The organism is Pollutimonas rozaliensis (assembly GCF_048751585.1).
GTDB lineage: Bacteria > Pseudomonadota > Gammaproteobacteria > Burkholderiales > Burkholderiaceae_B.
The window spans coordinates 281,159-324,938 of sequence record NZ_JAZHOB010000008.1 but is presented as its reverse complement, the minus strand read 5'-3'; the positions used below and the strand labels follow the sequence as shown (position 1 = coordinate 324,938).

Annotated in this window: 36 protein-coding genes and 1 other RNA gene (1 of these 37 only partly in view); 29 read left to right on the top strand and 8 right to left on the bottom strand. The window is 61.2% G+C overall.

Annotated elements, in window-relative coordinates; translation table 11 throughout:
* The first annotated feature begins 263 nt into the window (after positions 1-263).
* Positions 264-629, top strand: coding sequence for a DUF4870 family protein (locus V0R37_RS16760; protein WP_420375595.1), 366 nt, complete (start codon positions 264-266; stop codon positions 627-629).
* Between the two features lie 84 nt (positions 630-713).
* On the opposite strand, the gene V0R37_RS16755 is transcribed toward V0R37_RS16760, so the two are convergent.
* Entirely contained in the window at positions 714-986 is a 273-nt protein-coding gene (locus tag V0R37_RS16755; protein WP_264131417.1) for an SWIB/MDM2 domain-containing protein, read from the bottom strand.
* 204 nt (positions 987-1,190) lie between these two features.
* Between V0R37_RS16755 and V0R37_RS16750 the strand changes: the two genes are divergently transcribed.
* Positions 1,191-2,390 (top strand): M20 aminoacylase family protein, encoded by a 1,200-nt coding sequence (locus V0R37_RS16750; protein WP_420375594.1) that lies wholly within the window; start codon positions 1,191-1,193, stop codon positions 2,388-2,390.
* A gap of 30 nt (positions 2,391-2,420) precedes the next feature.
* Positions 2,421-3,482, top strand: a complete 1,062-nt coding sequence (gene pyrC, locus V0R37_RS16745) for a dihydroorotase (protein WP_420375593.1) — start codon at positions 2,421-2,423, stop codon at positions 3,480-3,482.
* Positions 3,483-3,514: 32 nt separating this feature from the next.
* Here the strand turns inward: pyrC and V0R37_RS16740 are convergent, their stop codons facing one another.
* Complete coding sequence (locus V0R37_RS16740; protein WP_420375592.1) at positions 3,515-5,323, bottom strand: ATP-binding cassette domain-containing protein; 1,809 nt, start codon at positions 5,321-5,323, stop codon at positions 3,515-3,517.
* 63 nt (positions 5,324-5,386) lie between these two features.
* Here V0R37_RS16740 and rnpB point away from each other — a divergent pair.
* The 16 genes from rnpB (at position 5,387) to lpxC (ending at position 24,221) form a co-directional block, all read left to right on the top strand.
* An RNA gene (rnpB, locus tag V0R37_RS16735) (RNase P RNA component class A) lies at positions 5,387-5,794 on the top strand.
* Positions 5,795-6,055: 261 nt separating this feature from the next.
* Entirely contained in the window at positions 6,056-6,484 is a 429-nt protein-coding gene (gene mraZ / locus V0R37_RS16730; RefSeq protein ID WP_420375591.1) for a division/cell wall cluster transcriptional repressor MraZ, read from the top strand.
* Positions 6,485-6,492: 8 nt separating this feature from the next.
* On the top strand, positions 6,493-7,560 hold the full coding sequence (gene rsmH / locus V0R37_RS16725) for a 16S rRNA (cytosine(1402)-N(4))-methyltransferase RsmH (protein ID WP_420375590.1): 1,068 nt from the start codon (positions 6,493-6,495) through the stop codon (positions 7,558-7,560).
* 2 nt (positions 7,561-7,562) lie between these two features.
* Entirely contained in the window at positions 7,563-7,865 is a 303-nt protein-coding gene (gene ftsL, locus V0R37_RS16720) for a cell division protein FtsL (protein ID WP_420375589.1), read from the top strand.
* Positions 7,862-9,598 (top strand): peptidoglycan D,D-transpeptidase FtsI family protein, encoded by a 1,737-nt coding sequence (locus V0R37_RS16715; protein WP_420375588.1) that lies wholly within the window; start codon positions 7,862-7,864, stop codon positions 9,596-9,598. The genes ftsL and V0R37_RS16715 overlap by 4 nt, the downstream gene beginning before the upstream one ends.
* Complete coding sequence (murF, locus tag V0R37_RS16710) at positions 9,595-12,390, top strand: bifunctional UDP-N-acetylmuramoyl-L-alanyl-D-glutamate--2,6-diaminopimelate ligase MurE/UDP-N-acetylmuramoyl-tripeptide--D-alanyl-D-alanine ligase MurF (RefSeq protein WP_420375587.1); 2,796 nt, start codon at positions 9,595-9,597, stop codon at positions 12,388-12,390. The genes V0R37_RS16715 and murF overlap by 4 nt, the downstream gene beginning before the upstream one ends.
* Positions 12,380-13,552, top strand: a complete 1,173-nt coding sequence (mraY, locus tag V0R37_RS16705) for a phospho-N-acetylmuramoyl-pentapeptide-transferase (protein ID WP_420375586.1) — start codon at positions 12,380-12,382, stop codon at positions 13,550-13,552. The genes murF and mraY overlap by 11 nt, the downstream gene beginning before the upstream one ends.
* Positions 13,549-15,081: a UDP-N-acetylmuramoyl-L-alanine--D-glutamate ligase gene (gene murD / locus V0R37_RS16700; RefSeq protein WP_420375585.1), complete on the top strand. Its 1,533-nt coding sequence runs from the start codon at positions 13,549-13,551 to the stop codon at positions 15,079-15,081. The genes mraY and murD overlap by 4 nt, the downstream gene beginning before the upstream one ends.
* Positions 15,078-16,271 (top strand): putative lipid II flippase FtsW, encoded by a 1,194-nt coding sequence (gene ftsW, locus V0R37_RS16695; RefSeq protein WP_420375584.1) that lies wholly within the window; start codon positions 15,078-15,080, stop codon positions 16,269-16,271. Before murD ends, ftsW begins: the two co-directional genes overlap by 4 nt.
* Positions 16,268-17,341, top strand: a complete 1,074-nt coding sequence (gene murG / locus V0R37_RS16690) for an undecaprenyldiphospho-muramoylpentapeptide beta-N-acetylglucosaminyltransferase (RefSeq protein ID WP_420375583.1) — start codon at positions 16,268-16,270, stop codon at positions 17,339-17,341. The genes ftsW and murG overlap by 4 nt, the downstream gene beginning before the upstream one ends.
* Positions 17,338-18,744, top strand: a complete 1,407-nt coding sequence (gene murC, locus V0R37_RS16685) for a UDP-N-acetylmuramate--L-alanine ligase (RefSeq protein ID WP_420375582.1) — start codon at positions 17,338-17,340, stop codon at positions 18,742-18,744. Before murG ends, murC begins: the two co-directional genes overlap by 4 nt.
* The gene (locus V0R37_RS16680) at positions 18,741-19,688 is read left to right on the top strand and encodes a D-alanine--D-alanine ligase (protein ID WP_420375581.1); all 948 of its coding nucleotides are present in this window, start codon (positions 18,741-18,743) and stop codon (positions 19,686-19,688) included. Before murC ends, V0R37_RS16680 begins: the two co-directional genes overlap by 4 nt.
* Positions 19,689-19,701: 13 nt before the next feature.
* Positions 19,702-20,493 (top strand): cell division protein FtsQ/DivIB, encoded by a 792-nt coding sequence (locus V0R37_RS16675; protein WP_420375580.1) that lies wholly within the window; start codon positions 19,702-19,704, stop codon positions 20,491-20,493.
* A gap of 6 nt (positions 20,494-20,499) precedes the next feature.
* The gene (gene ftsA, locus V0R37_RS16670; protein WP_420375579.1) at positions 20,500-21,726 is read left to right on the top strand and encodes a cell division protein FtsA; all 1,227 of its coding nucleotides are present in this window, start codon (positions 20,500-20,502) and stop codon (positions 21,724-21,726) included.
* 165 nt (positions 21,727-21,891) lie between these two features.
* Positions 21,892-23,064, top strand: coding sequence for a cell division protein FtsZ (gene ftsZ / locus V0R37_RS16665; RefSeq protein ID WP_420375578.1), 1,173 nt, complete (start codon positions 21,892-21,894; stop codon positions 23,062-23,064).
* A gap of 233 nt (positions 23,065-23,297) precedes the next feature.
* Complete coding sequence (gene lpxC, locus V0R37_RS16660) at positions 23,298-24,221, top strand: UDP-3-O-acyl-N-acetylglucosamine deacetylase (protein WP_420375577.1); 924 nt, start codon at positions 23,298-23,300, stop codon at positions 24,219-24,221.
* 22 nt (positions 24,222-24,243) lie between these two features.
* Here lpxC and V0R37_RS16655 read toward each other — a convergent pair whose 3' ends face one another.
* On the bottom strand, positions 24,244-24,720 hold the full coding sequence (locus tag V0R37_RS16655; protein WP_420375576.1) for a DciA family protein: 477 nt from the start codon (positions 24,718-24,720) through the stop codon (positions 24,244-24,246).
* Positions 24,721-24,763: 43 nt separating this feature from the next.
* Here V0R37_RS16655 and V0R37_RS16650 point away from each other — a divergent pair, with 43 nt between their 5' ends.
* Entirely contained in the window at positions 24,764-25,726 is a 963-nt protein-coding gene (locus V0R37_RS16650; RefSeq protein WP_420375575.1) for a M23 family metallopeptidase, read from the top strand.
* A gap of 95 nt (positions 25,727-25,821) precedes the next feature.
* Positions 25,822-28,563 carry a preprotein translocase subunit SecA gene (gene secA, locus V0R37_RS16645; RefSeq protein ID WP_420375574.1) on the top strand — a complete coding sequence of 914 codons (2,742 nt, stop codon included), beginning with the start codon at positions 25,822-25,824 and terminating at the stop codon, positions 28,561-28,563.
* Positions 28,564-28,696: 133 nt separating this feature from the next.
* Here the strand turns inward: secA and mgtE are convergent, their stop codons facing one another.
* The 4 genes from mgtE to V0R37_RS16625 all read right to left on the bottom strand — a co-directional run bounded on the left by mgtE (position 28,697) and on the right by V0R37_RS16625 (position 32,920).
* Positions 28,697-30,175 carry a magnesium transporter gene (gene mgtE, locus V0R37_RS16640; RefSeq protein WP_420375573.1) on the bottom strand — a complete coding sequence of 493 codons (1,479 nt, stop codon included), beginning with the start codon at positions 30,173-30,175 and terminating at the stop codon, positions 28,697-28,699.
* 15 nt (positions 30,176-30,190) lie between these two features.
* Positions 30,191-30,535, bottom strand: a complete 345-nt coding sequence (locus V0R37_RS16635; RefSeq protein WP_420375601.1) for an acyl-CoA thioesterase — start codon at positions 30,533-30,535, stop codon at positions 30,191-30,193.
* Positions 30,536-30,763: 228 nt separating this feature from the next.
* Positions 30,764-31,966, bottom strand: coding sequence for a M20 aminoacylase family protein (locus V0R37_RS16630; RefSeq protein ID WP_420375572.1), 1,203 nt, complete (start codon positions 31,964-31,966; stop codon positions 30,764-30,766).
* A gap of 105 nt (positions 31,967-32,071) precedes the next feature.
* Positions 32,072-32,920, bottom strand: coding sequence for an inositol monophosphatase family protein (locus V0R37_RS16625; protein WP_420375571.1), 849 nt, complete (start codon positions 32,918-32,920; stop codon positions 32,072-32,074).
* 87 nt (positions 32,921-33,007) lie between these two features.
* On the opposite strand from V0R37_RS16625, the gene mnmC reads away from it, so the two are divergent.
* The 5 genes from mnmC to V0R37_RS16600 all read left to right on the top strand — a co-directional run bounded on the left by mnmC (position 33,008) and on the right by V0R37_RS16600 (position 39,055).
* Positions 33,008-34,873, top strand: coding sequence for a bifunctional tRNA (5-methylaminomethyl-2-thiouridine)(34)-methyltransferase MnmC2/FAD-dependent 5-carboxymethylaminomethyl-2-thiouridine(34) oxidoreductase MnmC1 (mnmC, locus tag V0R37_RS16620; protein WP_420375570.1), 1,866 nt, complete (start codon positions 33,008-33,010; stop codon positions 34,871-34,873).
* A gap of 115 nt (positions 34,874-34,988) precedes the next feature.
* Positions 34,989-37,205 (top strand): glycoside hydrolase family 31 protein, encoded by a 2,217-nt coding sequence (locus V0R37_RS16615; RefSeq protein ID WP_420375569.1) that lies wholly within the window; start codon positions 34,989-34,991, stop codon positions 37,203-37,205.
* Positions 37,206-37,335: 130 nt separating this feature from the next.
* Positions 37,336-38,037, top strand: coding sequence for an RNA polymerase sigma factor (locus V0R37_RS16610; RefSeq protein ID WP_420375568.1), 702 nt, complete (start codon positions 37,336-37,338; stop codon positions 38,035-38,037).
* 35 nt (positions 38,038-38,072) lie between these two features.
* Positions 38,073-38,648 (top strand): ferritin-like domain-containing protein, encoded by a 576-nt coding sequence (locus V0R37_RS16605; RefSeq protein ID WP_420375567.1) that lies wholly within the window; start codon positions 38,073-38,075, stop codon positions 38,646-38,648.
* A complete protein-coding gene (locus tag V0R37_RS16600) occupies positions 38,645-39,055 on the top strand; it encodes a c-type cytochrome (protein ID WP_420375566.1) in 411 nt (136 codons plus the stop codon). Before V0R37_RS16605 ends, V0R37_RS16600 begins: the two co-directional genes overlap by 4 nt.
* 115 nt (positions 39,056-39,170) lie before the next feature.
* Here V0R37_RS16600 and cofH read toward each other — a convergent pair whose 3' ends face one another.
* Entirely contained in the window at positions 39,171-41,642 is a 2,472-nt protein-coding gene (cofH, locus tag V0R37_RS16595) for a 5-amino-6-(D-ribitylamino)uracil--L-tyrosine 4-hydroxyphenyl transferase CofH (RefSeq protein WP_420375565.1), read from the bottom strand.
* A gap of 95 nt (positions 41,643-41,737) precedes the next feature.
* On the opposite strand from cofH, the gene cofE reads away from it, so the two are divergent.
* The 3 genes from cofE to V0R37_RS16580 all read left to right on the top strand — a co-directional run.
* Complete coding sequence (cofE, locus tag V0R37_RS16590) at positions 41,738-42,520, top strand: coenzyme F420-0:L-glutamate ligase (protein WP_420375564.1); 783 nt, start codon at positions 41,738-41,740, stop codon at positions 42,518-42,520.
* 150 nt (positions 42,521-42,670) lie between these two features.
* A complete protein-coding gene (locus tag V0R37_RS16585; protein WP_420375563.1) occupies positions 42,671-43,495 on the top strand; it encodes an IclR family transcriptional regulator in 825 nt (274 codons plus the stop codon).
* A gap of 4 nt (positions 43,496-43,499) precedes the next feature.
* Positions 43,500-43,780, top strand: partial view of a TIGR03617 family F420-dependent LLM class oxidoreductase gene (locus V0R37_RS16580; RefSeq protein ID WP_420375562.1) — the beginning only. The gene runs 799 nt beyond the window's last position; only the first 281 of its 1,080 coding nucleotides appear in the window; it begins with the start codon at positions 43,500-43,502; its stop codon lies beyond the right edge, outside the window.

Below are 43,780 nucleotides of genomic sequence, written 5' to 3'. Positions count from 1 at the left end.
CAGGACCGTGAAACGCCTTCGCGCCGATGATAGTGGACGTACGTCTGTGAAAGTAGGTCATCGTCAGGCTCTTATTGCTCAACACCCCCCGCCCCTCCATAGGCGGGGGGTTTTGTTTTTAGCGCCACCCACCCCACACACACCGCTGCCCCATCCTCCCCCGACCCGGTATATGAAAAGCTTCCAAGTCGGGTAAAATGCAACATTGATTGGCGATCCGCCAGCAAGCGGTTTACCTTATTTTTGTTTCTCCGGAGGTTTGTATGACCCAGGCGTATCCGCCAGAAGACGGCAAGGGCATGTCGACGCGCAACCTGACGCACCTTATTTATGGCCTGTTCGCTCTGGGCCTGCTTAGTGCCGGCTTTTTCGGGGTAGCGACCATTGCCGCCGTTGTGCTGGCCTACCTGAAGCGCGGGGACGCTGCGGGAACCGTATACGCCAACCATTTCGACTGGGTCATCAAGACCTTCTGGTGGGGGTTGCTGTGGGTGGTGCTCAGCGCTCTGGCAACCTTTATCTTCATAGGCTGGATCACCGGCCTTATCGCGCTGATCTGGATCGTGTACCGCATCATCAAGGGTTGGCTGGCGCTGCTTTCAGGCCTGCCTCCAGTAGCCGAATACTAAGATTGCGCCCATAAAAAAAACGCTGCCCGGTTTTCTTGCCAGGCAGCGTTTTTTTATCTTGCGGGCTGGGCGCCCGATAGCGATTTACTTCAGGTGGCCGCTTACCAGCTTGGTCAGCTCGAACATCGAGACCTGGTCTTTTCCGAACAAAGGACGCAGTTTGGCGTCGGCATTGATGTTGCGGCGGTTTTTTGGATCTTGCAGATCGTGTTTCTTGATGTAGTCCCAGATTTTCTTGGTGACTTCGGTGCGTGGGACTGCCTCGGGACCGATAATGGCAGCTAAGGTAGCGCTAGGGGTAAGTGGCTTCATGAACGCCGCATTGGGTTTACGGGCGGGTTTCTCGGTTGTTGCCATGAATAGGGCTCCTAACTGATAGTTGATAAAAACGTTTCCCCAGCAGCATAACGTGAGAATCCGGGAAAGACAAAGCAATTTGTGCACAAGGATATGTCGCGAAAACCGGGGCTCATAAAAAAACTTATGGCGTGCGGCGCCTTATGGTAATGTTTTGGCTTGCAAAGCGCAGGTGGGAGCGCCCCTTCCAGGAGTATTCAGTCGATGTATGCAAAGCGTGTTTTTGAGGCGATTAGCCATTTCCATGCGGATTTGACGGCTTTCCGGCAAGACATCCATGCGCACCCCGAGCTTGGCTTCCAGGAGGTCAGAACCTCCAGCCTTGTGGCAAACGCGCTTTCCGCCCTGGGTTACCAGGTGCACCGCAATGTGGGGAAGACCGGGGTTGTGGGCGTGCTGGACGGCAAACGCAATACCAGCGGGCGCTCCATAGGCCTGCGCGCCGACATGGACGCCTTGCCCATACTCGAGCAGGGCGACGTCCCTTACGCGTCCACGAATCCGGGTGTCATGCACGCCTGCGGGCACGATGGGCACACCACGGTGCTGCTGGGTGCGGCGCGCTATCTGGCCGAGACGCGTAACTTCGATGGCCGGGTGGTGCTGATATTCCAGCCCGCTGAAGAGGGCTTGGGCGGCTCCAAGGCCATGCTGGACGACGGACTGTTCGAACGCTTTCCCTGCGAAGCCATCTATGCCTTGCATAATTGGCCGGGCCTGCCCCCCGGTGTCATCGGTGTGAACCCGGGCCCCATGATGGCCGCGGCCGATCACTTCGAAATCCATATACAGGGGCGGGGCGGGCACGGCGCGCACGCGTACCAGACGAACGATCCTGTGGTGATCGCCGCCCAGTTGATCACCGCTTTGCAGACCATCGTCTCGCGCAACGTTCCCGCGCCCGAATCGGCGGTCGTCACGGTGGCCGCCGTGAATGCCGGCAACCTGCAGGCCATGAATGTCATTCCCAAGGACGCCCGCATGGTCGGCACAGTGCGCACCTTCAGCCCTGTGGTGCAGGAGCAGGTGATACAGCGCATGGAAGAGGTCGTGGCAGGGATCGCCGCCGCCTTCAAGGCCACCATCGATTTCCGTTATCATCGCCTGTTTCCCGCCACAGTGAACACGCCCGAGCATGCCGAGTTTGTGGCCGATGTCGCCACCGAGCTGTTCGGCGCCGATATGGTGGTGTCCAACCTGGTGCCGTCCATGGGGTCGGAGGATTTTTCTTTCATGCTGCAACAGCGGCCCGGAGCCTATTTCCGGCTGGGGCAAGGCGGAGCGGAGAAAGGCTGCGTACTGCATAATTCCGCTTTCGACTTCAACGATGCGGTCATTCCGGCGGGCAGCGCCATGTTCTGCCGCCTGGTCGAACGCAGCATGCCGTTGTCCACGCAGCCTTAGGGTGCGTTTCTTATAAATAGATTGGATTCAATGTTCAGCAATACAGATACCATAACGATTACCCGTCCCGACGACTGGCACCTGCACTTGCGCGATGGCGCCGTGCTGGATTCGGTTGTGGCCGATACGGCGCGGCAGTTCGCGCGTGCGATCATCATGCCTAACCTGAAGCCGCCCGTAATCAACACTGCGCAGGCTCTGGCTTACCGCGACCGCATTCGCGCGGCTCTGGATCGCGCGAGCATCGAACAGGCGGCATTCACGCCTTTGATGACTTTGTACCTTACCGATAACACCAGCGCACAGGAGGTGCTCACTGCCAGCGAGTCCGCCGCGGTGCATGGCATCAAGCTTTACCCGGCCGGCGCCACGACGAATTCCGACGCCGGTGTGACCGATTTGCTGGGGCGCTGCGCGAAGGCCCTCGAGGCCATGCAGCGCCTGGGCATGCCGCTGCTGGTGCACGGCGAGGTAACCGACCCGGCGATCGATCTATTCGATCGTGAAGCGGTTTTCATTGACCGGGTCATGATCCCGCTGCGGCGGGAGTTTCCCGAGCTGAAGGTGGTATTCGAGCACCTTACCACCCGCGAAGGCGTCGATTACGTGCGCCAGGCGCAGGGACCCGTGGCCGCCACGATCACCGCACACCATTTGCTGTATAACCGCAATGCCTTGTTCCAGGGCGGGATACGGCCGCATTGGTACTGTCTGCCGGTGCTGAAAAGGGAGACGCATCGGCAGGCGCTGCTCGATGCCGCGACCGGCCAAAGCGATCGCTTCTTCCTGGGAACGGACAGCGCGCCGCACCCGAAAGGCTTGAAAGAGCATGCCTGCGGCTGTGCAGGCTGTTATACGGCCCTGCATGCCATGGAGCTGTATGCCACCGCGTTCGAGTCGGTGGGCCGCCTGGATCGCCTTGAAGCCTTTGCCAGCCTCAATGGGCCGGCCTTCTACGGGTTGCCGGTCAACCAGGGGAAACTGACGCTGCAACGCCAGCCTTATTCGATACCCGAGGAATTGCCCATGGCGGATTCATCCGTCGTGCCGCTGGCCGCGGGCGAATCGCTGGGCTGGAAGGCCCTGGCATAAGGCCTTCCAAGGCAAACGGCGCCCGGCCCTGTTCAAGTGGCGCTGCGTTTTTCCTCCAGGGCCTCCCAGCGGGTGAACAGGGCGCTTAACTGCTGTTCTATGGCGTGCAGTTGGTCGTTGATGACTTCGACCTCGGCGGGCGCGTCGCGGTAAAGGCTGCCGTCGGCCAGTTTGCCGGCGAGTTCCGTCTGTTTGGATTCCAGCTGGGCGATCGTGTCGGGGATGCCTTCCAGTTCGCGCAGCTCCCAAGAGGTGATGCGGGAGGCTTTGGCCGGCCGTGGCTTTTCAGCGGCTGCGGCTTCCTTTTTCCGGGCTTTGCTTTCCTCGGCTTCCGAAGCGGCCTGGCTGGGGCGTTGCGCCAGCCATTCATCATAGCCGCCCACATATTCGCGCCACTGGCCATTGCCTTCGGCCGCGATGGTTTGGGTGACCACATTGTTCAGGAATTCCCGATCGTGGCTGACCAGCAGCACGGTGCCGGGGTAATCCTGCAGAAGCTCTTCCAGAAGCTCCAGCGTTTCGATATCCAGGTCGTTGGTGGGTTCATCCAGTACCAGCACGTTGGTCGGACGGGCGAACATGCGTGCCAGCACCAGCCGCGCCCGCTCTCCGCCGGACAGGCTTTGCACCGGCGAGTGGGCACGCGCCGCGGGGAACAGGAAATCTTCGAGATAGCTCATGACATGCTTGCGCTGGTTGCCGATCTCGATCCATTCGCTGCCGGGATTGATGGTGTCGGCCAGCGTCGCGTTCTCGTCCAGTTGCGAGCGCATCTGGTCGAAGTAGCCCACCGTAAGATTCGTGCCCAGGCGTACCTGGCCGCTGTCGGGCTTGAGCTCGCCCAGGATGATTTTCAGGAGTGTGGTCTTGCCGGCACCATTCGGTCCGATCAGGCCTATGCGGTCCTTGCGCAGGATGGTGGTGGACAGGTCATCGATGACCACCAGGTCGCCGTAGCTGTGCGATACGTGCTCCAGTTCGGCGACCAGCTTACCGGAGCGCTGGCCTTCGGCCACTGCCAGATTGACATTGCCTTGGCGTTCGCGCCGCGACGAGCGCTCACGGCGCAACTGCTCCAGGCGCCGCACCCGCCCTTCGTTGCGCGTGCGGCGGGCTTCGACCCCTTTGCGTATCCAAACTTCTTCTTGCGCAAGGACTTTATCGAACTTGGCGTTCTGTTGCTTTTCGGCTTCCAGCCATTCCGCCTTGCGTTGCTGCCATTGGGTGAAATTGCCTGGAAAGCTGAAGAGCTTGCCGCGATCGAGTTCGACGATGCGGGTGGAAACCGCATCCAGGAAGCGCCGGTCATGAGTAATGATGACGACGCTGCAACGGGCATTGAGGAGCAGGTTTTCCAGCCATGCAATGCCGATGAAGTCCAAATGGTTGGTGGGCTCGTCCAACAGCAGCAGGTCGGGTTCCTCGGCCAGGGCGCGCGCGAGCGCGACCCGCTTGCGCATCCCGCCGGACAAGCCTTCGATGCGGGACTGCCCATCCAGGCCCAGCTGTTCGATCAGGGCGTTGACGCGCGAAGGGCGCTGCCAGTCTTCGCTTTCGGTCACGTCTCCGCAGAGCGTATCGAACACGGTCAGGTCATTATCCAGGCTGGGCTCCTGCTCGACCGTTGCGGTGCGCAGGCCGCCCAGGCGCATGACTTCGCCGTCGTCCAGCGCCGTCCGGCCGTCCAGCACGCGCAGCAGCGATGATTTTCCTGCGCCGTTGCGGCCGATGAGTCCGATACGCTCGCCGGGCTGGATGGCAAGATCGGCATGATCCAGCAGGGGGTGATGCCCGTATGCGAGCTGGGCATCGCTGAGCGTGATAAGGGTAGTCGCAGCCATATTAAAACAGAGCCAGTCATTGATTGGTAAAGACACTATTGTCGCAGGTTACAATGCAGCGGTGAGGCAGGCTGGGCAATCGCGGTGCTTATGGCATCGAGGAAGGTCCGGACTCCATAGAGCGGGGTAGCGGCTAACGGCCGTCCGGCAAGGCGGTGCACCTGGTGTGCCGGCAAGCCGAGGAATAGGGCCACAGAGACGAGTCTGCGGCGCGGGCATGTTTTCATGCACCGACACGGCCATCTCCGTGCCGCGTGCCGGGAAACCGGTACGGCGCCGCAGGGTGAAACGCGGCAACCTCTACCCGGAGCAACATCAAATAGGCATGCGCCGGCCCTCGGGCCGAAAGAGCGGCTCGCTCGAGCATGCGGGTAGATGGCTAGAGCGCTGCAGCAATGCAACGCCCAGAGGAATGATTGCCCGCCGGGCTTGCCCGGTGTACAGAATCCGGCCTAAAGGCCTGTCTCACACCTTCTTCCCCATCCATTTCCATGCCAACTGTGAGCAATTGCAAAGCTCGGCCCCGAATTGGCGCCGTGGATCTGATAAACGACTTGCACTTGCTTCGCCAATTTCTTGATTTCTCTACGTATTTTTCTGCCGCCTCCGTTTGGAAATGGCGCTAAGTACTTGTTGTAATTGAAAAAATTGCAACTTTGCGCTTGACCTCTTGCAATCCTTACCGTAGAGTGGGGAAAAGTAGGATTTTGTGCAAAAAAGTGGGGAAAAAACGTGTTTCAGGGTAGCAGTGCTCTCACATTGGATGCCAAGGGTCGGATCTCCATTCCGACCCGGCATCGTGACGCGCTCGTTTCCCAGGTCGAGGGACGTCTGACCCTCACACGTCATCCCGACGGCTGCCTTCTGGTCTATCCGCGTCCCGTGTGGGAACAGAAACGCCAGGAAGTCGCAAAGCTCCCCATGAAAGCCCGCCCCTTGCAGCGCTTGCTGCTGGGCAATGCCCAGGATGTGGAAATGGACGGCGCCGGCCGAATTCTGGTCGCGCCCGAACTGCGCACCGCGGCCAGCCTCACCCGTGAGGTCATGCTGCTGGGCATGGGCAATCATTTCGAATTGTGGGATGTCGCCGCATGGGCGAGTCGCGAAGCGGAAGACCTTGCCAAGGGCATGACCGAAGCCCTGGAAGAATTTACATTCTGAACCTGACTATGGAGTTCTCTCATCGATCCGTGCTGCTGGAGCCTGCGGTCAACGCTCTCGTTGATCCTGATTTCGGGGCCAAGGGCAAGCGTGGCAAGGCGGCTTCGGCCGGATCGACGGAGCAGGCGCATGGCGTGTTCGTGGATGGCACCTTCGGGCGCGGTGGGCACAGCCGCTTGTTGCTGTCCCGCCTGTCGCCGCAGTCCAGGCTGGTGGTTTTCGACAAGGATCCGGAAGCCATAGCCGTGGCGCAGGCCTTGCAACGCGAGGACAGCCGCGTGGTTGTGGTGCATAGCGGTTTTGCGGCGATGCCGGAAAGGCTGGCGGAGCTGGGTATTGAGAAGGTCGATGGCGTAATGCTGGATCTGGGAATCTCATCCCCTCAGATCGATGACGCCAGCAGGGGGTTCTCGTTCATGCGGGAAGGCCCGCTGGATATGCGGATGGATACCAGCAGCGGTCCTACCGCTGAGCAATGGCTGGCACAAGCCGGTCTTGAGGAATTAAAGGAGGTCATAGCTAAATATGGCGAAGAACGGTTTGCTTTCCAGATTGCAAAGGCGGTTATTGCTCGCCGCGAATCCAGGCCGCTGCGCACAACGCTCGACCTCGCCGAGCTCGTCGCCAGTGTCGTCCGTACGCGCGAAAAGGGCCAGCATCCGGCCACTCGTACCTTTCAGGCTATACGGATTTACCTCAATCAAGAACTCCAGGAGCTCGCGCTCGCCCTCACGGCAATCCTGAAAGTTCTAGCGCCGGGAGGGCGTTTGGCGGTGATCAGCTTCCATTCTCTTGAAGACCGCATGGTCAAGCAGTGCATCGCATCGGCCGCCAGGCCGGCTGCGGTGCATGCGCGCCTGCCGATTTTCGAGAAGGACATGCCCCAGCCCATACTCAACTCCCTGGGCCGCGTTTTGCCCAGCGACGAAGAAGCCAAAGAGAACGTCCGGGCCAGGTCCGCGGTGCTGCGTGTGGCCGAGCGCACGTCGACGCCGCTGCCGGCCGACCAGGGAGCGTCCTTTGTCAAAGCCATGAATCTGGTGGCGCCGACGGCGCAGTCCAGGAAGGGGCGTTGATCATGGGTCGCCTGAGCCTGCTCTTCGCCTGCCTGCTGATGATTTCAGCTCTTTCATTGGTAACGGCCCGATTCCAGTCCCGCCAGTTGTTCGTGCAGGCCGACAGGCTTGAGGACAAGGCGCGCGAACTCGACACCGACTGGCGCCGCCTGCAACTGGAGCGAGCCGAATTGGCGCGCAATGCGCGCATCGACGGCGCGGCACGGCAAGAGCTGGAAATGGTTACGGCCACGCCTGACAGAACCTTGTACATCAAAGGCCAGGCGCCTGCCGCCCCGGCGGCACGCGGGGAGGACCAGCCATGAAGCGCGTTCGCTTTTACGATAGCCCGGTGCTGAATGTGCAGATGCCTTTGTGGCGTTCCCGGCTGGTGCTGATTCTGCTGATGCTGGGGTTTTCCGCCTTGGGTGTGAAGGCCTTGTACTTGCAGGGCCTGTCCACAGAGTTCCTGCAACAGCAGGGCGAGCGGCGCTACGAACGGACCCTGGTGCTGCCGGCGACGCGCGGGAAAATATTCGATCGCAGCGGGTCGGTGGTGCTGGCCTCCAGCGTGCCTGTGCGCGCCATCTGGGCCATTCCCGAGGACGCGAATCAGGCGAGCGGCGCGCAGCTTGCCAAGCTTGGCAAGCTGCTGGGCATGTCGGTCAAGGACATTAAAAGCCGGCTGGCGGACGAGGACAAGAACTTTGTCTACATCAAGCGCCAGGTGTCGGTCGATATCGCGGATGAAATCAAGCATATGAAAGTGCCGGGATTTCATCAGCAGGCCGAGATGCGCCGCTTTTACCCGGAAGGCGATATTGCGGCCCATGTGATCGGCTTTACCAATATCGAAGACAAGGGAATCGAGGGCGTCGAGCTGGCGTTCAATTCAGAGCTGTCCGGCCGGCCGGGCTCGCGCCGCGTCATCAAGGACAGGCTGGGCCGCGTGGTGGAAGACGTGCAGGCCATCATCCCGCCCGTGGATGGGCAGGACCTGATGCTGTCGATCGACGCGGGCCTGCAGTTCGATACCTTCACGGCCCTGAAGAAGGCGCTTGAAGAGCACAAGGCCAAGGCGGGGGCCGGCATCGTGATCGACGTGCGCACGGGCGAAGTGCTGGCGCTGGTCAACCTGCCTACTTACGATCCCAATGATCGCGACGATCGAAAGGGACCGGCTCTGCGCAATCGCGCGATCACCGACACTTTCGAGCCCGGTTCCATCATGAAGCCGTTCACGGCGGCCCTGGCGCTGGACATCAAACGCATAACGACATCCACGCTGTTCGATACGGGCAACGGCCATTACCGCTACCAGGGTTCCACCATTTCCGATGTCAGCCGCAACGGCACCCTGAATGTCGCGGGCATCCTGCGGCGTTCCAGCAATATCGGCATGACCATGATTTCCGAACGCCTTACATCCCAGGAGATGTGGACCAAATTCACTGAGCTGGGTTTTGGCCGCGCGCCGCAGGCGAATTTTCCCGGAGTGGCGTCGGGCCGGTTGCGCCCCTGGGAGCGCTGGCGCCCGATCGAGCGCGCCACCATGGCTTACGGCTATGGCCTGTCTGTCTCGCTGCTGCAGATCGCCCATGCCTATACGGCCTTCGCGCGCAATGGCGACATGGTTTCCTTGACCCTGCTCAAGCGCGAAGGCAAGCCGACCAGCGTACAGGTCTATACGCCCCAGGTGTCCGCGCAAATCCGTGCCATGCTGGAAGCGGCGGCCGGCCCTGACGGCGCCAAGCTTGCACAAGTGCAGGGCTACCGGGTCGCGGGCAAGAGCGGCACGGCAAGGCAGATCGTCAACGGCAAATACAGCACCTCGCTTTATCGCGGATCTTTCGTCGGCTTCGCCCCGGTATCCAATCCGCGCATCGTCGTGGCGATCACGATAGACGAGCCGCATTCCAATGGCTACTACGGCGGCCGGGTGGCCGCGCCGGTGTTCGCCGATGTCGTGTCCAGCAGCCTGCGCCGCCTTGGCGTGCAGCCGGATGCGCCGATCGAGTCGCTGGTGGCCGTCGGCCCCAACGGTGAGAAGCCGCGATGAGAGCGCAAGAGATCATTTCATGGCTGAACAGGCATGTCGCCCGCAAGGCGCATTTGTGCCTGGATACGCGCCAGCTTCAAGCTGGCGATGTGTTTTTTGCATGCCCGGGGCTAGCCAGCGATGGACGTCTTTATATTCAGCGTGCCGTCGAGCTTGGCGCTGCCGCAATAGTCTTGCATGGCGATGGCGCCTCCGGCGCCGCGCCGGGGGTGGAGATTCCCATCCTGGAGGTCCCTCAGCTTGCGGAGCAGTTGGGCGAAGTCGCGCATCTATGGTACGGCGAGCCCTCGACGGCCTTGTCCGTCGTTGCCGTGACGGGCACCAATGGCAAGACCAGTTGCGTCCAATGGCTGGCGGCGGCACTGAACGCCGAAGGAATTCCTTGCGGTACCGTGGGCACTCTGGGCGTATCGCTGCCCAGCGGCGAGAATCTGGGCGGTTCCTTGACCACCCCGGATGTCCTGACCATGCATCGCAGCCTGGCCGTCATGCGCGATGCCGGCGCGGCAGCCGTTGCACTGGAGGCGTCGTCCATCGGCTTGGTGCAGGGCCGCTTGAGCCATGTGCGCATCGATATCGCCGCGTTCACCAACCTGACGCACGATCACCTTGATTATCACCACACGCTGGAAAATTACAGGCAGGCCAAGTTCGCGCTCTTCGGCTGGCCCGGTTTGCGCCGCGCCGTTGTCAATGCCGATGACCCCGCGGGCGCAGAGCTGTTGCGGGTCCTGCCTGCGGAAATGGCGGTTTCGTATTCCATGCAGCCCGGGCTTGACGCCGATGTGCGGGCGGAAGAGATACAGGCGGGGCCCTACGGATTGGTTTTCAATCTGCGCACCCGTGATGGCGCGGCCCAGTTGTTGACGCGTCTGGTTGGCGAACACAATATTTCCAATCTATTGCTGGTTGCGGGGGTGTTGCAGGAGCTGGGCTGGGATTTGTCCAAAGTGGCGCGGGTGCTGGCGACCCTGAGTTCGGTGCAGGGCCGCTTGCAGATTGTCGAGCCGTTGGCGCGTGCCGGCGCTGTCCGGGCGGCCCCCATGGTGGTGGTCGATTATGCGCATACGCCCGACGCGCTGGAGCGCGCGCTGCGCGCCTTGCGCGATGTGGCGGCGGTGCGCGGCGGCAAGCTGGTGTGCGTATTCGGCTGCGGAGGCAGCCGCGACATCGGCAAGCGCCCCATCATGGGCCGCATCGCGGCCGAGCGCGCCGATGTCGTGATCTTGACCAATGACAACCCGCGCGTCGAAGCCCCGCGAGACATCATCGAGCAGATCATATCGGGCATGCCGCTGGCGCCCCGGATCGAAGAGGACAGGGCGCTTGCCATCCTGTCGGCCATCTGGAGCGCCGGTCCCGACGATGTCGTGCTGCTGGCGGGCAAGGGCCATGAGACCTATCAGGAATCGCAAGGCGTGCGCGCGCCGTTCGACGACCGCGAATGGGCCCGGTTCGCCCTGACGTTCCTGCAGGATTCCAGGCTGTCTTCCGATACGCGTACCCTGGATGAGGGCCAGATGTTTCTGGCGCTGAAGGGCGATGCGTTCGATGGGCACGATTATCTGGCCACCGCGCTTGCCGCGGGCGCCTGCGCGGCCATCGTCGCGCGGCGCGACGCTTCGGTCCAGTTGCCGCAGTTCGTGCTCGGCGATACGCGCCAGGCCTTGCTGCGCATCGCCACGGCCTGGCGGCGCTTGTTCCAGCTGCCGGTCATCGGCGTGACGGGAAGCAACGGCAAGACCACCACTAAGGAAATGATTGCGTCGATACTCCGGCAGGCGCTGGGTCAAGACGGCAGCCTGGCCACGCGCGGCAACCTGAATAACGATATAGGCGTTCCCCTGACGGTGCTGCGCCTGAATCGCGGGCATCTGGCCGCCGTGTTCGAACTCGGTATGAATCATCCCGGCGAAATATCCCTGCTGGCCGATGTGGCGCAGCCCACGGTGGCCTTGGTGAACAACGCCCAGCGCGAGCATCAGGAGTTCATGCATACCGTGGAGGCTGTGGCGCTGGAGAACGGATCGGTACTGGAAGCGCTGCCCGACAGCGGCATGGCCGTCTTTCCCGGCGACGATGCCTATACGGATTTGTGGACCCGGATGGCCGGAGGCCGCCAGGTGCTGCGCTTTGGCTTCGATGCGGGCTTTGAGGTCCATGCCGACCAGATACATGCGGAACCGACACGCACGCTTTGCCAGATCCATACTCCCGTGGGCAATGCCGGGCTGGTTCTGTCCGCGCCGGGGGTGCACAACTTGCGCAATGCGCTTGCCGCGGCGGCTTGCGCCTTGTGCGCGGGAGTATCGCTGTCCGCCATCGTGGAGGGCCTGGAAGCCTTCAACCCGGTGGCCGGGCGCATGCAGCCGCGCAAGCTGGCGGGAGGTTTCCAGCTGATCGACGATACCTATAACGCGAATCCCGATTCGGTGCGCGCCGCCATTGATGTGCTGGCGCAATTGGCAGGCAGAAAAGTGCTGGTGCTGGGCGATATGGGCGAAGTCGGCCAGAACGGCCCCGCCATGCATGCGGAGGTCGGCGATTATGCCCGCGAGCGCGGTATCGATGTATTGCTGGCTTTCGGTCCCGCCAGCGTCCATGCCGCCCAGGCGTTCGGAGCCAACGCCCGCGCCTTCGATTCCATGGAAAAACTGAATCCCTACCTGTTTACGCTGACTCCGGCCAATATCCTGGTCAAGGGATCGCGCAGCACCCGGATGGAGCGCGTAGTGCGGGCGCTGGAAGAATATTTAATAAACCACGAAGAAGGGGTTCGCCATGCTACTTGAACTGGCGCGCTGGCTGTCCGATTCACACATACGCGCTTTCAGCGTGTTCGAATACATTACGTTCCGCGCCGTGCTGGCTTGCGGGACAGCCCTGCTGATTGGCCTGTTCGCGGGTCCCCGCGTGATCCGCAAGCTGACCGAGCTGAAAATCGGCCAGGCCGTGCGCGCCTACGGCCCCGAATCACACTTGCAGAAAAACGGAACGCCCACCATGGGCGGGGCGCTGATCCTGATCGCGATAGGCGTGAGCACCCTGATGTGGGCGGACTGGACTAATCGTTTCGTGTGGGTGGTGCTGCTGGTGACCTTCGGCTTCGGCTGGATAGGCTGGGCCGACGACTATAAGAAGGTGGTCAATCGTGATCCGGAAGGCATGTCTTCGCGCCGCAAGTTTTTCTGGCAGGCGCTGATCGGCATCATTGCCGCGGTCTATCTCAGCTTCGCCGTATCGGCGCCCGCCAACGCGGAACTATGGCCTTTGTTCAGGGATTGGGTGCTGAGCGGCTTTACCATGCCGTTGCCCACTCGCGCCGACCTGATCGTGCCGTTTTTCAAGAGCGTCAGCTATCCCCTGGGCGTGTTCGGCTTCGTGGCGTTGACCTGGCTGGTCATCGTGGGATCCAGCAATGCCGTCAACCTGACCGACGGCCTGGATGGCCTGGCGATCATGCCCACCGTCATGGTGGGCAGCGCGCTGGGTATTTTCGCCTATGTGGTGGGTCGGGTCGATTACTCCAAATACCTGCTTTTCCCTTATATACCGGGCGCTTCCGAGCTGATGGTCCTGTGCGCGGCGATCGCCGGCGCGGGGCTGGCCTTTTTATGGTTCAACGCCTATCCGGCCCAGGTGTTCATGGGCGATGTGGGCGCCCTGGCTTTGGGCGGTGCGCTGGGAACCATCGCTGTCATCGTGCGCCAGGAAATCGTGCTGTTCATCATGGGCGGAGTGTTCGTGGTTGAGACCCTTTCGGTGATGATGCAGGTGGCATGGTTCAAGTACACGAAAAAAAGATATGGCGAGGGGCGGAGGATCTTCCGCATGGCCCCGCTGCACCACCACTTCGAGGTAAGCGGCTGGAAGGAAACCCAAGTGGTGGTGCGATTCTGGATTATCAGCATGATGCTGGTGCTGATCGGCTTGGCAAGTTTGAAACTGCGATGAATACAATGTCTTTCCCTTCGGTGCGCGTCGACGGCTTGACCCTGATTCTGGGCCTGGGCGAGACGGGCGTGGCCGCTGCGCTGTGGTGCGCGCGGCACGGAGCGCGCCTGCGGGTTTTGGACACGCGGGCCGAGCCGGGCGGCCTGCCCGGCTTGCGATCGGAGCTGGATGCGTCGCGCGTCGATTTCCGGCTGGGCGGCGAGGATGTGTTTGACGAAGCCGCCTTGCAGGATGTGCATACCATTGTCCTGAGCCCGGGCCTGTCGCCCTTGCATGAGCCTGTGAAATCTTTCTTGGCGCTGGCCCAGAACAGGCAGATCCAGGTGGTAGGCGAAATCGAGCTATTTGCGCGCGCGCTTGCCGATATGTCGGAGCAGGGCTACAGCCCCAAGGTTCTGGCGGTTACCGGCACCAATGGCAAGACGACGGTCACCGCCATGGCGCGTCAGCTGGCGCAGGCCTGCGGGCTGTCGGCCAAGGCGGCCGGAAACATCAGCCCGGCGGCGCTGACGGCGCTGCGCGATGCGCTGGACACGAATCAATTACCCGATGTGTGGGTGCTGGAATTATCGAGCTTTCAGCTCGAAGGCACGCACACGCTTGCGCCCGACGCGGCTGTCGTGCTGAATGTGACCCAGGATCACCTGGACTGGCATGGAAGCATGCAGGCCTACGCGGCCGCGAAGGCCAAGTTATTGCAATGCTCCCGCGTGGCTATCGTCAATCGCGACGACCCGCTGGTGGCCGGCATGGTGGAAACCGTCAATTCGCCCGCCGTGCGCAGTTTTGGCCGCGGCCGCCCCGAACTCGAGGGCGACCTGGGCCTGGAAAGCGATAACGGCATGTTATGGCTGACGGCGGCGGATGCCGCCGACTTCGACATGCCGGTTGCGTCGACGAAACGGAAAAAGAACCAGGAGGCGCCGCAGCGGGCGGCCGGGCGGCCGACGAAGCTGATGCCGGCCGATGCATTGCACGTTCGCGGTTTGCATAACGCATTGAATGCGCTGGCCGCGCTGGCGCTGGTTCGCAGCCTGGGGCTGGGTTGGGCCAATATGCTGCACGCCCTGCGGGACTACGCCGGCGAACCGCATCGCACCGAATTTGTGCGCAGTATCGGCGGTGTGGATTTCGTCGACGACAGCAAGGGCACGAACGTGGGAGCCACGGTCGCCGCGCTGGACGGCATGGAGTCGCCGGCGGTGCTGATTGCCGGCGGATTGGGGAAGGGCCAGGACTTTACGCCGCTGATCCGGGTGGTGCGCGAACATGCGCGCGCCCTGGTGCTCATCGGCCAGGACGCCGCCATCATTGAGCAGGCTCTGGCGCCCTCGGGTGTCCCGGTGAAGCACGCCGCCACGATGGCCGATGCGGTCCGGGCGGGCTTCGGCCTGGCACAGCCGGGCGATACCGTTCTTCTTTCGCCGGCATGCGCCAGCATGGACATGTTCAAGAATTACGGCCATCGCGGGCGTTGCTTCGTCGATGAGGTTCAGGAACTGGCCCTTGGCCAAGGGGAGGTCGCATGAGCCTGTTCGCCGACCTGAACTCCGGGGTGAACGCCGTGCGGCCCGGACGCACGACGATGCCCAGTTTCGACATTTCGATGCTGATCGTCGCCGCCACCCTGGTCCTGTTCGGCTTGCTGATGGTCTATTCCGCCTCCATTGCCCTGGCCGATGGACCGCGCTACGAAAGCTATGGCCGTTTCTACTTCGTGCTTCGCCATGGCGTGTTCATACTGATAGGCCTGTTCTGCGCGCTGTGCGCCGTCAGCATTCCCATGCAGGTCTGGCAGAAGTTCGCTGTCCCGCTTTTCCTGCTTTGCCTGCTTCTGCTGCTGATTGTCCTGATTCCGGGCGTGGGGCGCGAGGTCAACGGTGCGCGGCGCTGGCTGCCGCTGGGTCCCATCAACTTCCAGCCTTCGGAGCTCATGAAAGTTGCCGTGCTGCTTTATGCGGCCGACTACACCGTGCGCAAGCAAGAGCATATGCAAAATTTCGTGCGCGGCTTCCTGCCCATGGCCTGCGCGCTGGCGGTGGTGGGCATGGTGCTGCTGCTTGAACCGGACCTGGGCGCCTTTATGGTCATCGTGGCCATTGCCGTGGGCATTCTCTTCATTGGCGGCATCAACGGAAAGCTGTTCTCCGCCTTGCTGTTCATACTGGTCGGCAGCTTTTTGCTGCTTATCTGGTTGTCGCCCTGGCGGCGCGAGCGCTTGTTCGTATATCTGGATCCATGGAATCCGGAGAACGCCTATGGCAGCGCCTATCAGCTGTCGCATTCCCTGATCGCACTGGGGCGCGGCGAGTGGTTCGGCGTGGGGCTGGGCGCCAGCATCGAAAAATTGCATTATCTGCCCGAGGCGCACACCGATTTCATCGTCGCCGTTATCGGCGAGGAACTGGGTTTCGTCGGAATCATCTTCCTTATCGGCCTGTTCGGTTTCCTGGTTTGGCGCAGTTTCGAGATCGGGCGGCAGGCGATTGCCATGGAACGCATATTCAACGGGCTGGTCGCGCAGGGCGTGGCCTTGTGGTTCGGCGTGCAGTGCTTCATCAATATAGGAGTCTGCCTGGGCCTGTTGCCCACCAAGGGCCTGACCTTGCCCATGGTGAGCTATGGCGGCACTGGCATAGTCATGAATCTGGTGTCGATGGCCTTGCTGTTCCGGGTCGACTTTGAGAATCGCAACCTTATGCGAGGCAAGAGGACATGAGCGCGAATACCTTGCTGATCATGGCGGGCGGGACAGGCGGGCATATCATGCCCGGACTGGCCGTGGCTCATGAAATGAAGGCGCGCGGATGGACTGTGATGTGGATGGGCCACCCCGACCGCATGGAAGGACGTCTTGTGCCGCCCCAGGGGTTCGAACTTGTGCCTGTGCGTTTTTCGGGCTTGCGGGGCAAAGGCCCTCTGGCGCTGTTGAAGCTGCCATTTACCCTTGCCCGTGCCTGCCTGCAAGCACGGCGCCATCTGGCGCGAATCAGGCCCGATGTTGTGCTGGGCATGGGCGGCTATGTCGCCGTTCCCGGCGGCATCATGGCCGCTTTGAGCCGCATACCCGTCGTGATTCACGAGCAGAACGCCGTGGCCGGGACCGCCAATCGCTGGCTGGCCAAGCTGGCCGGCAAGGTGCTGGTCGGCTTTCCGGGCGCCTTGCCCGGCGCGGTCATGGTGGGTAATCCGGTCAGGCAGGCGCTGGCGCGGGTGGCGCCCGCCGCGGAACGCTATGCGGCGCGGCAGGGTCCGCTACGCTTGCTGGTGGTGGGAGGAAGCCTTGGCGCGGCCGCATTGAACCAAGCGGTCCCCCAGGCACTGGCGCAATTGCGAAATGAAGAGCGGCCGCTGGTTACTCACCAAGCGGGCGAGCAGCACCTTGCGGCTTTGCGAGCAAGCTATGAAAAAGTGGGCGTGCAGGCGGTATGCCACGCGTTCATCGACGATATGGCGGCCGCGCTATCCGACGCGGATGTGGTGATTTGCCGGGCGGGCGCCATGACGGTGGCCGAAGTGGCGGCCGTGGGCGTAGCCGCGCTGTTCGTGCCGCTGCCCCATGCGATCGACGACCATCAGACCGCCAATGCACGCTACCTGAGCGACTGCCAGGGCGGATGGCTGCGGGAGCAGTCCGGTTTGACCACGCAATGGCTGGCGGAATGGCTGCGCGGCATCAGCCGCGCGCAGCTTGCACAGGTGGCCGAGCATGCGCACGAGCATGCCCGACTGAACGCGACCGGGCAAATCGCCGATGCATGCGAACAAGTTGCCAGGAGGCAGGCGTGAAACACCGAATTCAGAGCATACATTTTGTGGGAATAGGCGGCTCGGGCATGAGCGGGATCGCCGAGGTCCTGCTGAACCTGGGCTATGCCATCAGTGGTTCCGACATTCAGGATACGGCGGTCACGCGCCGGCTGGCGCGGCTGGGCGCGCGCATCGCCATTGGGCATGTTGAGGACAACATCAAGGGCGCGGGCGCCATTGTGACCTCCACGGCCGTCTCGGCGGACAATCCCGAAGTCCTTGCCGCCCGCGCCGCGCGCATACCGGTGGTCCCGCGCGCCCTGATGCTGGCCGAACTGATGCGCCTTAAGCGCGGCATCGCCGTGGCCGGGACGCATGGCAAGACGACGACGACCAGTCTGGTGGCCAGCGTGCTGGCCGCCGGCGACCTGGACCCCACTTTCGTGATTGGCGGCCGACTGAATTCGGCCGGCGCCAACGCCCGGCTTGGCCAGGGCGAATTCATTGTGGTCGAAGCCGACGAGTCGGATGCGTCTTTCCTGAACCTGCTTCCCGTCATGGCGGTGATCACCAATATCGACGTCGACCATATGGATACATACGGCCACGACGTTGCCCGCCTGAAGAGCGCTTTCATCGAGTTTACGCAGCGGCTGCCGTTCTACGGCACGGCCGTGCTGTGCGGCGACGACGCCAATGTGCGGGAAATCATTCCCTTCGTATCCCGCCCCGTGACGACTTATGGCATCGATACCGAAGCGCAGGTTCGCGCGGTGAACGTTCAAGCCGACGGCACGGTCATGCGCTTCGACGTGCAGCGGCAAGGCGCGACCGGCGTGCTGCCGCCCTTGTCGATCGCGCTGAACCTGCCGGGCCATCACAACGTGCTGAACGCGTTGGCGGCGATCGCCGTGGCGACCGAGCTGGGCGTTCCCGATGCGGCGATAGCCAAGGCCCTGGCCAGCTTCAATGGCGTGGGCCGGCGCTTCACGCAAGTGGGCGACTTCGACGTGTCGCCGCAGCGCGGCGGTGGCCGCTACACCGTCATCGACGACTACGGGCACCACCCGGTCGAGATGGCCGCCACGCTGGCAGCCGCGCGGGGAGCCTGGCCGGATCGCCGGGTCGTCCTGGCCTTCCAGCCGCACCGCTATACGCGCACGCGCGATTGCTTCGAGGATTTCGTCCGGGTGCTGGGGCAGGCGGACGCCGTTCTGCTGACTGATGTGTATCCGGCCGGTGAGCCGCCCCTGGTGGCGGCCGATGGACGCGCCCTGGCGCGGGCGCTGCGGGTCGCGGGCAAGGTTGAACCCGTTTTCGTTGAAGACGTCGCCGAGTTGCCGCAGGCGATTCGCGATTTCGCGCGGGACGGCGATGTCGTTGTGGTAATGGGGGCGGGGTCCATCAGCCGCGTACCCGGGCAGATTGGAGAGCAGGCATGAGTGACAAGTTCGGACGGGTGGGTGTTTTGTACGGCGGAACTTCCGCCGAGCGCGAGGTGTCGCTGATGTCGGGGCAGGGCGTGCATGAAGCCTTGCGCGGCGCGGGCGTGGACGCGCACCTGTTCGACACCGGCCGCTACACGCTGGTGGACCTGATCAATGCCGGCTTCGACCGCGTTTTCATTGCCTTGCACGGCCGCCACGGCGAAGACGGCACCTTGCAGGGCGCGCTGGAGCTTTTGCAATTGCCGTATACCGGCAGCGGTCCGATGGCCTCCTCGCTGGCCATGGACAAGATCATGACCAAGAAGGTTTGGCTGCAGCAAGGCTTGCCGACGCCGGACTATGCTGTGCTGACGCCCGATTCCGACCTGGATCGCGTCGCGGCAAGCCTGGGCCTGCCGTTGATCATCAAGCCGCCCCATGAGGGATCGACGCTGGGTGTGACCCGCGTGGATGGCGTGGCGGGCTTGCGCAAAGCATATGAGCTTGCCGCCCTGTACGACAGCGAGGTGCTGGCCGAGCAGTTCGTCGAAGGCCGCGAACTGACCGTGCCGATTTTGGGCAAGGGGAATACGGCGCGCGCCCTGCCCATCATCGAGATCGTGGCGCCTGGCGGCAACTACGACTACGAGCACAAATATATTTCCAACGACACCCAGTATGTATGTCCGGCGTCGCTGGATCCCGCACTGAGCGCAAGCATCCAGCGCATTGCCGAACAGTCCTATACCGCCTTGAAGTGCGAAGGCTGGGGGCGCGCCGATTTCATGCTGGATGAGTCCGGCAGGCCATGGCTGCTGGAAATGAACACCTCGCCCGGCATGACCAGCCATTCGCTGGTTCCCATGGGCGCCAAGGCGGCCGGCATGAGCTACGCCGAGCTGTGCCTGGAAATCCTGTCCACCGCGTGCTGCAAAGTGCAGGCGCCGCCTGCCGTCTAACCAGGAGATATTCGTGTTTTCCGACGCCCGATTGATCAACTTCATTGCAAACATGCTGGCCTTGCTGGCCGTGCTTGCATTGATCTTGGGCGTCGTGGTGTGGATTGCGCAACGGCCTTATTTCGCCATTGCCAAGATACAGATCGAACCGATGCAGTCCGAATCCCTGAACTACGTATCTGCCGCCAGCGTCCGGGCCACCATCGCGGGGCAGATCGCCGGCAATTTTTTCTCGGTCGATCTGGACGATACCCGCGATTTGATCGAAACCGTGCCCTGGGTTCGCCACGCCCGCATCCGCCGCGTCTGGCCCAATGCATTGCGCATCCAGATCGAAGAGCAGCAGCCGCTGGCCCTGTGGAACGAAAACCAGATGATCAACAGCTGGGGCGAGGCTTTCTCGGCCAACCAGGGCGAACTGCCCGACGATGCGGATCTTCCGCAATTGAACGGGCCGGAAAGTTCCGAGCGGCTGGTGGTGCAGCGCTATGCCGAGCTTGCGCGCTGGTTTGCGCCTCTTAGCCTGCGCGTCCAGGAAGTCACGCTTAGTCCACGCTATGCCTGGGAAGTGGAACTTTCCGACGGCGTGCGCCTGAGCCTGGGCCGCGATCCCGCCGCCGATGTGGCCGATCCGCATGGCCGCTCCGGAGCGCTGCCGTTCGCGGCGCGGATAGAACGCTTCGTCCAGGCCTGGCCGAAGCTGGCGGAGCGGCTGGACGGCCGCGCCATAAGCAGTGCCGATTTACGTTATGCCAACGGTTTTGCAATTACCCTGGCCCCTGTTTCCAATACCTCTGCGAAGTAAAAGACTATGACCCGTGACATCAAGGACCTGATCGTTGCACTCGATATCGGCACCAGCAAAGTGGTGGCCGTGGTGGCCGAGATCCTCCCGGAAGGGCGTTTCGAAGTATTGGGCCTGGGTCAGCATGAATCCCAGGGCATGCGCAAAGGCGTGGTGGTAAATATCGAATCGACCGTCAATTCCATACAGCGCGCGCTTGAAGAGGCCGAGCTGATGGCCGATTGCAAGATCCGCGAAGTCTATACCGGCATCGCGGGCAGCCACATCACCAGCTTCAATTCCAGCGGCATGGTGGCCGTCAAGGACAAGGAAGTGACCGCGACCGATGTGGCGCGTGTCATCGAAACGGCCAAGGCGGTGAACATCCCGACCGATCAGCAAGTGCTGCATGTGTTGACCCAGGAGTTCATTGTGGATTCTCAGGAAGACATACGCGAGCCGATAGGCATGAGCGGATTGCGCCTGGAAGTACGTGTGCATATTGTCACGGGCGCTGTCAGCGCCGCCCAGAATATCGTCAAGTGCGTGCGTCGCTGCGGCCTGGAGGTGCAGGACCTGATACTTCAGCCGCTGGCTTCCAGCCTGGCCTGCCTGACATCCGACGAAAAGGAATTGGGTGTGGTGCTGGTCGACGTGGGCGGCGGCACGACGGATATCGCGATCTTTACCGGCGGCGCCATCAGGCACACCGCGGTCGTGCCGATTGCGGGCGATCAGATCACCAGCGATATCGCGGCGATGCTGCGCACGCCCACTCCGGATGCGGAGGAAATCAAGCTGCGCTTCGGCATCGCCAAGCAGGTGCTGGCCAGCCCGGAGGAGCATATCGAGGTTCCTGGCCTGGGCGACCGGCCCAACCGCCAGGTCAAGCGCCAGGCGCTTGGCGCCGTGATCGAACCGCGTATCGAGGAGCTGTTTACCTTCGTACAGCAAATTGTGCGCGAATCGGGCTACGAGGATTTGCTGGCTTCCGGAGTGGTGCTGACTGGCGGCACGGCATTGATGCCGGGCATTGTCGAGCTGGCCGAAGACGTATTTTTGAAACCGGTGCGTGTGGCGGTTCCCGCCTACGAGGGCAGCCTGGCCGATGTCATGCACAATCCGCGTTTTTCCACAGTGATGGGCTTGCTGTCCGAAGCCCGTTTGCAGCGCGCCAGAGGCCGCAAGGTGGCTCAGCAGAAGGGCAGTTTCAGGACTCTGCTGGCGCGCATGAAGGAGTGGTTCATGAATTAGGGCGCAAGCCCTGATGGACAGGTGGCATAAGCCTGTTCACGGAGGAGTTTCAAATCAGGTGCGAGCGAATCAGGCTGGCAATTCCTTTGAAGCGATTCCGGACAATAAGCAGTACTGGGGAACTTTGTATTTGTCGCTTTTTTTGGTTATGTGAGGGAGTCAATCATGATGAATTTCGAAATGCTCGATACCAGCGCGAATGGTACCGTTATTAAAGTAGTGGGAGTGGGCGGCGCAGGAGGTAATGCCGTGGCCCACATGATCCGATCGGGCGTGAACGGCGTGGATTTCATTTGCGCCAACACCGACGCCCAGGCGCTCGCCACCAGCGAGGCGCCCGTCCAGATCCGCCTGGGCCGCACAGGCCTGGGTGCTGGCGCACGGCCTGAACAGGGCCGCGCCGCGGCCGAAACCGCCCGCGAGGAAATCCGCGCGGCGCTGACCGGTGCCAACATGGTCTTCATTACCGCCGGCATGGGCGGCGGCACGGGTACCGGAGCCGGCCCGGTCGTGGCCGAAGTGGCCAAGGAACTGGGCATTCTGACCGTGGGCGTGGTGACCAAGCCCTTCGGTTTCGAAGGCGGCAAGCGCATGAAAATGGCGGAAGAAGGTATTGCCGAGCTGTCCAAGCACGTGCATTCCCTGATCGTCGTGCTCAATGAAAACCTGTATGACCTGATGGACGAAGACGCAACGCAGGAAGACTGCTTCAAGTCGGCCGACGACGTGCTGCACAACGCCTGCGCGGGGATTGCCGAGATCATCAATGTCGAAGGCAATGTGAACGTCGACTTCGAGGACGTCAAGACCATCATGGGCGAGCAGGGCCAGGCCATGATGGGTACTTCGATCGCCGCCGGCACGGACCGCGCCCGCGTGGCCGCGGAACGCGCCATCGCTTGCCCCTTGCTCGAAGGCGTCGATTTGCATGGCGCCCGCGGCATGCTGGTGAACATCACGGCAAGCCGCACCCTGAAGATGCGTGAAACCCGCGAAATCATGGATACCATCCGCAGCTATGCCGCCGACGAGGCAACCATCGTTTTCGGCACGGCCTACGACGAATCCATGGGCGAAAACCTGCGTGTGACCGTGGTGGCGACTGGCCTTGGCCGTCCCGCGGCGTCGCGTCCTCAATTGGTGCAGAATGTGGCGGAAAACTTGCGTACCGGCACCGACAACATGGGCATGATGAGCGGCCATGATTTCGGCGGTTCGGATGTTCCCGCTGTCATCCGTAATCCGCGCAGCCAGGCTTCGGCCCAGGTGCGCGCCCTGGAAACCGCCGGCATGGATCACTTCGATATCCCGGCCTTCCTGCGCAAGCAGGCGGACTAAGGGTTCGGAGCAGTAAATACGCCTCTCACATGTCTGTCCTCCCGGACAGGCCCGGCAGCGCACTTCCCCCTTTCCCCGGGGAAGTGCGCCGCCGCGTTTTATCGCCTGTTTTCACGGGCTGCCTGAAGTCGCTTGAAACACATATGTTTAGTGGTTAACCCTTGATTCGGTTACACTACTATGTCATTCATGTTTCCGGGCGAATCCCGGCATGATCTTGCTTAATCCAGAATATGCTACGTCAACGCACCATACAGAAAACGATCAGTACCAAAGGGGTCGGCCTGCACTCGGGCCGGCGGGTCGAGATCACCTTGCGCCCGGCCGCGCCCAATACCGGTATTGTGTTTCATCGCGTTGATCTTCCCGAAGTCGTCGATTTGCCCGCGCAGGCGGACCAGGTGGGCAACACCCGCATGGCCTCGGTGCTGCAGCAGGGAAATGTGCGCGTATCCACCGTCGAGCATCTGATGTCGGCGCTGGCCGGCCTGGGTGTCGATAACCTGCACGTCGACCTTACCGCCGAGGAAGTTCCCATCATGGACGGCAGCGCCGGCACCTTCGTGTACCTGCTGCGCTCGGCCGGCCTTGAGGAACAGGCCGCGCCCAAGCAATTCCTGCGCGTCCTGAAAACCGTCGAAGTCCGCGAAGGCGAAGGCGACGACCTGAAATGGGCGCGCCTGGAACCTTACGACGGCTTTGCCTTGTCGTTCGCCATCGATTTTCACCATCCCGCCATCGACTCCACGGCCAATTTCGCCGAAGTCGATTTCGAGAAAGACTCCTATATCAAGACCATTGCGCGCGCCCGTACTTTCGGTTTCGCCAGCGAGGTCGAGGCCTTGCGCGCCGCGGGCCTGGCTCGCGGCGGCAGCCTGGATAACGCCATTGTCATGGACGAGTACCGCGTGCTCAATTCCGATGGCTTGCGCTACGACGACGAATTCGTAAAACACAAGATACTGGACGCCATCGGCGACCTTTACCTTATAGGCAAGCCTCTGGTTGCGCGCTATGTGGCGTGCAAGTCGGGGCACGGCCTGAACAACCAGTTGGCGCGGGCGCTGCTCGCCCGGCAAGACAGCTGGGAACTCGTGACATACGATTCCATGGCTACCGCACCCAAGGCCTTCACGCGCGAATGGAAATTCGCGTAAAAGGCAAACACCCGGCGCGCCTTTAGCGGCGATGATGGTCCAGCAGGCGTTTTACCGCATCTGCCAGCGGGCCGGGCCGCAGCTTGCCGCGCAGTTCGTCGAAGGCGTCCAGCGCCGCATTGTCCAGGGGGACCACCTCTTTGCCAGACTTTTTTGTCTGGCTTTGTAACAGGCCGGCTTGAACCTTGACCTTGATTTCGGTAAGGTTCCACCCGCCGCCAGCAAGCGTCTGCACGATGCTGGGGGCAAGTTGCCGCAGCCTTGCCGCGTAGGCGGCGCTGGGAACTGCCAGCGTAATTTGCTGTCTTTCTATACGGGCCACCTTGCACACCAGGGCCAGGGCGGGCGGCAAGGCGTCTTTTGCCGCTTGCTCGGCCGCCAGCAATCTGCGTGCCGTCTCCAGCACCTGCGCACCTTGCCGGTCGCCGCCCAGCCAGCCTAGCGCCAGGGTGGCGGGCCGCGCATCGTCATGGGATCGTCGTGTGCCGGGTCGGGACATGTCTGTATTTATAAAGAATTGAATTGAAGTGAGATAAAGCTATATGCGCAAAAGGTTTGCTGATTCTAACGCCAGGGTGCTAAGGGTGGCTTTCGTGACGCTTATCGCGGCGGCTGCAATGGGTGCCTCGGCGGCTGCCGGTGCGTGGGTCCAGTCGTATCTGCTCAAACGGCCCGTCATGACGGCCGACCAGGAACGCGTCATTACGGAACAGGCATCCCGGGATTCGGCCTATGTGCGTGAAAACGTCAATTTGCTGGCATCCAAGGTGGGCGATCTGCAGGCCAAGCTGATTGCGATGGATGCCCTTAGCAAACGGGTTGCCGAAGCCGCTGGCGTATCGTATACCGACCCCGAGGTGCATGCCAGCCTGGAACAAGGCGATGCTCCCGTCATGGACTATATCACCTCCGAGCATGGCGCTTCCTGGTCGGCCGAAGGCCTGGGCCGCCAACTGGATGCGCTGACCCATGAGCTGTCCCAGAAAAAAGACGGCTTCGAGATGCTGGACCTGGTCCTGACCCGGCGTAGCGGCATCGAGGCCGGGCTGCCCACTTTCAATCCCGTCAATTATCCCTACCTGACCTCTTCCTTCGGCTGGCGGCGCAATCCGGTGACGGGCCGTCACTCCATGCACGAGGGCCTGGATTTCGCCGCGCCCAAGGGTACGCCCATTCACGCGGCATCGGGAGGGGTGGTTACCGAGGCGCGCTACGCGCCCGGCTACGGCAAGCTGGTCGAAATCAACCACGGCAACGGGCTGATTACCCGGTATGCGCACGCGTCGTCCATCAACGTAAAAGTGGGCGACCTGGTCGAGAAGGGGCAGCTGATCGCGCGCGTGGGTTCCACCGGCCGCTCCACCGGTTCCCATCTGCATTTCGAGGTGCGCATGGCGGGCCATCCCCTTGATCCCACACTGTTTTTGGCTCGGCAGGAGCCGGAGCGGCAACTTGTGGTCGATGCCTCCCCGCAGGCGGAAGCCGCCGTGCCCCAGGTGCGTTAAACTGTATCGTTTTCCTGCGGAAAAATCCGCCAACCCCAACAGACAGGCATGGGAATTTGCGCTGTGCGCGGCAAGTTCGCATCGACGACACAAGAATGGTTTCTCTGCTAAAAAAGCTCATCGGTAGTCGTAACGACCGCATACTTAAACAGTATCGCAAGCACGTGGCGCAGATCAACGCCCTCGAATCGGGCATGGCGGCCCTGAGCGATCAGGAGCTGGCTGCAAAAACTCCGGAGTTTCGTCAGCGCATTGCCGACGGCGCATCGCTGGACGACCTGTTGCCAGAGGCGTTTGCGGTGGTCCGCGAGGGCAGCAAGCGGGTTTTCGGCATGCGTCACTTTGATGTCCAGTTGTTGGGCGCCATCGCCTTGCATAACGGCAAGATTGCGGAAATGCGCACCGGCGAAGGCAAGACGCTGATGGCGACCCTGGCGGTCTACCTGAATGCGCTTGCGGGCAAGGGCGTCCATGTCGTGACCGTCAACGACTACCTCGCGCGACGCGACGCCGAATGGATGGGGCGCCTGTATACCTTCCTGGGGATGACCGTGGGCGTGGTCGTGCCCCAACAGGAAAACGACGAGAAAAAGGCCGCCTACCAAGCCGATATCACATACGGCACGAATAATGAGTACGGCTTCGATTATCTGCGCGACAACATGGAGTATCGCGCCGAAGATCGCCGCCAGCGCCCGCTGTTTTACGCGATCGTCGACGAGGTCGACTCCATTCTGATCGACGAAGCGCGTACGCCGCTGATCATTTCGGGCCAGGCGGAAGACAATACCGAGCTTTACGTGCGGATGAATGCCGTGCCGCCCATGCTGACCCGCATGCCCTTCGAGCCCAAGCCGCACGAGCCCGAACCCGAGGGCGACTTCTGGGTCGATGAAAAAGGCCAGCAGGTGCACTTGTCGGAAGCCGGACAGGTCAAGTCCGAGCAGATACTCGTGAAGATCGGCCTGCTGCCGGAAGGCGAGTCGCTGTACGATCCGCGCAATATCTCTCTGGTGCATCACCTGATGGTGGCGCTGCGTGCGCATAATCTGTTCTTCCGCGACCAGCAATATGTCGTCCAGAACGATGAAATCGTGATCGTCGACGAATTCACCGGCCGCCTGATGGTTGGCCGGCGCTGGTCGGACGGCTTGCACCAGGCGGTGGAAGCCAAGGAAGGCGTGAAGATCCAGAACGAAAACCAGACGCTGGCATCCATTACCTTCCAGAACTATTTCCGCATGTACGCCAAGCTGGCGGGCATGACCGGCACGGCCGATACCGAAGCCTACGAATTCCAGGAAATCTATTCCCTGGAAACGGTGATCATTCCCACCAACCGTCCGATGGCGCGCGTGGACCAGAACGATCAGGTCTTCAAGACCGACGCTGAAAAATACAATGCCATCCTGGCCGATATCCAGGACTGCCACGAGCGCGGCCAGCCCGTGCTGGTCGGCACGACCAGCATCGAAAATTCGGAATTGCTATCCGGCATGCTGGCCAAGGCGAAGATGCCGCACGAAGTGCTCAATGCCAAGCAGCATGCGCGCGAAGCCGAGATCGTGGCCGAGGCGGGCAAGCCGGGCCACATCACCATCGCCACCAACATGGCCGGCCGCGGCACCGATATCGTCCTGGGCGGCAGCGTCGAGAAGCAGATCGACCTGGTCCGCGCCGACGCCTCCTTGACGGCCGAGCAGAAAGAAGAGCGCATCGCCGTCATCAAGGCCGAATGGGCCCCCGCCAACGCGGCGGTCAAAGAGGCCGGCGGCTTGCGCATTATCGGCACCGAGCGCCACGAGTCGCGCCGCATCGACAATCAGTTGCGGGGCCGGGCCGGCCGCCAGGGCGACCCGGGATCATCGCGCTTCTATCTCTCGCTCGAGGATTCGCTGATGCGCATTTTCGCCGGCGATCGCGTGCGCGCCATCATGGAGCGCCTGCGTTTGCCCGAGGGCGAGCCCATCGAAGCCAAGATGGTGTCGCGTTCCATCGAGTCGGCGCAGCGCAAGGTGGAAGGCCGCAACTTCGACATACGCAAGCAATTGCTCGAATATGACGACGTCGCCAACGACCAGCGCAAGGTGCTTTACGCACAACGCAACGAAGTGCTGGAATCGGTCGATGTCTCTGAAACCATAGCCAGCTTGCGCGAAGCCGCCATTACCGAACAGTTCAGGGCCCACATACCGGAAGAGTCGGTGGAAGACCAATGGGACGTGCCGGGGCTGGAAACGGCCTTGGACGCGGAATGGCAGCTTTCCCTGCCGCTGGTCGAGATGCTTGAAAAAGAACCCAGCCTGACCGACGACGATCTGCTCGAGCGGATACTGGGCGAGGCCCGCCGCCTGTACCAGGCCAAGGTCGATCTGGTTGGCTCGGAAGGCTGGGCGCCCTTCGAGCGCTCCATGCTGCTGCAATCGATCGATACGCACTGGCGCAACCATTTGTCGGCGCTCGATCACCTGCGGCAGGGCATACATCTGCGCGGATATGCGCAAAAGGACCCCAAGCAGGAATACAAGCGCGAGGCCTTCGAGCTGTTCTCCGACATGCTGGACCGCATCCGCAATGAAGTCGTGCGCGTTCTGATGACGGTCAAGATACAGTCCCGCGAGCAGGTCGAAGTCGAGGAGACCGAACCGGCACTCGATAACGTCACCTATCACCATTCCGATTACGATGCCGCGCTTAGCGGTGCGGATCCCGGTATCGATCAGGCTCCGGCCGGGCGGGGCGCGCTGCCCGCCGGAATGCCCAAGGTGGGCCGCAACGATCCCTGCCCTTGCGGCAGCGGCAAGAAATTCAAGCATTGCCACGGAAAGCTGGCCTAGGCCGCAGGATTCCGGCGCCAAACGGGCCAATGCCGCCGGCGCCGCACGATACAGCGTGGCAGCCGTAAGATAAATTGAGGCCAGGTCCGGCAAGACCTGGCCTCAACAATTAGCGGTTTGCCATTCTGGCGGGCTAGATCAGAAACAGCGTGGCCAGGCCCAGGAAAACAAAAAATCCCAGCGAGTCGGTGGCGAAGGTCAGCAGCACCGAGGAGCCCATGGCTGGGTCCTTGCCGAAGCGGTCGCGCAGCATGGGTATGAGCACACCAAGGGCCGCGCCGATAAGCATATTGCATATCATCGCGGCCATCATCACGGCGGCGATCGCGATGGAGCCCGAAATGGCCCAGGCAAAGCAAGCCGCAACCACGCTGCCACAGGCGCCCACCAGGAAGGTTACCGTCAGTTCGCGCTTGACCAGTTGCCAGGCGTTGGAGCCGGTGACCCGGCCCACGGCCAGCGCCCGGATGATCATGGTCATGGTCTGGTTGCCCGAGTTGCCGCCTATGCCCGCCACGATGGACATCAGGAAGGCAAGAATCACAATATGGCTGACGGTGTCCTCGAATCGGGACGCCACCAGCGAGGCGATCGAAGCCGTGCACAGGTTGACGAACAACCAGGGCGCGCGGTTGCGCAAGGCATCGAGCACCGGCGCAAAAATGTCCTCTTCCTGCAAGCCGGCGCGCGACAGGGCCTGTTCTTGCGAGTCCTCTTGGATGACGTCCACCACTTCGGCAATGGTGACCCGCCCGATCAGGCGGCCCTGGTCGTCGACGACCGGCGCCGAGACCAGGTCGTAGCGTTCGAACGCGCCCGCCGCGTCGGCGTCGGAGTCCAGGGGATTGAGCGTCAGGTAGTCGGTGACCATGACATCGGACACCAGATTCTCGGGTTCGCGGACCAGCAGCGTCGACAGGTACAGCGTGCCTTGCAGCTTGTCCTCGCGGTCGACCACGAAGATCTGGTCGGTATGGTCGGGCAGTTCGTGCAATCGGCGCAAATAGCGCAGCACCACCTCGAGCGACACGTCTTCGCGCACGCGGACCATTTCAAAGTCCATGATGGCGCCGACCGTGTCTTCGGGATAGCCCATGGCTTCGATCAGTTGCGCCCGCTCTTCGTCGGTCAGCCCCTTCTGCACTTCGGCGATGACGTCCGCGGGAAGGTCGGCGGCCAGGTCGGCGATTTCGTCCGCATCCATGGTGCCGGTCGCGGCGATCAGGTCCTGGTGATCCATGGACTCGATCAGGGATTCGCGCGCCCAATCGTCGACTTCCAGCAGCACGTCGGCATCGTGCTCGGCGCTGACAAGTTGCCAGACAGCCTGACGCTCCTGTACCGGCAGCGATTCCAGAATGAAAGCGATGTCGGCCGGATGCAGGTCGTTGACGATGGCCTTTATTTCGTTCTCGTGCTGCCGGTGCAGCAGGCCTTCCAGCAGATTGGATTTGTCGTCCTCTTCGTACTGGCGGTGCGCCAGGGCCTCCACCACTTCCTGCCGCTTGAGGATGGCTTGCAAGCGCTGCAAGGCAAGCTGCGCGTCTTCGGGGTCGAGGCGGCGCGGAATCACGATCGCTGCGTCTTCAGCCTGGACTGAGGGATCCGACATAGGCAAACCTTGCGTTCAAACGGGTGGAAGAGGGCGGCGCTTGCGTTGGTCGTCGGTGGCGACGTAAGTAAGAATGGCTTCGGTGACTTTGACGACCTCGAGCTCCAGCCGCTGGCGCTCGGCATAGACTTCCACCGAAATGGTGATGGATGTGTTGCCCACCTTGACGATCTCGGCATAGAAGCTGAGCAGATCGCCGACGAATACCGGCTGCTTGAAGGTGAAGGAATTGACGGCGACCGTGGCCACACGGCCCGCCGCGCGCCTCGTGGCGGGGATGGAGCCGGCGATGTCGACCTGGGCCATGATCCAGCCGCCGAATACGTCGCCGTGAATATTGGCGTCGGCCGGCTGCGGCATTACGCGTAAAACGGCGTGGCGCTCTGGAGGGGGCAAGACGGTTTGGATATTGTTGGTGCTCAAGGTTGCTGCTCCAGATATCGATCACGCCTGCCTGGCAGGGCCGGACTAGGCGTGTGGGGGACGATGCATTGTAGAGTAACCGGCGCAGGCCGGACGCATTGCGTTGGCTATTTTAATGGCAAGCGCCCGGCGGGCCGTTAAACATTTGTTAAATGGCCTGCCGCGCTAGCTGGCCTGGCTTGCGAGCCATTGCCGGGCAAGTTCGACCCAGTAGGTGGCGCCCAGCGGGATCAGCTCGTCATTGAAATCGTAGCTGCCGTTGTGCAGCATGCAGGGGCCTGTGCCGTGTCCCTGGTCGCGGTGGCCGCCCTGGCCATTGCCTATCCAGACGTAGCATCCCGGTTTTTCCTTCAGCATGAAGGCGAAATCTTCCGCGCCCATCGAGGGTTGCACGGTTTGATCGACGTGTTCGGCGCCGACGATGCCTTGCAGAACCTGTGCGCAGAAAGCGGCTTCCTTGTCGTGATTGATGGTGGGCGGGTATTTGCGATGGAAAGCGAATTCGGATTTGCAGTTCAGGGCCAGGCTGGTGTGTTCGGTGACCTGGGCCATGCGCTGCTCGATCAGGTCCAGCGCCTGGTCGGAGAACGTGCGGACGGTGCCTCGAAGCGTGGCGTCGTTGGGAATGACGTTGTCGGCCGACCCGCTATGAATCTGGGTAATGCTGAGCACGGCCGGATCCAGGGGGTTGCGGTCGCGCGTGACGATGGTTTGCAGGCTTTGCGCCAGTTGAACGGCGGCCATGACGGGATCGACGCCCAAGTGCGGCATGGCGCCGTGCGCGCCCTTGCCCTCGAGCCGAATTTCAAACGTGTTGCTGGATGCCATGATGGGTCCGGCGACGACGCCGAAGGTTCCGGCCTGCATGCCGGGCCAGTTATGCATGCCGAATACGGCATCCATGGGGAACAGCGTGAACAGGCCGTCGTCCATCATTGCCCGGGCTCCGCTGAAGCCTTCTTCAGCGGGTTGGAAGATCACGTACACCGTGCCGGCGAAGTCGCGGTGTTCAGACAGATAGCGCGCCGCGCCGAGGAGCATGGCTGTATGGCCATCATGGCCGCAGGCATGCATTTTCCCCGGATGCTTGCTGGCATGGCTGAAGGTATTGGCCTCTTGCATGGGCAGGGCATCCATATCGGCCCGAAGGCCCAGGGCTCGCCCGCTTTCGGTCTTTCCCTTTATGATGCCCACGACGCCGGTGACGCCCAGGCCGCGGTGTACCGGTATGCCCCAGGATTCGAGCTTGCCCGCGACCAGATCGGCGGTGCGGACTTCTTCGTATGCCAGTTCAGGATGGGCATGGATATCGCGGCGTATGGCCGCGATTTCGGATTTCCATCCGACGATAGGTTCGGCCAGCTTCATGGTTGCGGTCCTGTAGTGTTCGTTGATTGGAACTTTATACGCCAGTGCCAGCGTATCATCAAATCAGGGCCATGCGAACACGGACATAGCGGCTGGGGCGAGCGGCTAGCCTTTCGTCAGGTGCGGCCGGATCATGGCGTCCAGCGCCGGCGCGGTATGGGTATTGCCCGCGTAGACATAGCCCTTGACCGGCCAGGGATCGCGATGATGGATGTCTTCGCAGATGCCGCCCGCCTCGCGCACGATCAGGGTGCCCGCGGCGACATCCCAGGGCGCCAGGCCCATTTCCCAGTAGCCGTCGTAGCGGCCGCAAGCCACCCATGCCAGGTCCAGCGCGGCGGCCCCCAGGCGGCGCACCCCCCGCGTCGTGTTGATGGCCTGATGCAAGGTGGGCATGTATTGATCGGCGAACGAGAAGTCGCGGAAGGGAAAGCCGGTGGCCACCACCGATTCGGCCAATTGCTCGGTGGAGGAGCAGGCGATGCGGTGTTCGTTCAGCCACGCGCCGACGCCGTGCATGGCGGTGAAGAGCTCTTCGCGGTTCGGGTCATAGACCACGCCGATGATGGGTGTGTCCTGCTCAAGCGGTGTGTCGCCGGTGACCAGCGCGCCGGCATGGGCGATAAGTCCGATGGACACGGCATATTGCGGGATGGCGTGAAGAAAATTGGTTGTTCCGTCCAGCGGATCGATATACCAGGTGGCGGCTCCCGATGTGAAGCCGCCGCTTTCCTCGGCCACGATGCCCAGCTCGGGAGTGCGTTCGCGCAGAATCTCGATGATGGCCTGCTCCGCTTCGCGATCCGCCTGCGAAACCAGGTCGTTGCGGGTTTTCTTGTCGATCACCAGTTCGGCCCGATTGTGGGCGTATGCTTGCAAGATCGCCGCCGCGGCGCGGGCGGCGGTAACGGCGGTGTCCAGGTAATCGCTAACAGGAAGTCGGTTGGATTGCATACGGTAAAGGCCTCGCCAGCAAGAGCGTCGCTCGCTCGTTCACGTATCATTGTACGTGATGGGTTTTTGATTTTCGCTACGGCAAGCATGTCCAGCAACTACGAACCGCTAATCCCCGCAAGGCCGGCCTTCGATTGGCGCGGCATCCTCATGAGTCCGGACTTCGGCGATATCTATCATCCCGAGGCGGGCGCCATGGCGCAGGCGGAAGGCGTGTTCGTGCGAGGAAACGATTTACCCCGCCGCTGGCAAGGCAGGCAGGCATTCACGGTATGCGAAACGGGTTTTGGGCTGGGCCATAATTTCCTGGCCTTATGGCATTGCTGGCGCAACGACCCGCGGCGGCCGGCGCGCCTGCATTTCGTCTCTTTCGAGGCGCATCCTTTTTCCAGGCAGGATATGGCGCAGTTGCTGGCGCGTTTGCCGGCAGCCGAAAATGCGCTTGCGAAGCAGCTGGTCGCCGCCTGGCCGCCTTTGCTGCCAGGCATGCACCGGCTGGAATTCGAAAATGGGGCCGTGACGCTGACCCTGGCGTTTGGCCCGGTCATGCGCCTGGCCAAGCAGGTATCGGCGGGCGTGGATGCGTTTTTCCTTGACGGTTTTGCTCCCCGGGTGAATCCCGACATGTGGTCGCGTCCCTTGTTTGGCCAGTTGGCGCGCATGGCCAATCCGGGCGCGACCGTCGCAACCTGGTGCTGCGCCGGCGAAATGCGGCGCGCCTTGCGCGATGCCGGTTTTCTGGTGTCGAAAGTACAGGGATTCGGCAGCAAGAGGGAAATGACAGTCGCCGGCTTGCGTACAGGCATGGGCCGCAAGGAGCCGGCCGGCGGCGCTGACGGTTCGGTGCTGGTGGTGGGCGGCGGACTGGCCGGAGCCGGGGTGGCGCAGGCCCTGGCGCTACGCGGCCGTCAGGTCACCGTGCTGGATCCCGTCCTGCAGGCGGGGCTGGGAGCCAGCCATCATGGGCACCGGGCAGCCGGTTTGAGTCCCGTCATCAGCCCGGACGACGATATCCGGGCGCGCCTGAGCCGTGCGGGCGTGCTGCGCGCCTTGCAGCGCTGGCAGGAATTGCCCGGCGACGCCCGGCCATTGCCCTGCGGTACGCTGGAAGTGGTTGCCGATCCGGAGGATGCCGCCCGGCGGCGGCAGGCGCTGGATGCGCTGCGCTTTCCCGAAGACTGGGTATGCTGGCAAGATGCGGTCCAGGCATCGGAACGCGTAGGGTTCCCGCTGCATTCGGGAGGCCTGTGGTTCGGAAAGGGACAGCTCGTGCAGCCAGTGCCCTTGCTGGAAGCTTTGCTGAGCCTGCCCGGGGTATACTGTAAGGCGCGGTCTGCGGTGTTTTTGCGCCGGAATGAGTCGGGGCTATGGATCGCGCTTGATGCCCAAGGGCGGGAAATCGCCAGTGCGGGCAATGTCGTGCTAGCCAATGCGGCGCAAGCGGCCGAATTGTTGGCCCGGGTTCCCGATCTTCCCCCATTAAGCAAATTGGCGTCCATGCACCGGTTGGCCGGTCAGGTCGCTTATTTTACCGGTGGTGCCGCATCCGGCACGCGGGCCATCGTGGCGGGAGACGGCTACTGGTTGCCAGCCGTACAAGAACAATGCACCGGCGGCAGCACATATGTGCTTGGCGCTGCGGCCAGCACAGTGACGACGCAGGGGCGCAACGAGGTGGCAAGCAGGATATCCGCATTATTGAATATACAGTCCGCGCAGTTGGGTGGGCCGCCGGGCTCCTTCCAGGGTTGGGCGGGATGGCGAGCCGCCGTCAGCGACCGCTTGCCGGTCATAGGCTCTATTGACGGCGCTCCAGGTTTATGGCTAGCTTGTGCCTATGGTTCGAGGGGGCTTAGCTGGTCGGCCCTGGCGGGAGACATCATTGCCGCTCGATTGTGCAACGAGCCCGTCCCCCTGGAACGAGAATTGTTGCGCAAAATCGCCCCGCGGTAAGGGTTTCCGGCTTTTTAAAAGGTGCATAAATTCGTGCGATTTTATTTTATGGCTCAAATCCGTCAAAATAATGACTTTTGAATGCTTTTTGGGCGTAAGCCCCGAGGATTGCGCTGTGCCGCCCAAGTCTGATCTTGCTCACGTGACGCAACTTGTTACCCTGGATTTCCTGACGTCGAAATCCACTCGCGCCGATTTTGTTTTTGACGATCCCGGCTTATTGTTCCAGGTCGAGGCGCATGCCCCGGGCGTATATCGCCTGCGTTGCGGAAATGCCGAAACCCTTCAAAACGACAAGCCCGGCTTGCGAGCGAAAGCGCACGCTGAAATGCTGTTGGCGCGCCAGGAAGCGGTCAGTGAACTGGCCATCAGTTCGATCGCGGAGCCGGTGGAATACGGCTGGCGGCTGGAGCAAGGGGATATCGCAATGGAAATTGTGAAGTCGCCGTTCCAGTTTGCGTTGTATCGCGGCGAGCACTGTATTTTTCGCAGCCAATCCGATGCCACGCTGTCGCGCGGCGGGCAGGCCGATGCGGCGATATGGCGCTTCGGCGCCGAGCTAGACGGCGACGATAGCTTGCATGGCGGCGGCGAGACCACCGCCAAATTCGATCGGCGCGGATCGCTCTTCGTTTCCGACATGCCCGAATCCAGGGCGCTGCCTTTGATCTGGAGCACCAAGGGGTGGGGCCTTTACTTCAATACGCTGGCGCGGGTCGAGCACGACATCGAACAGTCGCAAGCCGATCTTTACCAGGCTGTCTTGCATGACAAGGTATTCGATCTGTTTGTCTTTGTCGGCGAGCCTGCCGAAATCCTGAATCAGTATACGGCCCTGACCGGACGGGCAGGACAGCCGGGCTTGTGGCCCATGGGTGTCTGGCTTGATCAGGCTCCGGGGCAGTCCGTGGACGAAACCTTGCGTATTGTCTCGGAGTTCCGTGACAATCAGTGGGGACTCGATGCCGTCAGCCTGTCGTCTCCGGCACCCTTCGGATTCCAGCCGGACAAGCCGGTTTTCGCTTGGGACGCGGCGCGCGTCGAGGATGCGCGCGATATGCTGGCGCGCTGTCAGGCGCTCAATGTGCAGCTTGCCGCGCCGACTTTTCCGGGCGTATTGCGCGGCACCGAAATGTACGCCGAATGGGAAGACCGGGGCTGGCTGCTCATCGACGACGATGGCAATGCCTACGCTTTTCCCGGCAACGCCATTACCGGCGGGCAGGCTTTCGGCCTGCTTGACCTGACGAACAAGGATGTTTTCAAGCTTTGGTCGGAGCGCCTGCGCCAGTTGTTCGACGAAGGCCTGGGAGCTGCATCCTGCGATGCGCAGTTCGACATCCCCGATGATATTACCGCGCGGGGCGGCGAATCAGCCGCAATGCTGCGCACCGTGTATCCCTTATTGGCGCGCCAGGCGCTTTTCGATGCGGTGGCGGGCCACAAGACGCCTCAGGAAGGCGTGGCATGCAGCACCGACCTGTTTCCAGGGGCGCAGCGCTTTGCCTGGCAGACCGGACCGCGCACGGGCAATGGCTGGCCCGCACTTGAACATACCTTGCGGACCTCCCTGTCGCTGGGAGACAGCGGCATCCCGGTACAGACTCATGCCCTGGGCTCGGCTCTGCACTCCACAAGCGATATGAGCCCCGAGCTCTATATACGCTGGCTGGCCATGTGTGTGTTTTCCGCCAACTTCAATTTCCAATCCCTGCCGGCATTGCTGCCCAGCGCATTCGAGGCGGGCACGCGCGAATTGGTCAAGCACTGGCTGCAATGGCGATATCGCCTGATCCCGTACGTATTGGGCATTATCGAGGACGCCGTGCGGACCGGGCTGCCGGTCCAGCGTTCCATGGCGCTGGCATTTCCGGCCGATCCCATTGCCCATGCCTGGGATACTCAATACCTGCTGGGACCCTCGCTGCTCGTCGCGCCGGCGCTCAAGCCGGGCAATCAGATACAGGTCTACCTGCCCGAAGGGGACGCCTGGTGGGATCTGAATACCGGATGGCGCTACGAAGGCGGCACCACCCTGACCGTGGAGGCCGGGCTGGATACCCTGCCTTTATTCGGCAGGGAAGGCCATATGCTTTGCCTGGGTCCGACCGCCCAGCATTCGGGCGACTTCAATTCGGCCCGCATTCTGGACGAGGTCTGGATGTTCGGCATGCCGGAACACAGCCCCGTCGTCATGCGCAACAAGATCCGGGTCATGCAGATGCAGGGTTCCAGCTACATCAAGGGCCTGGAAGGCCTGCGTATTCTTCCTTCCGAAGGCTTGGAAGTTAAGCGCCGCGGAGCCGAGGTGCGCATATCGCGGGCGCGCTAGACCGCGCAATTCCATCTGTATCTGTGCAAGTAAAAGGGGGCGTCTGCCCCCTTTTTTCATAAATGGCGGGAACGCGTGGATGAGCGATGGCATCTAATGCTGTAACCGACACATTATTCCGGGTTTCATCATGCCTTTAGCTCTTGTCAGGCCTGCCGGCGCAGGCGATTCAGATACCCAACTGGCGCAACAGCTTGCGCAAGGCAACCGGGATGCGCTGCAAAGATTGATGCGCCGCTACAACCAGCGGCTTTACCGGGTAGCCCGCAGTATTTTGCGCAACGAGGCCGACGCGGAAGAGGCGGTGCAGGAAGCCTTCTATAAGGCCTATTGCGCCATAGGTTCGTTTCGCGGCGATTCCACCCTTTCCACCTGGCTGGTGCGCATCGTCGTCAACGAATCGAACCAGCGCCTGCGCAAGATAAACCGCTTGTCCACCTGGCTGGAGTTCAACAGCGACCTGAAGCATAACGACGCAACGTCAGAGACCACCATGGACGAATCGCCTTTCAATCAGCCCGAGAGGGAACTGCTGCGCGCTCAGACCCGGCACATGCTGGAATCCCGCATCGATCGGCTGCCCGATACCTTCCGTTCGGTATTTGTGCTGCGTGCCGTCGAGGAGCTTTCCGTGGAGGAAACCGCTGTCTGCCTGGGTATTCCCGCCGCCACCGTGCGCAGCCGATATTTTCGCGCCCGCGGCCTGTTGCGCAAGTCGCTGAAGCAGGAAGCGATTGAAGGCCTGGCGGCCGCCTTTTCCTTTGCCGGCGACCGTTGCGACCGCATCGTGGCCGCCGTCATGGCGCGTCTGGAGCAAGAACGCAGGGAATGAGAGTTTTCAAGTGCTGTTCCTTCAGGAGAAGTGCCATGTCGTTTCTAAGTTTTGTCCATGATCCCGATACGCGCGATGCCCGTCGCGCCTTCCTTGGCCAGTCGGGGCTGCTTCTATCGGGTGCCGCCGTGGCGCTGATGGCGGGGCGCGATGCGCTTGCCAAGGGCAAAGAAGGGGGCGCTTCCGATGTGCGCATCCTGAATACGGCGTTGGGCGCCGAACTCGAGGCGATCGCCGCCTACCAGGTGGGTGCCGAAAGCGGTTTGCTGCAAAAGCCGGTGCTGGATCTTGCGGTTGTTTTCCAGGGCCATCATAAAGAGCATGCCAGCCTGCTTTCCAAGACCATAACCACTCTGGGGGGAAAGCCGGTTTCCGCCAAGGACAAATACACCTTTCCGGTCGACAAGCTGAAATCCCAGGCCGATGTCCTGCGCTTTGCGGCGATGCTGGAAAAAGGGGCGGTCAGCGCATACCTGGGCGCGGTGCCCGTGTTCGACAACCGCGACCTGGCCAAGGCGGCGGCCAGCATATTGGGCGACGAAGCCATGCATTGGGCGGTCTTGCGCAATGCCCTGGGCGAGCCTCCCGTACCGTCGGCCTTCATGTCATGAGCGGCAAGGCATGGGTGGCCGCGCTGTCCTGTAGCCTGGGCTTATGGGCAGGAGGCGCAGTGGCGGCCGCGTGGGCCGCTTCGGCCGGCGACGCCGTCCGGGGCGAAGCCGTGTATTCGCGCTGCCTGGCTTGCCATGCCTTGGCCTACGACCGCACCGGGCCCAGGCATTGCGGGTTGTTCGGCAGACAGGCGGGCACGGTGCCGGGTTTTGCGTACAGCGATGCGATGCGCCATTCGAAAATCGTCTGGGACGAGAAAACCCTGGATCTGTTTCTGCAGAATCCGCTTAAAGCCATTCCGGGAACCTCGATGGGCTATGCGGGCATTCCCGATCCCCAGGAACGTGCGGATTTGATTGCGTACTTGAAGCGTGAAAACGCGTCGGCGGACTGCAAAGGCAAATAAAAAAATAAAGAGGAGTAAATACAGCGGACCCGCATTTAAAGGCTTTGGAAGCCGATAGATGCGGGCCAGCTTTGCTTCTCATGCCGCAAACGGCAGCTATCGTACGTGTGCCCGTTTATCCTCCTGGCGCCAGCGAGCTTACGGTTTGCGCAGTAACCTTGATGGAAGTGTTTTTGATGCCTTCAGATCGGCACTTGTTCGTGGGAAATTTGCCCGCAGGGGTAAGCACTACCGTGTCCAGCGGAGGCGCTTGATACGAGAGGTCTATGGCGGCCTGCGATGGGACGCCGTACAACGTGGTTCTCTGCCGGGGGACGCGCCCGATCGACATAATAAGATTGTCCATTTGTGCGGGATTCATTTCCTGGCCGTATTCGGTTCCAGCGGCATTTGAAATGCTTTCATTCATCAACGTGCCTCCAAGATCATTCGCACCCGCTTCTAAGCATGCTTTAGCTCCTTGAGCCCCCAGCTTGACCCACGAAACCTGAATGTTCGGTATGACCCTATGCAGGGCGAGCCGGCCCAGTGCATGAACCAATATCGTCTCGCGGTACGTGGGCCCCTTGCGCGCCAACCCCTTATAGTAAATAGGAGCCTCCATGTGGACAAACGGCAAGGGGACAAATTCACTTATCCCTCCAGTGCGTTGCTGAAGTTCTCGCAACAAGACCAGATGCCGGCTCCAGTGCCGTGGTCTGTCTACGTGTCCGAACATCATCGTGGATGTCGTGTGCAAGCCCACCCTGTGGGCTGTCTCGACAGTGTCTATCCATTGTTGCGTGTTGAGCTTGTCCGGGCAAATAATGGCTCTGACATCGTCATGAAGAATTTCGGCCGCGGTTCCGGGAAGCGAGCCCAGTCCCGCGTCGCGCAATTTCGTCAGAAACTGCTCCAGCGATAAACCCAGTGTGTTTGCCCCATGATTGATCTCGAGTGGAGAAAAGGCGTGAATATGCAAACCCGGCTCGGCATCTTTGATGGCATGAACCAGGTCCAGATAGGTGTCGCCGGTGTATCCGGGATGGATACCTCCCTGGAGACACACCTCGCTAGCGCCGCGTACCCTTGCTTCACGGGCTCGACGTACCACTTCGTCGATATCAAGGTCGTACGCGGGGCCGCGCAGGCCGGCCGAATGCTTGCCTTTCGAGAACGCGCAGAATGCGCATTTGTATTGGCAGACGTTCGTATAATTGATGTTTCGTGTCACAACATAGCGAACGACATCGCCGGTCGCGTCGCGCCGCGCCGTATCTGCAGCTTCGCAAATGGCGTCGAACTCCGAGCCACGCGCATGAAATAATTCTGTGAGGATCTCTTCACTCAGTTCCTGTCCATCAAGGGCTAGGGCAAGGGCGTTGCGTACTGAGGGGCTGACCAGGTTGTGCCGCGTGTTGTGTGCCGACGCGCGCCTGGTTGGAGGCTCGGCCCCTTTCAGTCCGGGGGACCAAGGCGACATGCGGGGATAGCCTTCGGAATCGCTTTCCCGCAGGACTATGGTCCTCAAGCCCGGATCGACCCATTTTTCGAGATTGCGCACATAGGAGGGATAAATAGCCATTCTTTCCTGCAGCTCTTTGCCGCCTTGGGCTGTGGACTCCCGCAACTCGGTCAATTGAGGCCACGGTGCTTCGGGATTGACATGGTCGGGAGTGACAGGCGATACGCCGCCCCAGTCATTCAAGCCCGCTTGCATCAGCTTGGGGTAAAGATGTGGGCTCAAGTTCGGCGGGGCTTGGATGTTCATTTCAGCGCCAAAAATAATCCGGGCAGCGGCAATCGTCCACATTAGATCCGCCAAATCGGGCTCTTCGCGTCCGGCGCATTTGGTTGCGGCTTTTGCGCGAAAGTTCTGAATTATGATTTCCTGTATGTGGCCGTACTCTTCGTGCAATGTGCGTAATGCTAAAAGCGATTCGATTCTCTCCGTACGCGTTTCGCCGATACCTATCAGTATTCCTGTTGTGAAAGGAATGCTCAGTTTTCCCGCGGTTCGTATGGTATCAAGCCGCAGTGCGGGATCTTTGTCCGGAGAACCGTAATGCACCTGCCCCTTCTCGCAAAGCCGCCTGGAAGCGCTTTCGAGCATGATGCCCTGCGATACCGACCAGAGGCGCAGCATAGCGAGCTCTTGCTCGGACATGACGCCAGGGTTTGCATGGGGAAGCAGTCCGGTTTCTTCGACGACCGCCTGGCACATGGCTGTTAGATATTCGATTGTCGTGCTGTAGCCCAGTTCGCTGAGCTGTTCCCTGGCGGATTGATAGCGTAGTTCCGGCTTGTCGCCGAGGGTGAAAAGCACTTCTGAACACCCCATGCGTTGCCCGGCCCGTGCGATGTCTATTACCTCTTCTTTCGATAGATAGGCCGACTCTCCAGGCTTAGGCGTAGTTGCGAAAGTGCAGTAATGGCAAACGTCCCTGCATAGCCTGGTTAGCGGAACGAATACTTTGCGTGAGTAGGTTATGATCTGCCCGTGAATTTGGTCGCGCAACTGCGCGGCTAGTGGCAATAGCTCATAGAGGTCGCGCTGTGCGAATTCATCTGGAGCCAGGGCATCGAAGTATGATTTTTTGCTATTCATCGTAGTCTCTCTCTGTTACTGGTTTGAATTAAATATTTGCTTAATGTCTACGGCTCACCGAGTCGTACCTATGGGCATCGCCCTTTATTTCCCTGATGCTTATGCCACGCACACGCTCTCTAAATCTTTTTGCACCGGCTTCGTTGCCTATGGTCCAACCCGGCGACAATCTTTGCCACTTGATTTCCCAGGCGCTACGCAGAGAAAACCAGGCCTTGTTTGATGGCGACATATTGGTCGTAGCCCAGAAGATCGTCTCAAAGGCGGAGGGCAGGATAGTTCGGCTTGCTGATGTCGCCCCTTCCGATCGTGCCTGCGAGCTTGCAGCCCAGGTGAACAAGGATCCGCGGCTGGTGCAGTTGATTCTCGATGAGTCGAACGAAGTCTTGCGGTATCGGCGCGACGTGCTGATTGTTGAACATCGGCTTGGATTCGTAATGGCAAATGCAGGGATAGACATGTCCAATGTGTTGCAAGAGGTGAATGACGACACCGCACTGCTGCTTCCAGAGAATCCGGATCGTTCTGCCCAGTTGTTGAGGGAAGAGCTTGGGCGGGCTTTTGGAGCAGCAATTGGCGTGATCATCAATGACAGCCATGGCCGGGCCTGGCGCAATGGCACTGTGGGCGTCGCGATTGGAGTGGCGGGTATTTCCGCCGTGAATGATTTGAGGGGCACATGCGATATGCATGGCCGGACTTTGGTGTCGTCCGAGGTCGGGACTGCGGACGAACTTGCGTCGGCAGGTTCTGCCTTGATGGGCCAAAGCTCCGAAGCGACGCCAGTGGTCGTTATTCGGGGAGTGTCTTGGAAATCCAATGAGGATGCCGCCGCCACGGACTTGATACGTCCTCGCGAATACGACATGTTCCGGTAGCTTCGCTTCCGATTCTTCTTTAAATCCGCCCGATTCTCAACCTGCACGAAATGTGCAGGTTTTTTTTTGCCCTGAATAGCCCAATTGAGAAATTGCATGCTATTATTTCCATATCAGCAACCGAGTTGCTATTTTAGCAACTAAATTCATATGATCAAGAAAAAAAGCACAGACATTCAGTCAACTCAGCCGACGCAGGCCATGGTCCCGACTTCACGAAAGACGGTGGATAAAGCCATGCAGATGCTGCATGCCTTCTCTAATGACGAACCCGAACTGTCGCTCACCGTATTGAGCGAGCGGCTCGGCATGCATAAAAGCATCGTGTCCCGTTTGGTCTCATGCCTGTGTGAATGGCGCATGCTTGAGCGTGATCCGATCACCAAGCGGATACGGCTCGGGATGGGTGTGCTGCAGTTGGGATGGCAGGTTGCAAACCAGAACGTTCTGTACAAGCAATCGTTGATCGTGCTTAGCAAACTTGTCGAACGCACCCAGCAGTCGGCTCACGTTTCTGTGTTGGACGATGTCGCCATGTTGGTCTTGGCGACAGTCCATAGTCCCAATGCCTTGAGGGTCCAGTTGCGTCAGGGAGATCGCCGCCCCTTGCATGCCACAGCCGCGGGAAAAATCATGCTTGCAAGCATGAGTGAGCACGATTTGGCTGCGGTGATCGAGGATTCGGGGTTGCCCCGCATGACCAGCGCGACCATAACCAAAATAGATGACTTAGCAGAGGTCTTAAGCGAGATACGGCGGTCGGGTTTTGCCTGGAACGAAGGAGAAAGCGTTATGGGCGTGGGCGGATGCGCGGCCGCGGTATTGGATGTCGCGGGCAAGACGGTGGGAGCAATCTCGTCGGTGTTTCCGCTCAATGTCGTGCCGGAATCGCAGCGAAACCAGATCCAAGAGGAAGTGTGTGCGGCCGCAAGAGAGCTCTCGACGGCCCTAGGTTGGAATTACCACAGGAGATAAAGGCGTGAAGATATATACCGAACTTAACTTGGGAAAAACTGACCCCGGCCTGAGGGAGCCGGATGAGCCGTTTGATATCACCAAAGCGTGCGAAACCGCGAAGCTGGTAGAGTCCCTGGGATTCGACGGAATGGTGTCAACCGAAACAAAAGACGATTCCTTCATCATGACAGCTCTAGCCGCTCATGGTACGAGCACACTGGAAATTGCAACATCGGTTGCCATCGCTTTTGCCCGAACCCCATATACGACTGCTATGGCGGCATGGAGGCTCCAGGCATTATC

What these genes read in the sequence shown, in the direction of transcription:
- V0R37_RS16760 (WP_420375595.1), top strand. Translation starts at nt 264, where the DNA reads ATGACCCAGGCGTATCCGCCAGAAGACGGCAAGGGCATGTCGACGCGC.
- V0R37_RS16755 (WP_264131417.1), bottom strand. Translation starts at nt 986, where the DNA reads ATGGCAACAACCGAGAAACCCGCCCGTAAACCCAATGCGGCGTTCATG.
- V0R37_RS16750 (WP_420375594.1), top strand. Translation starts at nt 1,191, where the DNA reads ATGTATGCAAAGCGTGTTTTTGAGGCGATTAGCCATTTCCATGCGGAT.
- pyrC (WP_420375593.1), top strand. Translation starts at nt 2,421, where the DNA reads ATGTTCAGCAATACAGATACCATAACGATTACCCGTCCCGACGACTGG.
- V0R37_RS16740 (WP_420375592.1), bottom strand. Translation starts at nt 5,323, where the DNA reads ATGGCTGCGACTACCCTTATCACGCTCAGCGATGCCCAGCTCGCATAC.
- rsmH (WP_420375590.1), top strand. Translation starts at nt 6,493, where the DNA reads ATGGAGTTCTCTCATCGATCCGTGCTGCTGGAGCCTGCGGTCAACGCT.
- ftsL (WP_420375589.1), top strand. Translation starts at nt 7,563, where the DNA reads ATGGGTCGCCTGAGCCTGCTCTTCGCCTGCCTGCTGATGATTTCAGCT.
- V0R37_RS16715 (WP_420375588.1), top strand. Translation starts at nt 7,862, where the DNA reads ATGAAGCGCGTTCGCTTTTACGATAGCCCGGTGCTGAATGTGCAGATG.
- murF (WP_420375587.1), top strand. Translation starts at nt 9,595, where the DNA reads ATGAGAGCGCAAGAGATCATTTCATGGCTGAACAGGCATGTCGCCCGC.
- mraY (WP_420375586.1), top strand. Translation starts at nt 12,380, where the DNA reads ATGCTACTTGAACTGGCGCGCTGGCTGTCCGATTCACACATACGCGCT.
- murD (WP_420375585.1), top strand. Translation starts at nt 13,549, where the DNA reads ATGAATACAATGTCTTTCCCTTCGGTGCGCGTCGACGGCTTGACCCTG.
- ftsW (WP_420375584.1), top strand. Translation starts at nt 15,078, where the DNA reads ATGAGCCTGTTCGCCGACCTGAACTCCGGGGTGAACGCCGTGCGGCCC.
- murG (WP_420375583.1), top strand. Translation starts at nt 16,268, where the DNA reads ATGAGCGCGAATACCTTGCTGATCATGGCGGGCGGGACAGGCGGGCAT.
- V0R37_RS16680 (WP_420375581.1), top strand. Translation starts at nt 18,741, where the DNA reads ATGAGTGACAAGTTCGGACGGGTGGGTGTTTTGTACGGCGGAACTTCC.
- ftsA (WP_420375579.1), top strand. Translation starts at nt 20,500, where the DNA reads ATGACCCGTGACATCAAGGACCTGATCGTTGCACTCGATATCGGCACC.
- ftsZ (WP_420375578.1), top strand. Translation starts at nt 21,892, where the DNA reads ATGATGAATTTCGAAATGCTCGATACCAGCGCGAATGGTACCGTTATT.
- lpxC (WP_420375577.1), top strand. Translation starts at nt 23,298, where the DNA reads ATGCTACGTCAACGCACCATACAGAAAACGATCAGTACCAAAGGGGTC.
- V0R37_RS16655 (WP_420375576.1), bottom strand. Translation starts at nt 24,720, where the DNA reads ATGTCCCGACCCGGCACACGACGATCCCATGACGATGCGCGGCCCGCC.
- V0R37_RS16650 (WP_420375575.1), top strand. Translation starts at nt 24,764, where the DNA reads ATGCGCAAAAGGTTTGCTGATTCTAACGCCAGGGTGCTAAGGGTGGCT.
- secA (WP_420375574.1), top strand. Translation starts at nt 25,822, where the DNA reads ATGGTTTCTCTGCTAAAAAAGCTCATCGGTAGTCGTAACGACCGCATA.
- mgtE (WP_420375573.1), bottom strand. Translation starts at nt 30,175, where the DNA reads ATGTCGGATCCCTCAGTCCAGGCTGAAGACGCAGCGATCGTGATTCCG.
- V0R37_RS16635 (WP_420375601.1), bottom strand. Translation starts at nt 30,535, where the DNA reads ATGCCGCAGCCGGCCGACGCCAATATTCACGGCGACGTATTCGGCGGC.
- V0R37_RS16630 (WP_420375572.1), bottom strand. Translation starts at nt 31,966, where the DNA reads ATGAAGCTGGCCGAACCTATCGTCGGATGGAAATCCGAAATCGCGGCC.
- V0R37_RS16625 (WP_420375571.1), bottom strand. Translation starts at nt 32,920, where the DNA reads ATGCAATCCAACCGACTTCCTGTTAGCGATTACCTGGACACCGCCGTT.
- mnmC (WP_420375570.1), top strand. Translation starts at nt 33,008, where the DNA reads ATGTCCAGCAACTACGAACCGCTAATCCCCGCAAGGCCGGCCTTCGAT.
- V0R37_RS16610 (WP_420375568.1), top strand. Translation starts at nt 37,336, where the DNA reads ATGCCTTTAGCTCTTGTCAGGCCTGCCGGCGCAGGCGATTCAGATACC.
- V0R37_RS16605 (WP_420375567.1), top strand. Translation starts at nt 38,073, where the DNA reads ATGTCGTTTCTAAGTTTTGTCCATGATCCCGATACGCGCGATGCCCGT.
- V0R37_RS16600 (WP_420375566.1), top strand. Translation starts at nt 38,645, where the DNA reads ATGAGCGGCAAGGCATGGGTGGCCGCGCTGTCCTGTAGCCTGGGCTTA.
- cofH (WP_420375565.1), bottom strand. Translation starts at nt 41,642, where the DNA reads ATGAATAGCAAAAAATCATACTTCGATGCCCTGGCTCCAGATGAATTC.
- cofE (WP_420375564.1), top strand. Translation starts at nt 41,738, where the DNA reads ATGCTTATGCCACGCACACGCTCTCTAAATCTTTTTGCACCGGCTTCG.
- V0R37_RS16585 (WP_420375563.1), top strand. Translation starts at nt 42,671, where the DNA reads ATGATCAAGAAAAAAAGCACAGACATTCAGTCAACTCAGCCGACGCAG.